At 36.4% G+C, this 41,150-nt stretch carries 41 protein-coding genes and 12 tRNA genes; 7 read left to right on the top strand and 46 right to left on the bottom strand.

Annotation, left to right across the window (positions count from 1 at the left end; all coding sequences use genetic code 11):
- Window positions 1-26: 26 nt before the first annotated feature.
- The 13 genes from VK90_RS25830 to VK90_RS25770 all read right to left on the bottom strand — a co-directional run bounded on the left by VK90_RS25830 (window position 27) and on the right by VK90_RS25770 (window position 1,777).
- Window positions 27-97, bottom strand: a tRNA-Gly gene (locus VK90_RS25830).
- Window position 98: 1 nt separating this feature from the next.
- Window positions 99-175, bottom strand: a tRNA-Pro gene (locus tag VK90_RS25825).
- A 3-nt stretch (window positions 176-178) separates the two neighbouring features.
- Window positions 179-255: transfer RNA gene (locus tag VK90_RS25820), tRNA-Arg, on the bottom strand.
- 97 nt (window positions 256-352) lie between these two features.
- Window positions 353-435: transfer RNA gene (locus VK90_RS25815), tRNA-Leu, on the bottom strand.
- A 17-nt stretch (window positions 436-452) separates the two neighbouring features.
- Window positions 453-525 (bottom strand) — tRNA-Lys (locus tag VK90_RS25810).
- 5 nt (window positions 526-530) lie between these two features.
- A tRNA-Gln gene (locus VK90_RS25805) sits at window positions 531-605 on the bottom strand.
- Window positions 606-692: 87 nt separating this feature from the next.
- Window positions 693-768, bottom strand: a tRNA-Asp gene (locus VK90_RS25800).
- A gap of 3 nt (window positions 769-771) precedes the next feature.
- Window positions 772-848 (bottom strand) — tRNA-Met (locus VK90_RS25795).
- Window positions 849-872: 24 nt separating this feature from the next.
- Window positions 873-948, bottom strand: a tRNA-Val gene (locus VK90_RS25790).
- A gap of 4 nt (window positions 949-952) precedes the next feature.
- Window positions 953-1,027: transfer RNA gene (locus VK90_RS25785), tRNA-Glu, on the bottom strand.
- Between the two features lie 8 nt (window positions 1,028-1,035).
- A tRNA-Ser gene (locus tag VK90_RS25780) sits at window positions 1,036-1,126 on the bottom strand.
- A 3-nt stretch (window positions 1,127-1,129) separates the two neighbouring features.
- A tRNA-Asn gene (locus VK90_RS25775) sits at window positions 1,130-1,204 on the bottom strand.
- Window positions 1,205-1,318: 114 nt separating this feature from the next.
- Entirely contained in the window at window positions 1,319-1,777 is a 459-nt protein-coding gene (locus VK90_RS25770) for a SprT family protein (protein WP_048376303.1), read from the bottom strand.
- Between the two features lie 210 nt (window positions 1,778-1,987).
- On the opposite strand from VK90_RS25770, the gene cmpA reads away from it, so the two are divergent.
- Window positions 1,988-2,104 (top strand): cortex morphogenetic protein CmpA, encoded by a 117-nt coding sequence (cmpA, locus tag VK90_RS29485; protein ID WP_082148066.1) that lies wholly within the window; start codon window positions 1,988-1,990, stop codon window positions 2,102-2,104.
- A 57-nt stretch (window positions 2,105-2,161) separates the two neighbouring features.
- On the opposite strand, the gene VK90_RS25765 is transcribed toward cmpA, so the two are convergent.
- From VK90_RS25765 to acpS, 6 genes are all read right to left on the bottom strand, one after another.
- On the bottom strand, window positions 2,162-4,330 hold the full coding sequence (locus VK90_RS25765; RefSeq protein ID WP_048376308.1) for a Tex family protein: 2,169 nt from the start codon (window positions 4,328-4,330) through the stop codon (window positions 2,162-2,164).
- A gap of 68 nt (window positions 4,331-4,398) precedes the next feature.
- On the bottom strand, window positions 4,399-4,749 hold the full coding sequence (gene ndoA, locus VK90_RS25760; RefSeq protein ID WP_000635965.1) for a type II toxin-antitoxin system endoribonuclease NdoA: 351 nt from the start codon (window positions 4,747-4,749) through the stop codon (window positions 4,399-4,401).
- A gap of 4 nt (window positions 4,750-4,753) precedes the next feature.
- Window positions 4,754-5,041: an antitoxin EndoAI gene (locus VK90_RS25755; RefSeq protein ID WP_000004570.1), complete on the bottom strand. Its 288-nt coding sequence runs from the start codon at window positions 5,039-5,041 to the stop codon at window positions 4,754-4,756.
- 311 nt (window positions 5,042-5,352) lie between these two features.
- The gene (alr, locus tag VK90_RS25750; protein WP_048376301.1) at window positions 5,353-6,522 is read right to left on the bottom strand and encodes an alanine racemase; all 1,170 of its coding nucleotides are present in this window, start codon (window positions 6,520-6,522) and stop codon (window positions 5,353-5,355) included.
- A 118-nt stretch (window positions 6,523-6,640) separates the two neighbouring features.
- Window positions 6,641-7,591 (bottom strand): LolA family protein, encoded by a 951-nt coding sequence (locus VK90_RS25745; protein WP_048376305.1) that lies wholly within the window; start codon window positions 7,589-7,591, stop codon window positions 6,641-6,643.
- A gap of 156 nt (window positions 7,592-7,747) precedes the next feature.
- A complete protein-coding gene (gene acpS, locus VK90_RS25740; RefSeq protein ID WP_002175336.1) occupies window positions 7,748-8,107 on the bottom strand; it encodes a holo-ACP synthase in 360 nt (119 codons plus the stop codon).
- Window positions 8,108-8,199: 92 nt separating this feature from the next.
- Between acpS and VK90_RS29475 the strand changes: the two genes are divergently transcribed.
- A complete protein-coding gene (locus VK90_RS29475; protein WP_071717832.1) occupies window positions 8,200-8,772 on the top strand; it encodes a rhomboid family intramembrane serine protease in 573 nt (190 codons plus the stop codon).
- On the opposite strand, the gene uvsE is transcribed toward VK90_RS29475, so the two are convergent.
- From uvsE to VK90_RS25660, 14 genes are all read right to left on the bottom strand, one after another.
- Entirely contained in the window at window positions 8,765-9,727 is a 963-nt protein-coding gene (gene uvsE / locus VK90_RS25725) for a UV DNA damage repair endonuclease UvsE (RefSeq protein WP_002175341.1), read from the bottom strand. The genes VK90_RS29475 and uvsE overlap by 8 nt on opposite strands.
- 93 nt (window positions 9,728-9,820) lie before the next feature.
- A complete protein-coding gene (locus VK90_RS25720; RefSeq protein ID WP_048376299.1) occupies window positions 9,821-11,404 on the bottom strand; it encodes a DEAD/DEAH box helicase in 1,584 nt (527 codons plus the stop codon).
- Window positions 11,405-11,710: 306 nt separating this feature from the next.
- Window positions 11,711-13,087 carry a UDP-N-acetylmuramoyl-tripeptide--D-alanyl-D-alanine ligase gene (gene murF / locus VK90_RS25715; RefSeq protein ID WP_048376297.1) on the bottom strand — a complete coding sequence of 459 codons (1,377 nt, stop codon included), beginning with the start codon at window positions 13,085-13,087 and terminating at the stop codon, window positions 11,711-11,713.
- 60 nt (window positions 13,088-13,147) lie between these two features.
- Window positions 13,148-14,236 (bottom strand): D-alanine--D-alanine ligase, encoded by a 1,089-nt coding sequence (locus tag VK90_RS25710; protein ID WP_048376295.1) that lies wholly within the window; start codon window positions 14,234-14,236, stop codon window positions 13,148-13,150.
- A 301-nt stretch (window positions 14,237-14,537) separates the two neighbouring features.
- Complete coding sequence (locus VK90_RS25705) at window positions 14,538-15,812, bottom strand: MDR family MFS transporter (RefSeq protein ID WP_048376293.1); 1,275 nt, start codon at window positions 15,810-15,812, stop codon at window positions 14,538-14,540.
- 108 nt (window positions 15,813-15,920) lie between these two features.
- Window positions 15,921-17,336 carry an amino acid permease gene (locus VK90_RS25700; RefSeq protein WP_048376291.1) on the bottom strand — a complete coding sequence of 472 codons (1,416 nt, stop codon included), beginning with the start codon at window positions 17,334-17,336 and terminating at the stop codon, window positions 15,921-15,923.
- Window positions 17,337-17,642: 306 nt separating this feature from the next.
- The gene (locus tag VK90_RS25695) at window positions 17,643-18,815 is read right to left on the bottom strand and encodes a homogentisate 1,2-dioxygenase (RefSeq protein WP_002175347.1); all 1,173 of its coding nucleotides are present in this window, start codon (window positions 18,813-18,815) and stop codon (window positions 17,643-17,645) included.
- Window positions 18,781-19,737 (bottom strand): fumarylacetoacetate hydrolase family protein, encoded by a 957-nt coding sequence (locus tag VK90_RS25690; RefSeq protein ID WP_048376289.1) that lies wholly within the window; start codon window positions 19,735-19,737, stop codon window positions 18,781-18,783. Before VK90_RS25690 ends, VK90_RS25695 begins: the two co-directional genes overlap by 35 nt.
- A gap of 67 nt (window positions 19,738-19,804) precedes the next feature.
- Complete coding sequence (hppD, locus tag VK90_RS25685) at window positions 19,805-20,923, bottom strand: 4-hydroxyphenylpyruvate dioxygenase (RefSeq protein ID WP_025151089.1); 1,119 nt, start codon at window positions 20,921-20,923, stop codon at window positions 19,805-19,807.
- Between the two features lie 428 nt (window positions 20,924-21,351).
- Window positions 21,352-21,471 carry a DUF3948 family protein gene (locus tag VK90_RS25680; protein ID WP_048376287.1) on the bottom strand — a complete coding sequence of 40 codons (120 nt, stop codon included), beginning with the start codon at window positions 21,469-21,471 and terminating at the stop codon, window positions 21,352-21,354.
- Between the two features lie 34 nt (window positions 21,472-21,505).
- A complete protein-coding gene (locus VK90_RS25675; protein WP_001058532.1) occupies window positions 21,506-21,616 on the bottom strand; it encodes a DUF3948 family protein in 111 nt (36 codons plus the stop codon).
- Between the two features lie 43 nt (window positions 21,617-21,659).
- Window positions 21,660-21,779: a DUF3948 family protein gene (locus tag VK90_RS25670; RefSeq protein ID WP_002074222.1), complete on the bottom strand. Its 120-nt coding sequence runs from the start codon at window positions 21,777-21,779 to the stop codon at window positions 21,660-21,662.
- Between the two features lie 34 nt (window positions 21,780-21,813).
- The gene (locus VK90_RS25665; protein ID WP_002074222.1) at window positions 21,814-21,933 is read right to left on the bottom strand and encodes a DUF3948 family protein; all 120 of its coding nucleotides are present in this window, start codon (window positions 21,931-21,933) and stop codon (window positions 21,814-21,816) included.
- A gap of 33 nt (window positions 21,934-21,966) precedes the next feature.
- The gene (locus VK90_RS25660; RefSeq protein ID WP_001058532.1) at window positions 21,967-22,077 is read right to left on the bottom strand and encodes a DUF3948 family protein; all 111 of its coding nucleotides are present in this window, start codon (window positions 22,075-22,077) and stop codon (window positions 21,967-21,969) included.
- A 404-nt stretch (window positions 22,078-22,481) separates the two neighbouring features.
- Between VK90_RS25660 and VK90_RS25655 the strand changes: the two genes are divergently transcribed.
- Window positions 22,482-23,354 carry a Cof-type HAD-IIB family hydrolase gene (locus tag VK90_RS25655; protein ID WP_048376284.1) on the top strand — a complete coding sequence of 291 codons (873 nt, stop codon included), beginning with the start codon at window positions 22,482-22,484 and terminating at the stop codon, window positions 23,352-23,354.
- Window positions 23,355-23,393: 39 nt separating this feature from the next.
- On the opposite strand, the gene VK90_RS25650 is transcribed toward VK90_RS25655, so the two are convergent.
- From VK90_RS25650 to VK90_RS25630, 5 genes are all read right to left on the bottom strand, one after another.
- The gene (locus VK90_RS25650; RefSeq protein ID WP_048376282.1) at window positions 23,394-24,359 is read right to left on the bottom strand and encodes an ABC transporter ATP-binding protein; all 966 of its coding nucleotides are present in this window, start codon (window positions 24,357-24,359) and stop codon (window positions 23,394-23,396) included.
- Complete coding sequence (locus VK90_RS25645; protein WP_048376280.1) at window positions 24,359-25,336, bottom strand: ABC transporter ATP-binding protein; 978 nt, start codon at window positions 25,334-25,336, stop codon at window positions 24,359-24,361. Before VK90_RS25645 ends, VK90_RS25650 begins: the two co-directional genes overlap by 1 nt.
- Before the next feature lie 10 nt (window positions 25,337-25,346).
- Window positions 25,347-26,270, bottom strand: coding sequence for an oligopeptide ABC transporter permease (gene opp4C, locus VK90_RS25640; RefSeq protein WP_025151084.1), 924 nt, complete (start codon window positions 26,268-26,270; stop codon window positions 25,347-25,349).
- Window positions 26,271-26,282: 12 nt separating this feature from the next.
- On the bottom strand, window positions 26,283-27,239 hold the full coding sequence (locus VK90_RS25635) for an ABC transporter permease (protein WP_048376279.1): 957 nt from the start codon (window positions 27,237-27,239) through the stop codon (window positions 26,283-26,285).
- Window positions 27,240-27,342: 103 nt separating this feature from the next.
- Complete coding sequence (locus VK90_RS25630) at window positions 27,343-29,070, bottom strand: ABC transporter substrate-binding protein (protein ID WP_048376277.1); 1,728 nt, start codon at window positions 29,068-29,070, stop codon at window positions 27,343-27,345.
- Window positions 29,071-29,420: 350 nt separating this feature from the next.
- Here VK90_RS25630 and VK90_RS27750 point away from each other — a divergent pair, with 350 nt between their 5' ends.
- Entirely contained in the window at window positions 29,421-29,618 is a 198-nt protein-coding gene (locus tag VK90_RS27750; RefSeq protein ID WP_033719971.1) for a hypothetical protein, read from the top strand.
- A gap of 16 nt (window positions 29,619-29,634) precedes the next feature.
- Here VK90_RS27750 and VK90_RS25625 read toward each other — a convergent pair whose 3' ends face one another.
- The 7 genes from VK90_RS25625 to VK90_RS30405 all read right to left on the bottom strand — a co-directional run bounded on the left by VK90_RS25625 (window position 29,635) and on the right by VK90_RS30405 (window position 37,217).
- Window positions 29,635-30,780 carry an ABC transporter permease gene (locus VK90_RS25625; protein ID WP_048376275.1) on the bottom strand — a complete coding sequence of 382 codons (1,146 nt, stop codon included), beginning with the start codon at window positions 30,778-30,780 and terminating at the stop codon, window positions 29,635-29,637.
- An 11-nt stretch (window positions 30,781-30,791) separates the two neighbouring features.
- Window positions 30,792-31,988: an ABC transporter permease gene (locus VK90_RS25620; RefSeq protein ID WP_048376272.1), complete on the bottom strand. Its 1,197-nt coding sequence runs from the start codon at window positions 31,986-31,988 to the stop codon at window positions 30,792-30,794.
- A 15-nt stretch (window positions 31,989-32,003) separates the two neighbouring features.
- Window positions 32,004-32,936: an ABC transporter ATP-binding protein gene (locus VK90_RS25615; RefSeq protein WP_048376270.1), complete on the bottom strand. Its 933-nt coding sequence runs from the start codon at window positions 32,934-32,936 to the stop codon at window positions 32,004-32,006.
- A 139-nt stretch (window positions 32,937-33,075) separates the two neighbouring features.
- Window positions 33,076-33,732, bottom strand: a complete 657-nt coding sequence (locus VK90_RS25610; protein WP_002175363.1) for a response regulator — start codon at window positions 33,730-33,732, stop codon at window positions 33,076-33,078.
- Window positions 33,729-34,922, bottom strand: coding sequence for a sensor histidine kinase (locus VK90_RS25605; RefSeq protein WP_048376267.1), 1,194 nt, complete (start codon window positions 34,920-34,922; stop codon window positions 33,729-33,731). Before VK90_RS25605 ends, VK90_RS25610 begins: the two co-directional genes overlap by 4 nt.
- Before the next feature lie 154 nt (window positions 34,923-35,076).
- Window positions 35,077-37,008, bottom strand: coding sequence for a ribosomal protection-like ABC-F family protein (abc-f, locus tag VK90_RS25600; RefSeq protein WP_156185491.1), 1,932 nt, complete (start codon window positions 37,006-37,008; stop codon window positions 35,077-35,079).
- Window positions 37,009-37,082: 74 nt separating this feature from the next.
- Entirely contained in the window at window positions 37,083-37,217 is a 135-nt protein-coding gene (locus VK90_RS30405; protein WP_002139888.1) for an RAxF-45 family protein, read from the bottom strand.
- A 419-nt stretch (window positions 37,218-37,636) separates the two neighbouring features.
- Here VK90_RS30405 and VK90_RS29995 point away from each other — a divergent pair, with 419 nt between their 5' ends.
- Entirely contained in the window at window positions 37,637-37,765 is a 129-nt protein-coding gene (locus VK90_RS29995) for a hypothetical protein (RefSeq protein ID WP_002175366.1), read from the top strand.
- A 135-nt stretch (window positions 37,766-37,900) separates the two neighbouring features.
- On the top strand, window positions 37,901-38,671 hold the full coding sequence (locus VK90_RS25590) for a DUF4931 domain-containing protein (protein WP_029953137.1): 771 nt from the start codon (window positions 37,901-37,903) through the stop codon (window positions 38,669-38,671).
- Window positions 38,672-38,704: 33 nt separating this feature from the next.
- Here VK90_RS25590 and VK90_RS25585 read toward each other — a convergent pair whose 3' ends face one another.
- The gene (locus VK90_RS25585) at window positions 38,705-39,238 is read right to left on the bottom strand and encodes a transglycosylase SLT domain-containing protein (protein WP_025151075.1); all 534 of its coding nucleotides are present in this window, start codon (window positions 39,236-39,238) and stop codon (window positions 38,705-38,707) included.
- A gap of 247 nt (window positions 39,239-39,485) precedes the next feature.
- On the opposite strand from VK90_RS25585, the gene VK90_RS25580 reads away from it, so the two are divergent.
- Complete coding sequence (locus VK90_RS25580; RefSeq protein WP_048376263.1) at window positions 39,486-41,135, top strand: DUF2334 domain-containing protein; 1,650 nt, start codon at window positions 39,486-39,488, stop codon at window positions 41,133-41,135.
- Window positions 41,136-41,150 lie beyond the last annotated feature (15 nt).

Genomic DNA, 41,150 nt, shown 5'->3' with positions numbered 1-41,150 from the left:
TTTCGTTCAGTTTTCAAAGAACTAAAAGCGGGTGAAGAGAATCGAACTCTCGACCAGAGCTTGGAAGGCTCTTGTTTTACCACTAAACTACACCCGCGTGGTCGGGAAGACAGGATTTGAACCTGCGACCCCCTGGTCCCAAACCAGGTGCTCTACCAAGCTGAGCCACTTCCCGTTATGGCGCGCCCGAGAGGAGTCGAACCCCTAACCTCTTGATCCGTAGTCAAACGCTCTATCCAATTGAGCTACGGGCGCTTATTCATGATGTTTTTTCGTCGTTGTATCTTGGCGACTCAATTATCTTATCATACTACATTTTCAAATGCAAGTATTTTTTAAAAGATTTTTTTGATGCGGCCGAGAGGACTTGAACCTCCACGGGGTTTCCCCCACTAGGCCCTCAACCTAGCGCGTCTGCCGTTCCGCCACGACCGCGCGGAAAAAACAAAGAGTGAGCCATGAAGGATTCGAACCTTCGACCCTCTGATTAAAAGTCAGATGCTCTACCAACTGAGCTAATGGCTCGTAAATGGCTGGGCTAGCTGGATTCGAACCAGCGCATGACGGAGTCAAAGTCCGTTGCCTTACCGCTTGGCTATAGCCCATCGAAATAGTTATCTTCTTTTCAAAGACAAATGTTATTGTACCATAATGACCAATAAAAAACAACTGCTATATAGCAGAAGTTAAAATGGCGGTCCCGACCGGGGTCGAACCGGCGATCTCCTGCGTGACAGGCAGGCATGTTAACCACTACACCACGGGACCATTTGGTTGCGGGGACAGGATTTGAACCTGCGACCTTCGGGTTATGAGCCCGACGAGCTACCGTACTGCTCCACCCCGCGACAATATTATTCATATAATTTATATGGTGGAGGATGACGGGATCGAACCGCCGACCCCCTGCTTGTAAGGCAGGTGCTCTCCCAGCTGAGCTAATCCTCCGAAGTGGTGACCCGTACGGGATTCGAACCCGTGTTACCGCCGTGAAAGGGCGGTGTCTTAACCACTTGACCAACGGGCCAATATGTATGGCAGAGAAGAAGGGATTCGAACCCTCGCACCGCGTTAGCGATCTACTCCCTTAGCAGGGGAGCCCCTTGAGCCACTTGGGTACTTCTCTGTATGGCTCCGCAGGTAGGACTCGAACCTACGACCGATCGGTTAACAGCCGATAGCTCTACCACTGAGCTACTGCGGAATAATAAAGACAATTTGTATCTTATAAAATTTCTCATCGTAAGTCAAGAAGTTTTTTCACAACACCTTGCGCAAACGTGACATGTTTATAATATACTGGATTGCGTTTTTACTGTCAAGATGTTTTCGTTATCGGTTTTAGTTTCCCTTTACACTTTCCACAGACATATCTTTTTGTATTTATTTGACGTCTTCTTACATATCGAAGTGAACACTCCATACATTCATACGTATAAACTTTTGTTTCCTTCCCTCCATTAATCATTCGTTTACAAAAACGCGGTGCACCTACCTTCTTTAGCAACTCACGAAAATCTCTATCTCGGTGCTTATATCCCCTTCCTTTGATATGCAAATGATAATGGCAAAGCTCATGCTTAATAATCCCTACTAACTCTTCTTTACCATACATTTCATAATATCGATAATTCAGTTCTATATTATGACTCTTCAATAGATAGCGTCCACCGGTTGTACGCAATCTATTATTAAACATCGCTTTATGTAAGAAGGACGTCCCAAAGTATTGTAACGACACTTCTTCAACTAACCGTTGAATTTCTCGCTCATCCATTCTCATTCCTCCTAAACTAAAAAATAATTTTACACTTTTCTCCCTTCTTATACATATAGTAAATAGTACATATACCCATCCTCATTCAAGAAGCGTGATTTCTAAAAATGCAGCATTGATAGAAATCCACTCACCAACCTCTCATCAAAGTTACCTTAACTAAAAGGAACTACTTTTTTTGAGAGCAGGATTAAACAAGGAGGGATTCCTATGCCCACGTGGCTAAAAAAGCAAATGAAACGTGCATATTTTGAGAAAAACCGGTATCAAATCAAATTGCTAAATGAATGCTGGTTTTATTATAGCAAAATACATCAAAGCTCATAATCAATTAAACTTTCCAGTTTATAAAAAAAGAGCAGTTTCATCTGCTCTCTTTTCTTACTATTCAATCGATAACATTGATAATGCAACACGACCTTTTTTTGTATCAATATCATCTACCCATACCTTTACAATTTGTCCCACGGATACGATATCTAATGGATGCTTTACAAATTGTTTGCTTAGTTTAGAAATATGTACTAAACCATCTTGCTTCACACCAATATCAACAAAGGCACCGAAATCAACAACATTGCGAATCGTCCCCTCTAATTCCATACCACGCTTTAAATCTTCTAATTTTAAAATCCCCTTTTTCAAAAGTGGCTTTGGCAATTCATCCCTCAAATCTCGTTCTGGGCTAATTAAAGCATCCATAATATCAACTAATGTCGGCTCACCAATCTCCGTCTCTTGAGATAATTTAGAAATATCTACTCCTTCTAAACTGTTTTGCAAGTTTGGTTTCCCCACATCACTCTTCGATAACCCTAAGCTCTTTAATAGCAATTCAACATTTTTATATTGTTCTGGATGAATCCCTGTGCGATCTAACGGATTCGCTCCTTCTAATATACGTAAGAATCCGATACATTGTTCATATGTTTTTGCACCTAAACGTGGGATTTTCTTTAACTCAGTTCGCTTCGTGAATTTTCCATCTTCCTCACGCTTAGCTACAATATTTTTCGCAACTGTTTTCGATAACCCCGAAACATATTGCAGCAACGCAACTGAAGCTGTATTTACATTAACACCAACTCGGTTAACTGCTGTCTCTACCACAAATGTTAATGATTCATTTAATCTCTTTTGAGATACATCATGTTGATATTGTCCAACCCCAACAGATTTAGGGTCAATTTTCACAAGCTCTGCAAGTGGATCCTGTAGACGTCTCCCAATTGAAACAGCACTTCTTTCTTCAACCTGTAAATTCGGAAACTCCTCGCGAGCTACATCCGATGCGGAGTACACACTAGCACCCGCTTCATTTACAATAATATAAAATACATCTCGTTCTACATTTTGTAATACATCTACTATAAATTCTTCCGTTTCCCTCGAAGCTGTACCATTTCCAATCGCTATCCTTTCAACTTCATATTTATCTATAATTGAAAGGATTTTCGTTTTTGCATCCTCATATTTACGAACAGGGGGATGCGGATAAATAACATCTATGTGAAGAACTTTTCCTGTATCATCTACTACTGCTAATTTACAACCAGTTCTATATGCTGGGTCTACCGCTAACACAACTTTCCCTTTCATCGGAGGTTGTAATAATAAATTACGTAAATTCTCAGAGAAAATATGAATCGCTTGTTCTTCGGCTGTTTCCATTAACTCTTTACGAATTTCTCTTTCTATTGAAGGTTGAATTAATCGCTTATATCCATCTTCCATCGCTAATTGTACATAATGCGCACTTTTAGAAGCTTCATCAAGAATCATTTTTTTATGTAAAAACTGAAGAATTTCTTCAATTGGTGTGATAATAGAAACTCTTAATACATCTTCCTTTTCACCACGGTTCATTGCTAGTACACGATGTGGCACTACTTTTCGCAACGGTTCTTCATAGCCATAATACATTTCGTATATATTCTTTTCATCTTTTTCTTTATCTTTTACAGATGAAGACATAATCCCTTTTCGGAAAGTAGTATTACGAATCCAGCTACGATATGCCGCATTATCCGAAACAAGTTCCGCAATAATATCTTGTGCACCTTGCAACGCATCTTCTGCAGATGCTACTTCTTTTTCCACACTAACAAATTCCATGGCCTTCTCTGTTGGATCTTCTTTTTTATATAATAATAGCCACTCAGCTAACGGTTCCAATCCTTTTTCTTTAGCGATTGTCGCTTTCGTTCTTCTTTTTTCTTTGTAAGGACGATATAAATCTTCTACTTCCTGTAGTTTGGTTGCAGCAACAATATGACGACACAACTCTTCGGTTAGTTTGCCCTTTTCACCAATAAGACGAAGAACCTCTTCTTTCCTATCTTCAAGTTGCATCATATATTGCCATCTTTCTAAGATTGCACGAATTTGCACCTCATCTAAAGAGCCTGTCCATTCTTTTCGGTAACGAGCAATAAATGGAACTGTGTTACCTTCTTCTGTTAATTGAATCACATGACGAACTTGCTTTTCGGTAAAGCCTAATTCTTTCACTAACATTTTCATTAACGCTTGTCGATTATCTACCATTTCCATATCCAACCGTAACCTCCTCTATAATAAAAAAAAGTTGCCCTTTAAAGAGAGCAACTTAAACTGCCGATTTAAAAATCTATTAGTCCTAAACTAATTTGTAACGCTTCATCTACACGACTCATCATCACTTCATCCAAATGAGTGATTTTGTCCGTTAAGCGTTGCTTATCGATTGTTCGAATCTGCTCAAGTAAAATAACAGAATCTCTCTCAAAACCGTACTTTTTCGCATCAATTTCCACATGAGTGGGTAATTTCGCTTTTTGAATCTGTGCAGTAATAGCCGCTACAATCACAGTCGGACTAAAACGATTTCCGATGTCATTTTGAATGACAAGAACCGGACGAACGCCTCCTTGCTCAGAACCAACAACTGGGGAAAGGTCTGCAAAATACACGTCGCCGCGTTTTACAATCAAAATATTACCCCCCGCTAACTAAGCGTTCTACTGTATGAGCTGCTTCATACTCTGCTAAGAAAGCTTCAGATGCAATACCAAGATTAATTTTTCCCATTTCAATGTACCCACGTCGCATTGATTCATGTTGGTAGCGTTTCTTCGTCTTATGTTGACGCAATAACAGTTGTGTTGCCTGGCAAATTAGTTCATGGCGATTCTTATTCTCTTGTTTTCCAATTCCGTCCAATTCCGTTACCATTTGCTTTGGCAACCGAACCACGATTTCAGTAGTTACACTTGATTCGGACACAAAAATACACCTCCACCGTCAACTACACACCCAAATATATATATGACACCTATTGTAATAATACCACTGTATGGAGCCCGTTGCAAAGACTTCCTTATTCCATGCTTATGTTTTCCAATTCATAAACAAAACATTCATCTTCTTTTACTTTTCGTCTCTTTCAAACAAGAAATAACGGAATTTTTCCCGCAACATGTAATTGTAACTTATGTTAAAAACGATTATAAAAAGATGCTTCTCATCGAGAAAAGAGCTTATTCTCCACCAGGGAAAAGTCCCCTCAAATGACAAGAAGCGAATAATAATACCTTCTATATATTGTTTAAATAATTTATTACTTCTACAACTTTACCGTGTCGTATAAATATTCTCGGCACACGGAAGCTTATCGTTGCGATAATTTCATAATTAATAGTTCCGGAATATTCAGCAACCTCAGTAGCGCTAATACACTCATCACCTTGTCTCCCAATGAGTGTAACTTTCGTACCAAGTGGCACTTCACAAGGAAGAAGTATCATGAATTGATCCATCGTTACTCGCCCTACAATCGGTACCCTCTCTCCATTTACAAGCACTTTAAATCCTTGCAATCTTCTAAGCCAACCATCTGCATATCCAATCGCAACTGTTGCAATCCATTCTTCAGTTCTCGTTCGGTAAGTGACATTATAACTAATCCCATCCCCTTTAATCACTTGCTTAATATGAGCAACCTTCGTATGAAGCGACAACGCTGGTTCCAATTTAAACGGTAAAAACGGCCGTATTTCTACAGACGGCGTTAATCCATACATCGCAATACCAATTCGTACTGCATTAAATGTAATCCCTTGAAACCTTAACGTTGCAGCACTATTGGCTGTATGGACAAATTTAGGGTTCACTCCAAACTCTTTCAACCAACTTAACTGCTGCAAAAACGTGTTGTATTGCTTATCAAAGTAAGAAGTCTCAACCTCATCTGCTGTCGCAAAATGTGTATACACCCCTTCAAGTTCTAAAAATGGCGCACCTTCTAAACTCTTTAAGAATCCTTTTAATTCTTTACGTTCGCGTATTCCAATCCTCCCCATACCACTATCAAAATTAATATGGAATTTCATTATAGACGAACCATCCCAGAGTTTTATCGCTTCGTCCACCCATTCCTTTTGAAAAACGGTTAATGCTACATCATTTTCAGCAGCAACATTTACATCACGGGGCGGGGACGGACCCAATACTAAAATCGGCACAGTAATACCAGACCTTCGAAGTACTAAAGCTTCATCTAAAAAAGCAACTGCTAATCTTGTTGCTCCTGCTTCTAATGCAGTTTTAGCCACCGGTACATAATCGTGCCCATATGCATTCGCTTTAACTACAGCAAAAATCTCTACATCACTTGGAATGGACTCTTTAATATGCGTAATATTATTATAGATCGCGTCTAAATCCACTTCCACCCAAGTGTCACGGTAAAATGGTGCTTCTTCCATAAATACACTTCCTTATAAACGATATGCGAAGCTTATTCTTTTATATGCTTCTTTTATGAAATCTACCCCTCAAACTAAGAAAAGACGTGGTGCACATATACCACCACGTCTAAGAAGTTTACTTTACTTGCTTCGCTGTAACTGAACGAGCGACCATTAACAACTCATTCGGCTCTAAACCTTTAGACACGAGCATATACTCTACTCCGTTATGCGACCACGTTAAAGAGTCTTTCGTCAATGCACCAATCGTGAAACCGAGATCAACTAACTCACCACTTACACTTACCGCTGACGAAGCCTCTGCAACTTTCGCCTTTTCTTGTATTAAAGTAAAGGATTTCTTACTTCCAGTGTATGTGAGTATCGCACGCTTGCCACTGTCTGTCTTCAACTCCTTTTCGTCTTTCAAAGTCATACCTTGCGGCGTATCACTTGGATACAAAATAGCAAACGGTTTGTCTTCTTTCGCTGCCGTCTGAACATCCACTTGTGCTCTAGACATATTTTGTTTCGTATCAAATGCACCTTTATCAAACTTTGCATCGAACTTTACTTTAGTGAAATCTACTTTTACAAGGACATTTTGATCATTATCCATCAGTTTCACAGAAACTGGTGTTAAATCACTTTTATTCAGCTTAATTTCTTGTTTCGGCAACATATTTTGATGTTGATAATTTGTTTTTGTTTTAAATACATAATACTTATCTGTTTTCTCGAAAGAGAGATTTTTCTTGTCTTGCAAAATATCCCTTACAAGTGATTCATATAAATAAGCCTGGCTACTATTTTGCGGCCAATCGCTTTGAAAACGGAAACTCTTATTAAGCGCCGGTGTTAATACAAATACACCTTCATCATTTCTTAAAATAATTTGACTCTGATCCTTTTTCGCATTCTGCAAATTCACACGATAATACGAAGGTTCTTTATGCCAAATCTCTACGTTGTACTCCTGAGGCTCATTTCCTGTTTTAATAGATAATTTCGCTTCAGCTTGATAACTCTTCATGCTTTTAACTTTCGATTCTAAATCTCTCACAACATCTTCCTGTTTCTTTTCCATACAACCCGCCAACACAAAAACGGTCAATAAACCGATAAGAACTAAAAACAGACGCCTTTTCATCACTTCAGCCCCTTTGCCCCTATAAATGAATGGAAGATATGCCTTCCTTATCGCTACCTCAAATATATGAGACAAAGATATAAAATATGCAGACTAGCGTGACGAGCTTTCCAAAACAACTTGAGCAACGGCAAATTCTTTACTATGACTAATTGATAAATGAACAATATGCTCTGTATTTGTAATGATAATCGGCTTACCTCTATCATCATTCCTTACTTCAATATCTAAAAAACTCACTTCTTTCCCGATACCGGTCCCTACTGCTTTAGAATACGCCTCTTTTGCTGCAAATCTTCCAGCTACGAATTCTGTAAGACGACTTCCTTTCAGCCCCTCGGCAACACCACGTTCTCTTTCAGTTAAAATACGGTCCATAAATTTAAGCTTTCCATCTAGCATTTTTTCAATTCGATTTAACTCAATAATATCGATTCCAATCCCTACAATCATTTCAAAATCCCCTTCTTCTATTTAGCTTTCTTCATTCATATTGTAAGAATAACAGAGAATCTTTCTGATGCAAAAGGAGTGATACTAACAACATGCTAATACCATCCACTCGCATTTCCTTACAACCGATCATCATCTCTTTACTTCTTATACAATTAGTCATGATTATGTTAGGCGACTTTTCTCTCTTTCCCATGGCAGCCTCTAATGAATATATCGCTAAAGGAGAATGGTGGCGTGTCATAACTTCCCTACTTGTACACGTAGATTTACAACATTTTCTTTCTAATAGTATTTGTTTATTTGTGCTTGGTTCTTCTATTGAAAAACAACTAGGGCACTTTCCTTTCATTATTATTTTTTTCCTTTCTGGCATTCTCGGAAATATTTCTTCTTATATTATTATGCCCCTTGAATATATTCACGCCGGATCATCTGGCGGTATTTTCGGATTACTAGGTGCCCAATTATTTTTATTGTATAGTCGATATCGTTCTTCAAAACCAAGAGACATTGCTATTTTTTCAATAATGATACTTATATTACTACTATTTACTTTCTTTAATCCCTCTGCCAATCCTATAAGCCATTTAACAGGATTGATAATTGGCGGCATTTGCACACCTCTTTTAACAAAAAAATTCGATGGTGCAGAGCTTATTTAATATAGAAGCTCGCACCATCGACAATTTCCACATCTGTTTGTTTACTTAAATCTCTCATTAGTTGAAATAAAGACTCATCCTTCTTCTTCGCCTCAATCATACAATCAATTTGCGGAACACTCCCCTTTATCTTTTTCAAAAAAGATAAGAAGATATCTACATCAATAAAATCTGCATGCGCTCTCGGGTCTTTTCCATCTCTAGGACTAGAGATGTGCATTTTAACTGGTAACAAAGACGATTCCCACGTATGGACAACACGTGCCCAATCTTCATGCCAATCTTCTCGATCATTATTCATCATATGATGATGCAAATCAAACACGACGGGAATGTCTAATTTCTCACCTAAATACAATGTTTCTTCTAAAGAAAAGGTCGTGTCATCATTTTCTAATATAATCATCTCTTGAATACCCCTTGGAACACTTGACCAATTTTCGATAAAACGCTCTAATGCGAGCTCTTTATCTTTATATCCCCCGCCCACATGTAGTACACACCGTTGCTTATGTTCAATCCCCATACCCTTTAACAACTTTTTATGCATCTGCAATGTCTTTACAGATTGTTTAAAAATACTCTCTTCAGGTGAATTTAGTACAACAAAGTGATCTGGATGGAAATCAATTCGCATATTCATACGAATTGCATACTCACCTAACACTTTTAAATTTTCTTTTAACGGGCGAATATAGTTCCACTCTAACAACTCCTCATGATTCGCTAAAGGAATAAGCTTGGAACTAAGCCGAAAGAAAGATATATCATGCCCTTTATTATGCTTTAATAACCGTAAGCAATTTTCCAAATTCGAATTAGCAATTCTCTCGAGTTTACGAATCGCAGCCTCTCGATCATCAATTCGCTGAAACTGTGCATATGTCATCGTTTGAGATGGAGATGCATTCTTCAAATGTACGCTCATCGCAACATACCCAAGTCTTACAAGCATATAGCACCTCTTTTCTATACAAGTTATTATGTAGTATGCACAATTACAGAAATAAAAAAAGAGAATGCCCACAAAGGGCATTCTCTTTTTTTATTAAGCTTGTGGACGGCTATGATGTTTTCTTTCGCCGCGTCCGTTTGAAGATCCTGGGCGACCTTGACCTTCACCTCTACGACCACGGTTACCATCACGGCTACCACCATCACGATTACGATCACGGTTACCGTCACGATTACGGCCATCACGGTTACGGTTACGACCATCGCCGCCACCGCGTCCATCACGACTACGATTACGGTTACCATCACGGTATCCGCCTCCGTTACCGCCGCGTTTTTTAGAACCGCCACCTCTTGAAACAACTGGTGGTTCTGATGTTAAAGCGATTGGAGTTGTATCTGGCTCTTTTGTCATCATTTTTAAAGCAGCAGCTACTACTGTTACAGAGTCATTCTCTTCTAACATTTCTTCTGCAATACGCTTGTAGTATGATAAGTTTTCATTTTTGATTGTGTTTTGAAGCTTTTCTGCGATTAAACGTTGTTGACCTTCTAATGCCTCGTCAAGTGTCGGTGCTTCCATACGATCAACTTTACGTTTTGTTGTACGCTCGATATTTTTTAATTGTCCTGATTCACGTGGCGTTACAAATAACATTGCAATACCTTTTTTACCTGCACGGCCAGTACGACCGATACGGTGAACGTATGATTCTGGATCTTGTGGGATATCGAAGTTGTATACGTGTGTTACGCCTGAAATATCAAGACCACGTGCAGCAACGTCTGTTGCAACAAGAACTTCAATAGCACCTTCTTTAAATTTACGTAATACAGACATACGCTTCGCTTGTGTTAAGTCACCATGAATACCTTCTGCTGCATAACCACGTAAGTTTAATGCTTCTGATAGTTCATCAACACGACGCTTTGTACGACCGAATACAATCGCAAGCTCTGGAGATTGAATATCTAATAAGCGTGTTAACACGTCAAACTTTTTCTTTTCTTGCACTTCTAAATAGAACTGCTGAATGTTTGGCATTGTTACTTCTTTTGCTTTTACTTTAATGTGTTGAGGCTCAGTCATGAAACGCTCAGCAATACGACGGATTGGATCTGGCATAGTCGCTGAGAATAATAATGTTTGATGTGTTTCTGGCACATCTGTTAAAATCGCTTCAATATCTTCAATGAAGCCCATGTTTAACATTTCATCCGCTTCGTCAAGAACAACCGTCTCTACGTTTTGTAAGCGAAGTGTTTTACGGTTAATATGATCTAAAATACGACCCGGCGTACCAACAATAATGTGTGGGTGTTTTTTTAGAGCACGAATTTGGCGGTTAATATCTTGACCACCATAAATTGGTAGAATACGAACGCGTTTATGTTTACCAATTTTGTATAGTTCTTCTCCAACTTGAATTGCTAATTCACGCGTTGGCGCGATAACAATACCTTGAACTGCTTCTTTATTTGTATCCACTTTATCTAATAGTGGTAATCCGAATGCTGCTGTTTTCCCTGTACCTGTTTGCGCTTGCCCAATAATGTCCTTACCTTGCAGTGCATGTGGAATTGTTTCAGCTTGAATCGGCGTAGCCTCTTCAAAGCCCATACTTTCAACAGATTGCAGTAAAGACTCACTTAATCCTAATTCTCGAAATGTTGTCAATGTTACTTCTCCTTTTCTATCCTATACTTATCATTTAAAAAAAGGCGTTTCCCGAATTTGCGGAAAAGCCCTTTTCCTGAATGCTCACGTATATAACCGGGCGTATATTCTTCACGAAAATACTTCTAAACGTTATTACACTTTATCAATTATAAGTTTTGTATGTGTAAAAAGCAAACCCCAACTGTTACCTTATTTCATATTCAGAGCTTTTTTCTTTACTTTTATTTTTTTATCATTTACTGTAAGCGCTTATTATAAGTTTCCACTATTTTCGTGGCTATCATCCCTATTTATATACACCAATTATTTCAACATCGTAATAACTTCTTCTAATTTCATACCGCGAGACGCTTTCACTAACACAACATCTTTCACATCAACTACTGCTTGCAACTCTTTTACTAACTCTTCTTTATTATCATACGCTTTAACACGGTCTTTAGGGAAATTAATTTTTGCTCCTTCAGCAATTTGAGCCCCTAATCTACCATATGTGAATACATATGCAATTTTTGCTGGATCAATTAATTTACCTACTTCATAATGAAATTGCACTTCTTGATTTCCAAGTTCTAACATATCGCCAAGCACAACAATCTTTTTTGCAAATCCATCTAAACCGTTCATTAAGTGGAACGCAGCTTCCATCGCTGTTGGACTTGCATTGTAAGCATCATTGATAATTGTTAAACCACTATCTGTTTTTACAATTTCCATACGCATGCCTGTCATTTGAAGCGTTACTAAACCTTCTTTCATTTCTTCCCACGTTACACCGAAATGTTTCGCAATCGCCATTGAAGCAAGCGTATTATAAACATTGTGCTTTCCTAGTACCGGCAGATAGAATGACAAAGTTTCATCTCTGTTCATCTTAAAGTGTGTCCCAGTTGCCTGTAATGTTACAGTAGTTGGATAATAATCATTTGCTCTCGCATCACCAAATGTAACTGTTTCAGCTGCTAAATTCATTTCCGGAACGCGATTTGTTAATAGCGGCTCATCCCCATTATAGACGAATACTCCACCTTCTTGTAAACCAGTAACAATTTCTAGCTTCGCTTCAGCAATCGCCTCACGAGAGCCTAAATCCATTAAGTGCGCCTCACCAATGTTCGTGATAATAGCCGCATCAGGACGAGCTAACTTAGATAGAAATTCAATTTCTCCCTGGCTAGACATACCCATTTCCAATACAGCTACTTCTGTATTTTCTTCTAGGTTTAAAATAGTAAGAGGTAAACCGATATGATTGTTGAAATTACCTTCTGTTTTTTGAACTTTAAATTTAGTCGCAAGAATACTTGTTACAATATCTTTCGTAGATGTTTTACCATTACTACCCGTTACACCAACAACTTTTACATCCAATTGATCACGATAGCTTTTCGCTAACATTTGTAAAGTTGCTAGCGTATCTTCTACAAAAATAACAGGAAGATTCTCGGGTGGATTTGCTACATCTTTCATCCATAGTGTGGCAATAGCCCCATTTTCAACAGCTTTATCTACAAAAGCATGTCCATCAAAACGTTCACCTTGAATCGGAACATATAAATTTCCTTTTTCAATTTTTCTCGTATCAATAGACACTCCTTGTATAGTAATTCCCTCATACTGCTCTGCTAGTCCCGTACCATTTATCATCTGTTCTACTTGTTTTAACGTTCGCTTTATCATGAAAACACTCCTTACATAGAGGAAGCACTATTCCTTCGAATAGTGCTTCCTCCTTTTTTGTTAGATTGTATATTTAATTTTTTGTTTTTCTTCGTGACGCTCAATCGCTAAGTTAATTAGCTCTTCGATTAATTCTGGATACGGTAATCCAGTATGTTGCCATAGTAGAGGGAACATACTAAACGGCGTGAATCCTGGCATTGTGTTTACTTCGTTAATATACACTTCTCCATCTTTCGTTAAGAAGAAATCAGCTCGTGTTAAGCCAGAACCATCTAATGATTGGAATGCAATAATTGCATCTCGCTTAATTACATTAGACTCTTCTTCTGTCATTTCAGCTGGAATAATTAACGCTGTATCACCATCGATGTATTTCGATTTGTAATCATAAAAATCTTTTTTCGGTACAATTTCGCCTACAACTGAACATTTCGGCTCATCATTACCTAATACACCAACTTCTACTTCACGACCTACAATATTTTCTTCAACAATAATTTTACGGTCAAATTGGAACGCCTCTTCGAATGCATTCTCAAGCTCTTCACGATCTTTACACTTATTAATACCAACACTTGAACCAAGGTTTGCTGGTTTTACGAAGCAAGGATAGCCTAACACTTCTTCTACTTTTTCATACGCTGTTTCACGATCTTTTTCCCATGCACTACGAATGAAAGATGCATATTTCGCTTGTTTCAATCCAGCTTCTGCAAAGATATTTTTCATAACAACTTTATCCATACCAGCAGCTGATGCTAATACACCGTTACCTACATATGGAATGTTCATTAATTCTAATAATCCTTGTACTGTTCCATCTTCACCATTTGGTCCATGTAATAATGGGAAAATAACATCAATTGCATCTTCTTGCTTAGAATTTGCAGTTGGGATAATTTCTGCACTTAATGATACAGGAGAAATTGCATTTTCTTCTCCACTCATTTGTAATGCTTCAACCGTCGTTACTTCACCTTCAATACGCTCACCGCGCATCCACTGACCTTGCTCTGTAATATAAATTGGATGAATCTCGAATTTATCTTGATTTAATGCTTTAATAGCAGCAAGAGCCGTTTGTAACGAAACTTGATGCTCAGCTGATTTTCCACCATATAATAAACCTAATTTAATTTTTGTCAATGAAATCACCCTAACCAATTGTTTTCATTTTTCTATTTTAGCACTTTTTATAAAAATAGGTAGTTCCTATTTGAAATAAAATGTAACTTCCACAAATAATTAAAAGACACCACTTATTGGTTTTCTACACTTTTCCTACCTAATTTTCTACATGACTAAACAAAATTAAACTTTAAAGTAAGATTGCAATTTGATCTAGTTATGTACCTAAAATATGTAGAAATCCACTTTTTGTGTATGTCATCTATATTATCCCACCATTTGTGGAGAATGAAAAAACACTGATTACAGTTTCATTTTATTAAGAAGACTGTTTTGTAAATGTTTCTTTTTGCCTCTGCTCAACAAGACGGTCTAAAGAAACATATACAATACCTGCAACTACACATCCTACACCTAAAATTGTAAATAAAAAATGACCAAGTAATCGATCTAATAAAAAACCTCCAAGAAGTGGACCGAATGCACTTCCTGTAATCCACTGCAAACTCGCCGCTCCCATATAAGTTCCTCTCAAATGCTCGGGTGCTAAATTCGCTACAAATGTCATCTGTACAGGCGACATAATCATCTCACCTAACGTATATATTGCATAAACGAACATTAACGTCATTAAAATAATTGTAGTATTTGTATCAAATTCCCCAAACCACTTCGGTAACCACCCTATAAAAAACAAACCAATCCCGAACAAACACGCACCATATAACATCGTCTTTCCGACAGGTTTATCTGTCGCCCATTTCGATATTTGGAACTGAAACAACACAACTAATAGACCATTTAATGCCATTAAATATGGGTATGGATTGTTAGCTCCAAAAATATTCTTCATTTCGTTATCAAAGTGAAGCGGTAACATGCCTTCTGTTTGAGAAAATCCCATAGAAATAATAATACCCGCTAACAAATAAATCATTAACGCCTTATCTCTCATTAAAATTTTCCAAACTGCTCCGGATTCCTTCTCTTTATTTCTTTCCGTTACTTCCGTAATTTTCGGCATTGTTTCTTTAATAAGTACTAACATAAGTAGTGCATAAAACAGCATAGCAGACGAAGCAATAATAAACACGAGGTTCTTCGATAAAACAACTACCGATGCTCCCATTATCGGCCCAATTGCAGCTCCAATATTGTGTCCCATTCGTAATAAACCATATGCTTCTGTTCTTTTTTCTGGCGCAGTTACATCCGCAACCATTGCTGATGCCGCTGGATGAAATAGAGAATTACTTAACCCTAAAAAAATAGATAAAATGGCGTACGGGATAAATCCTTCTATAAATAAAAAACCGAGCATTAATAATGCATTACTTGCCATCGAAAATATCATAATCGGCTTTCTTCCATATATATCCGCAATTCTTCCTCCTATAAGCGAGCCAAAGCTTGCGGCAATTGGAGAAAGCGCCATAATAACACCAACTTGCAGTAAAGAATCTACCTTATCTTTTAAATATAATGCAAAAAACGGCATCAACATCATCATCGCAATTCCATTCAATGTCTCACCGATAAATCGAATCCATACGTTACGATCCATCTCCCTTAGCTCACGCCATGTGTTTTTCATATTTCCACCCCTTTAATTTGCCAACAATTATCTTATAACATATTCAGAAAAATGTAAATTTTCAAAACAAAAAATCCATTCTAATAGAATTAGAATGGATTTTTCCACTTATAAATTTGCTACATCTTCTTCTTTATTATCATTATTTAAAGCGCTATGCTTTCGGCTATATAAAAAGTAAACTGCTATACCAATAACCATCCATACTCCAAAACTAATCCATGCTGTTCCGGATAACTGAAGCATTAAGTATAAACAAAAAATTACCGTTAATGCTGGTAAAAATGGTACGAGCGGCGCCTTAAATGCCCTTGGTAAATCAGGGTGAGTTCTTCTCATGACAATAACTGCAACTGCTACAAGTGCAAAGGCTGACAATGTCCCCATATTTACAAGGTGTGCTAAAACATTTAAATCTATTAATCCTGAAATAAGTGCTGCAATAATTCCAGTTGTCCATGTATTTAAAAATGGTGTTTTAAATTTCGGATGGACTTTAGCAAGGCGCTTTGGCAACAGCCCATCTCGGCTCATCGCATAGGAAACACGAACTTGCCCATACATCATAACTAGCATTACAGTTGTAATTCCTGTGATTGCTCCTACTGAAATTACTCCCGCTAAACTATCTTGTCCAATAAATTGAAGTGCAAAGGCAACTGGATCTGATATATTTAGCTGTCCGTATGGAACAATCCCTGTCAGAATAAGCGAAACAACGATATAAAGAACTGTACAAATTAATAACGATGCGATAATGCCGATTGGTAAATCACGTTGTGGCCGTTTCACTTCTTCTGCAGCTGTTGAAACTGCATCAAATCCTATGAATGCGAAGAATACTGTAGCAGCTCCAGCCATTACACCATCTAAACCAAACGGCATAAAAGGTGTCCAATTTTCAGGTTTTACATAATTAAAACCAGCAAAGATAAAGATAAGAACAACTGCTATTTTAATAAATACCATAATGTTATTTACTCGTGCACTCTCACGAACACCTCTAGATAAAAGAGCTGTCATGATTAGAATAATTAGAACTGCGGGTAGATCAATTATTCCACCCTTTCCTGTACCAGGTGCGGAGGAGAGAATAGTTGGAATGTGAATCCCAAATCCTTTTAATAAAGATTGAAAATAGGCGGACCACCCATTTGCTACAGCAGAGGTAGCTAGTAAATACTCAAGCATTAAATCCCATCCAATTAAAAATGCGAATACTTCCCCCATCGTCGCGTACGTATACGTATACACACTGCCCGAGACAGGAACTGAAGAAGCAAATTCAGCATAACAAAATGCAGCAAATGCACAAGCTAGCGCGGCTATCGCAAATGATAATATAATAGCTGGTCCAGAATGTTTTGCTGCTACCACGCCTGTTAGAACAAAAATACCAGTTCCAACAATTGCCCCAATGCCAAGCATCGTTAAATCCAATGCGCCCAATGTTCTTGCTAATGTCTTTTGCTTACTTTCTTGCATTAGCTTTGCAATAGGCTTCTTTTGAAAAATTTGCTTCATAGCATGCTCCTCCAAGTTTTAAATTTTCTGAAAATTTTTAATTCGCATTTTCATTTTACTCATAACGCTTTTTACAGTCAATACTTTTGTCGAAATAAGCCGAAATATTTCAGAATATACAATTAATTATTTTTGTCATTCTTTCTAAATAGAAGACTATCGTCTATTACAAAGAAAAATTCGACAAATATAAAAAAAAAACACGAGATCACATCTATATATCTTTTCATAATTTTTTTTGGTATTATTATACATGTCGATTCCAAAAAAGAGGCATGCTCCTTTATTGAGCATGCCTCTTTTTACTTATTTCACAGTATATGAACCTTCTTCAATCCAGCTATACATGTACTTTTCATCTTCCGTCTCATGTGCTTGTTTTACAATACGAAGCGGACGGAATGTATCTATCATAACAGCCAGTTCAAGTGTCTCTTTCTTCCCTATACTCGCTTCTGTTTTCCCTGGATGTGGCCCATGCGGAATCCCGCTTGGATGAAGCGTAATAGAACCTTCCTCTACACCTTTTCGGCTCATAAAGTTACCTTCTACATAATAAAGTACTTCATCACTATTCACATTACTATGATAATATGGTGCCGGAATTGATTCTGGATGATAATCATATAAACGTGGTACGAAAGAGCAAATAACAAAATTATGTCCTTCGAACGTTTGATGTACTGGCGGCGGTTGATGAATACGACCTGTAATTGGTTCAAAATCCTCTACATTAAAGACCCACGGATATAAATATCCATCCCATCCAACAACATCTAACGGGTGGTGCCCTAAAACATGCTTATGCATATATCCTCTGGACTTTGTCATTACGACAAACTCACCTTTTTCATCATATGTCTCCAATTTCTCCGGACCACGAATATCTCTTTCACAAAACGGACTATGTTCTAACAATTGCCCATATTCATTGCGGTAGCGATGTGGTGTTGTAATTTGGCTATTTGCCTCTACAACAAGAAACTTAGTCTCTCCTTCATCTGGAATGACACGATAAATTGTTCCAATTGGAATCGTTACATAATCACCTTTTCTATAGTGAATCGTTCCAAACATCGTCTCAATTTTCCCTGTTCCATAATGAACGAATAACATTTCATCGCCATCACCATTACGGTAGAAATAATCCATTTTTTCCGTTGGACTTACTACTCCAATTAACAAGTCTTCATTCCCAAGTATGAAATTCCTCCCACTTATTGCATCGCCAGTTTTTTTATTTTCTTTCGTGCGAAAATGACGATGAGCAAGAGCAACATCCTCTTCATACTGTAACTGACAAGAATGGGATAATGCTGCATGTCCTACTTCTGTTGGCATATAATGATGATACAAAATAGACTGCGTACCAGAAAAACCTTTTGTCCCCATTACCTGCTCACGATAAAGTGATCCATCTTTTTTACGAAATTGTACATGTCGTTTATGAGGTAGCTCCCCCATGTGACGATAATACATGCCCATCACCTGCTTCCATTTCTTTTTTTACCGTATTACGTAATGTACCTAAACCAGTAATCGTAAGTTCTACAACATCACCATCTTGCAACCACTCTTCCGTACCAAGCTCTAAAATACAGCCTGTTCCTACTGTTCCAGACCCGATAACATCTCCTGGATATAACGTAACATCTTCCGAAGCACGTTCAATCATTTCAGCAAATGTATAGTAAATATCTTGGAAATTCCCCTTTGATAACAATCGCCCATTTACATGAGCAGTCATCTCTAAATCATAACGATCACCGTTACGATAAACGTCTAATTCCTCTTTCGTAACGAGATACGCTCCTAATGAAGTTGCAAAGTCTTTCCCTTTCGCTGGACCGAGCCCCACTTTCATCTCTGTCGCTTGTAAGTCTCTTGCACTCCAGTCGTTCATAATACAATAACCAAAAATATATTCCTCCGCTTTCTCACGAGAAATATTGCGTCCTTCTTTTCCAATTACACAAGCAATCTCTAACTCGTAATCAAGCTTTTGAGACTTCTTTGGACCAGTAACAAAATCATCTGGTCCAATAACAGCACGGTGGTTAGTAAAATAAAAAACCGGGATATCATACCATTCAGGTATAACATCTAACCCTCTTCTCCCGCGGGCTGTTTTTACATGCTGTTCAAAGGCATAAAAATCTCGAATGCTACTCGGATTAGGAATCACCGCTGCCAGTTGTACTTCCTCTAAAGGATATATACCCTTTTCTGGATTTTTAATATTACGCACTACTTCTACATACTCATCCGCTTTCTCTAAAAAGGCGAGCATAGAGGAAGGTAATTTCCCATCACTAGCAAGATTCATATCGATTACTTTGTCACCTTCAAGCCAGCCAGCTCGCATTTCTTTCGAAGGGAGACGAAATGTAACAAATTTCATCATGATTCCTCCCTATGAAAAATGAAATTTCCACCAACAAAGGAATTCTTGCTGGTGGATATAAATTTTATAAATTCCCGCGACGCTCTTGTTCTCTTTCAATTGATTCGAATAAAGCTTTAAAGTTCCCTTCACCAAATCCACGAGAACCTTTACGTTGGATGATTTCAATAAATAAAGTTGGACGATCTACAATTGGTTTCGTAAAGATTTGTAATAAATAACCTTCTTCATCACGGTCTACTAAAATCTTCAATTCTTTTAATTTATCAATTTCTTCATCAATTTTCCCAACACGTGCTGTTAACTCATCGTAATACGTATCTGGCGTATCTAAAAACTCCACGCCATTTGCACGAAGCACTTCAATTGTTTTTACAATGTCACTTGTTAATAAAGCAAGATGCTGTACACCCGCTCCGTTATAGAACTCTAGATATTCTTGAATTTGTGATTTTCTTTTTCCGTCTGCTGGTTCATTAATCGGAAACTTAATACGGCTTCCATTCGTCATAACTTTTGACATTAATGCCGAATACTCTGTGCTAATATCGTCATCATCAAAGTGAATCATTTGTTTAAATCCCATGACGTTCTCGTAATAGCTAACCCATTCTTCCATTTTTTCAACATTACCAACGACATGATCTACAGCAATTAAACCTGACTCTTCAAATGGAAGATTAAACTCTACCTTTTGAAATCCCGGCATAAATGTTCCTTTATAATTTTTACGCTCTACAAGCGTATGAATTGTATCACCATACGTACCAATAACTGCTTTTTTCAATGTACCTTCCTCATCTGTTAACTCTTCAGGAGGAGCAATTGCAACAGCACCACGTTTTACCGCTTCAGAGTACGCTTTATCAACATCATCAACAAGAAGGGCCACATCCTTTACTCCATCACCGTGGGTCTTTACAAACTCTGCAATGCGATTATCGCTACTTAAAGCTCCAGACACAACAAAACGCATATTTTTTTGCACAAGAACATAAGATACCTTTTCACGGTTTCCTGTTTCTAATCCCGAATAAGCTACAATTTTGAATCCAAATGCTCTCGCAAGATAATAGCTCGATTGCTTTGCATTTCCTACGTAAAATTCAATATGATCTACATCACGTACCGGAAAAAAATCCTCCATTTGTGCAGCTAGCGTATCCATAGATTTTTGTTTCATAAATTCCTCATCCCCCTGTAAATAGATTAAATGGTCCATACTTAAACCTAACCGAAAACGCTTCCAACATTAATTGATAGAAATTAGTTAGCAAGCTAACGAATTCTGACTTTTAAAATTTTCTATCTTTTCTGTCAAATTCCTCTTTTTTTCTTACATATAAAATTCGACTTTTTTCTCTTTAAAATAAAATGAAACTTTAGTCAGTCGGGGTTTTGTTCATCCCCCACTGATTATTAGCCCACACCAATCGGGCTTTTACGGGCAGTTAATGCGGGATAAGGGGATAATATCAATACTTGAGAGGATATATGGGAGGAAAATAAAAAGACCCCAACATATTAACTATTTACTAATATGCTAGAGTCTTTATTTTTTTAGAATAATGGTACGTAAGGTGTATAAAAACTTATTGTTATCAATATTCATCATACTAATACATTTGTAAGGAATACAATAAACGCTGTCAATACGGCTGCTCCACTTGCTGATCCTAAAACATCCCTTTTTGTTACCTGTAATACTTGTTCCTTGTTCATATTCCTCATTCTCCCTTCTCTTGTTTTTGTTACAAAACTTTTATTATACTAATACGCTTGATAGAAATACGATTAATGCTGTTAATACTACCGCTCCGCTTGCCGATCCTAAGAAGTCACCTTTTGTTACGTTTAATACTTGCTCGTTGTTCATAATTTTCATTCTCCCTTCTCTTATTTTTATTACAAAACTTCTATTATACTAATACGCTTGATAGAAATACGATTAATGCTGTTAATACTACTGCTCCGCTTGCCGATCCTAAGAAGTCACCTTTTGTTACGTTTAATACTTGCTCGTTGTTCATAATTTTCATTCTCCCTTCTCTTATTTTTATTACAAAACTTCTATTATACTAATACGCTTGATAGAAATACGATTAATGCTGTTAATACTACTGCTCCGCTTGCTGATCCTAAGAAGTCACCTTTTGTTACATTTAATACTTGCTCGTTGTTCATAATTTTCATTCTCCCTTCTCTTATTTCGTTATAAAACTTCTATTATACTAATACGCTTGATAGAAATACGATTAATGCTGTTAATACTACCGCTCCGCTTGCTGATCCTAAGAAGTCACCTTTTGTTACATTTAATACTTGCTCGTTGTTCATATTATTCATTCTCCTTTTTTATAAGTTATCTATATGTAATTTCTAAGAAATGATTAGTTCATAGTTTTTATGTTAACGTTACATTAAAATTAATTACGTAACGTTTGTAACATTAATGTAACATAACTATTATTACGTTGCAATATAATTACGTGATTTTTATTACATTTTTTTTACGTTTTTTATCAGAACATCCTAAAAACCTTTATTTATAGCGTTTTTCAACACTTACATGTTTGTAATATTAATGTAATATTACAGTTACAAATAGAAATATAGCATTATATCTACTTAGTTTTGTTACAAAATCATTCTTAACTATATAAATAGGAAAATTTACTCAAGCCGTGTATATATGTTTCCTTTTCATAACTATGTATAATGAAAACAAAGAGGTGGTCATTTTGAAATTAATCGCACTAGATATGGATGGTACACTATTATCATCTAATCTTGAAATCTCCAAAGAGAACTTACAAGCTATCCAAACTGCAAAAGAAGCCGGTCATATTGTAATGATTTGTTCTGGTCGTGCAAAAGAGGATGCTTTAAAACTATTGGAAGAATATCAACTCTCTCTTCCAGTTGGGGCAAGCAATGGGGCAATTATTTATGTGGATGGAAAGGTAATTAACTCGCGTTGTTTACAAAACGATAAAGTGTACAAGCTTGCAAAGTTACTAGAATCTGAAGGATTTCCATATAAGTTGTACACAAATAAAGGGGTTTATTCTCCTTATACATGGCAAGGCCAAGTAATGCAAGCGTTCGAAGAAAACAAGCATACACTAGATGTTACACTTGAGGATCTCGAAAGAATTACAGAAAAACAAAAGAAATCAAACCTAATTACCGACTTCCAAAAAATAGAAGATGTCATAAATAATCCAGAATTAGAAATATCTAAATTCTTCATTTTAACATTTAATGCTGCCCATCGTTCGCAGCTATTGCAAACTTTACAAGAAGATACGGATATTTCAGTTACAGCATCAGCCCCTACTAATGTAGAAATTATGGATAAGCATGGTCATAAAGGAAATGGACTACAAGAAATGGCAGCTTATTTCAATATACCAATTGAAGATACTGTTGCAATCGGTGATAACTTTAATGATGTGCCAATGTTACAAGTAGCTGGCTTATCAGTTGCAATGGGTAATGCTGAAGAGGACGTAAAAAAATTATGTGACGTTGTTACATTAACGAATAATGAAAACGGTGTTGCTCACGCAATTGAGCAATTTGTATTGAAACAAACTTCATCAAGTAAATAAAAAAAGGGCTCTTTCACATTTTGAAAGAGTCCTTTTCTTTTACACATGATGACAAGCAACAAAATGATTTTCACCAACATTACGAAATTCCGGTACAGCTTTTCTACAAACCTCTGTTGCAAATGGGCAGCGTGTATGAAAACGGCAACCTGAAGGTGGATTCGCTGGACTTGGAATATCTCCCTCTAAAATAATTCGCTCTCGTTTCACCGTTGGATCTGGTATTGGTACAGCTGATAACAATGCTTTTGTATACGGATGAAGTGGATTTGCAAATAATTCATCACGAGGCGCCGTTTCCACAATCGTTCCTAAATACATAATCCCAATTTTCGTACATAAATGCTCCACAACACTTAAATCATGCGAAATGAATAAATAGGATAATCCCTTTTTCTCCTGTAATTCACTAAACAAATTAATGATTTGTGCTTGAATAGATACATCTAATGCCGCAACAGGTTCATCAGCTACAATAAATTCTGGATTTAATACCATTGCCCTTGCAATAACGATACGTTGACGTTGTCCTCCAGAAAATTCGTGTGGATATCGGTCAATATGATACGGAGCTAAACCACATAACTCCAGTACCTCTATCACCTTTTCACGGACATTTTCTTTCGTTGCTAGTCCGTGGGCCAACATCGGTTCCCCAAGTGCTTCTCCAATTCTCATTCTTGGATTTAATGAACTAAATGGGTCTTGGAAGACAAGTTGCATATTAGGACGATGCTTTCTTAGTTCCTCTTTTGATAAACTATGAACATCTTGACCTTTAAATTTCACTTCACCTTCTGTTTTTTGAACGAGACGGAGAATTGTTTTCCCTATCGTCGTTTTCCCACTTCCAGATTCCCCTACGAGGCCAAACACTTCTCCTTTATCGATTGTAAAGCTTACTCCATCTACCGCTTTCACATGTCCAATCGTTCTACTAAATACGCCGCCTTTAATCGGAAAATATGTCTTTAAATTTTTCACTTCTAATAATGGTTCACTCATTATTCCGCACGCTCCTCATATAACCAGCAAGCCACTTTATGATTCTCATCATGTACATTCAGATTTGGTGCTTCATTTTTGCATATTTCCATGCAATGCTCACAACGACCGCTAAAGTAACAAAACTCATCTAAGCCAACTAAATTCGGAACTTGCCCTGGAATAGAATAAAGTTTATCTGTTCGTTTCCCCATTACTGGTTTTGATTTTAGCAACCCTTTCGTATATGGATGTTTAGGATTTTGAAATAGCTCTACTACTGGCGCTTCTTCAATGACTTTACCACCATACATAACAACAACGTAATCGGCCATTTCCGCTACAACACCTAGATCATGTGTAATTAATAAGATAGACGTTTTAAATTCCTCTTTTACTTGTCTTAATAAGTCTAATATTTGTGCTTGAATCGTAACATCAAGAGCTGTTGTCGGTTCATCTGCAATTAATAACTTTGGATTACAACTAAGCGCAACAGCAATCATAATACGTTGTAACATTCCACCGCTCAGTTCGTGAGGATAAGAATGTACAATTTCATCAGCACGAGCTATACCGACTTTACGAATTAATTCAATTGCTTTTTTGTATGCTTCGTTTTTGCTAAGTAGTTCATGCTCCCTTAACGTCTCAACAATTTGCTCTCCAACAGTGAAGACTGGATTAAGCGATGTCATCGGTTCTTGGAAAATCATCGCGATATCATTTCCTCTTAAACTACGAAGTTCTTTCTCATTCATTCCTAAAAGGCTCTTTCCTTCATAAAGAATATCGCCACCAACGATGCCGCCAGATTCAGCAATAAGTCCCATAATAGATAAGGCCGTTACACTTTTTCCGCAACCTGATTCGCCTACTACACAAACTGTTTCACCTTCTCGAACTGAAAAGCTAACATGATTGACAGCCTTTACTGTACCTTCTTCCGTCTGAAAGTGTGTTTGTAAATCCTTTAGCTCTACTACTGCTTTACTCATGCTTCCTCACCTACCGCTTCATCTTTGGATCTAATGCATCACGAAGTGCATCGCCAAGTAAATTAATTGATACGACTGTTATAAAGATTGCAAAACCAGGTGGAATCCATAACCACGGACGTTTTTGGAAATCGATTAATGAGTTTGCTGCACTAATCATATTCCCCCACGATGGTGTAGGTGGAACGACACCAAGACCTAGGTAGCTTAGTGCAGACTCCCCTAAAATAGAACCCGCAACACCTAATGTTGATACAACAATTAATATTGGCAAAACATTTGGGATTAAATGATATACGATTTTCCGGTAATCTTTTATCCCAAGCACGTCAGCAGCTTGCATAAACGATTGTTCTCGAAGCGATAAAATTTGACCCCGTACGAGACGAGCAAGTCCTGGCCAACCTACTAAACTTAAAATAATCATAATGACATAAAGACGATAATCAGATGGTACTTTCCATTCTGATAAAATAGCCCCCATTATAATAAGTAACGGTAATCCTGGCATCGACATTAAAATATCGGCAAGACGCATTATAATATTGTCGACGATACCACGGTAAAAACCTGCAATAGCTCCTAATAAAGCACCTAGTATAACTGATAAAACCATTGAAGCTAAGCCAATTGTTAACGAAATCCGTCCCGCCTGCATAAGCCTCGTTAAAATATCTCTTCCTAATTGATCCGTACCAAGCCAATGAGAAAAGCTAGGTGGTTTGTTAATTAGCGTAACTTGTATTTTTCCTGATGCATACGGTGAAAAGAATGGACCGATAAAACAAAATAAAAACATAAAAATTAATGCATAAAACCCTATAAGTGCCATTTTATTTTTCTTTATCCTTTTAAAAGCTTGTCTCCACGGCGATGATTCATTCCGTCTTTTCTTTTTTGCTTTTTTCTCTGTAATTGCTGTAACAGTTTCCATCTCTCTCCCCCCTTACTTCAACCGAATACGTGGATCAACAACGGCATATACAACATCCGCTAAAAAGTTTGAAACAATTGTCAAACAAGAAAGAAACATCGTAAATGCCATTAATACTGTATAATCACGGAAATTAAGTGCTTCCAATTGAATATTACCGATACCTGGCCAGTTGAAAATTTGTTCAATAATAATTGCCCCTGAAAACAATCCTGGTAACTCAAATGCAAGCAATGTAATAGCCGGTAAAATTGCATTTTTTAATGCATGTTTATAAATAACGGTCTTCTCTTTTAAACCTTTTGCTCTAGCCGTTCGAATGTAATCTTGTCTCACAACCTCTAACATACTCGTTCTAAAATAACGAGTTAATGAACCTACTCCAAGAAGAGTTAAAATAAACACTGGTAAAACCATATGCTTTGCAACTTCTATTATGTAAGTAATCCCAGTTGAGTTACTCCCAACATCAATCATTCCGCCTATCGGTAATAACTTAAAGTCAACCGCGAACACTTTAATTAAAAACAAACCGATAAAGAATGAAGGGAATGACATCGCTGCAAAGACACCAATTGTTACAAGCTTATCAAATAAGGAATGTTGCTTTGTCGCGGAAAATACACCGATAATAAGTGCAATTAGCCAAATAAAGAACAATGCAATAGCCGCTACAATAAAAGAATTCCAAATAAATTTATTTAATAATGACGTTACAGGTTCTTGATATTGAAGCGAAAAACCAAAATCCCCTTGCAATGCATTACCTAACCAATGAAAATAACGCTCAACGATTGGCTTATTTAATCCATATAATTCCCTAAGTTCAGCTGCCCTTTCTGGTGTAATCTTTGGATTTGAATCAATATAATCCCCTGGAAGAAGCGCGAACAAAAAAAAGATAATAACTGACGTACCCAACAGTGTAGGAATCATTTGTAACAACCTACGAACGATATATGTTTTCACCCTTTTTCTCTCCAATCTTATGCCTAAAATAGAAGAACATTTTTTCAAAGCGGTACATTACTAACCGAATGAAAAAATGTCTTCTACTTATACATTCTTATCGTTATTTTTCAATAGATAATACTGGTAAGTTTGCACTAATACTATTGTATTTTTCAGGGTCAATTCCTTTTATATTCCCGTTGTATCCAGTAATTGTTCTACGATAGTTTAATAGAATTACTGGTGGATCATCACTTAACTCTTTATATAATTCTTTATAAATCGGTTTACGTTTTTCAATATCAACTGTCTCAATACCTTTTTTAATTAGCTCATCTACTTTCGCATTTTTATAACCAAGACTCTTCTCATTGACACCAGATAAATATTCACCAGCTGTTTCACTTGGATCACTTGTAATCGGTGTCGAAACAGAAGCCAAATCATAATCACCTTTGTTTACCTTCGAAAGCATAGTATTAAAGTCCATAAATTCAGGATTAAACTCTACACCTATCTCTTTATAATTCTCTTTCGCAATTGGAATTAATAAATCACTATCTTTAGCCGAACTTGGACCGAAATAAGAAAGCTTTAATTTTTGACCATCTTTTTCACGCACTCCATCCGAACCAACTTTCCATCCTGCTTCATCTAATAATTTTTTCGCTTTTTCTTTGTCGTATTCATATTTATTAACCCCTTCTTCCGTATAGGCCCAAGAAGTTGGATGAATTGGTACATTAGCTACCGTACCGTATCCTTTTAATGCTGTATCAACATACTTTTTACGATCTAATCCGTAAATAAGTGCTTGGCGAACCTTTTTATCCTTTAAATACGGCTTATTATTATTCATATAAATATAACTAAATGATGCCGCCGTTTCGATTTGAATGTTCGCGAATTGTAAACCTTTCGCCTGCTCAAGAATTTCATCACCAGTACCTAGGCCAGTGTAGTCAACTTCGCCTGTTTGGAACAATTGTAGTTTCGTATCACCAGCAGTAATTTTATAAATGAAGTTTGGAATTTTCGGTTTACCTGCATAATAATTTTCATTTGCTACAAATCGAACTTCTTGGCCTGGAATATACTTTTCGAATTTATATGGGCCCGCAGCTATCGGTTTTCCATATAACTCTTTTAAATAGTCTAAACTTGTATTTTGTTTATAGTCTTTTCCATAATAAGCTTTTGCTAACACTGGACCACCTAAAGCAGTTAGTGTTTGAGAGTTAACTTTTTCAGTCGTAATTTTAATTGTCTGTGGATCTATAACTTGAAGGCCTTCAATAGAAGTTGCTTTTCCTTCTTTATATTCTTTACCACCTTTAACCGCATATTGAGAAATGTCTATTTCACCTTCATATGCCTTATCATGTAAAAGCGTCAATGTGAACGCTACATCATCTGCTGTTAATGGCGAACCATCACTAAATTTTAAATCCTTACGTAAATGGAATGTATATGTTAACTGATCAGAGGAAACATCCCACTTCTCAGCTAATTCTGGAATTGGTTTTCCTTGTTTATCTGTTGATACAAGAGATGCAAAAATAACAGACGTTACGTTTCCATCCCAACCATTTTGCTGGAAGTATGGTAAAAAGACACCACCTGGTTTATTAATTCCAACAACTAACGTGTCTTTTCGATTTTTTGCTTTATCAGGTACTTTCGTCTTATCTGTAGCAGCAATCTTTTCGATTTTTATATTCTTTAAATCTTGCTGTTTAACTGGTTCTGTAGAAGCCGTATCTTCCTGTCCCCCACAAGCAGATAACACAAACGAACTACTCAGTAATACTGAAAATACACCAGCCCATTTTTTTGTCTTTGTCTTCATTGTCCCCACCCTAACTTTTTTTAATAATTACACTTTATGAACTGCTTGCCTTATGTATGCCTCCCACAGCAACATTTTATAGCCAATCGGAAAAGTCGGTTTTAAACACAAAAAAATAGATGTTTTTGAGGGGTAACAATCTTATTCCGACCTTTCCGGTAGACTTTATGGTTATTAGCTTATATCGTTCACTATATTTTGTCAATTCTTTCTATATAAATATTTTTAAGAATTTTTTAAAAATTATTGATTAATCTTTAATTTAGGTAAACTTAGCAAAAAATTTATTCTATTATCTAATAGCCCAGCATAGAATAATAACAATTAACTACCAAAAAGGGGGCGAAAATATAGACAACCTATTCCAATATGTCCTGCACTATGTGTTATTAACAATCATGATAGTCGGGGCATTATTACTATTCCCATTCTTCCCAAAGTTCGTCCTCTTTTTAGCTTTTTTCGTTATGTTAGGGATCGCAATTATTATCTCTATGAAAGAAGACGATACACAAAAAGAAAGCAGAGTTCAGCGCTTAAAGCTGTAACTCTGCTTTCTTTTTTTCAGTCGTAACGTATTCTTGTTAAACCAATTATGAAAAATACTCCTGCAAATAAACTGAGTATACCAATATATCCTCCTATATCTGCTAATGTGCCTCCCCTTACAATTAACTCCGTAAAGCCACGCATCGCCCACGTTTGCGGAACAAAATTTGCCGCCACTTGCATCCATGCCGGCTCAATTTCGATTGGCCAATAAAGACCACTAATCATACATGTTGAAATTACAACGATATTACCTAGTGCGGACTGCTGTTCTGTTGTTTTTACGATACTTGCCAATAATAAAGCTAGACCAATGACGGCTAATAACAATACTGAAACGAGTGTAATAACCCCTAATAAATTTCCCCACTGCACATCAAATAATGAATGCGTTAATATCATTAAAACACCAAATTGAATCCACCCTATTAAAAAGAAGGAAAGGATATATCCTGCTAGTATTTGAACTTTTGAAACTGGCGCTCCTAATAAACGAGACCAAACACCAAGTTGTCTAGCTTTCAAAATAGTTCCCGTCGCACTTAACATGACAATCATGACGAATAGAATTGAAAAACCTGCAGCTCGCCCTGTAACGTTATTTAACTTTTGATCATCATGTAAAATCGATTCTTTTTGAATCGAAACAGGATCTACTTTTGTATAAATTGTTTCATACATCGTTTCCCACGAAGTGTTACTTTTCTTCTCAAAATCTCTTGCTGCACTAACTTCTATCTCCATCTTTTTTAATGCACTTGCTAATACTTGCTCTACAGAAGTTCCACCAGTAAAATCAGCACTAGCTTGAAATTGAATATTTTCTACCTTTCTATCTAGCATACTCTTTTGAAAATCCTTCGGGATGATGATTATACCAGATGATTTCTTGTTTTCAATCCTCTGTTTCCCTTCCTCATACGTTACCTTCTCTATAGAAATTAAATCACTTTTCTTTATTTCCTCGTAATACTTGCTAGATAATACAGAACCATCTTTATCTACTAAACTAATATTTACTTTCGCACTCCCACTTCCACCTAAAAGCCCGCCGAAAATGAGTGTAAAAATAATAGGCATTCCAAACATGAGTATATAACTTTGTGGCTTAATTAAAATTTGTTTTAATTCTAGCCAACAAAGCGCCCAAACCTTCTTCATCATTTCCCCTCCTATCTCGTACGTAAACGTAACGTTCCAATCATAACGGAGATAATTCCTGCACTACATAAACTTAAAATAACAGGAAGCAGCACATCCCAAGATGTTCCCGACATAATATTTAAGAAGCTCGTAAGTGCCCATTTATTCGGAGCAATGTTCGCAACTGTTTGAAGTGTATCGGGAAATACGTAAATCGGTAACATTGATCCCCCTAATATAGCCAGTATTTGAATACCCATTCCCCCCATTAAATCTGCCGTTTTTTCCTCACGAATAAAGGCCGCAATTAACATAGATAAACCAGAAACACAAATTGCATAAGAAATTCCCAACACTACTAGTTGAGACACGTCTTCGCCCCATTCCACATGAAACATAAAGTGTGTAGCAACTATAAATATTCCAAATTGTATACAGGCAAATAGTAATGTACCTAAAAACTTCCCGAATAAAATTGAAAATGAGCTCGTCGGTGTACTAAACAAACGCGCCAACGTTTCAGTTCGTTGTTCTGTTACAACTGACTTTGCACCTACTGTTATGTTATATAGTAAAAACATGACTAACATCGCTGCTGCATAATATTGCATCGCCGCAACTGTTTTTTTACCTATCGTTCCTCTTTCAATGTTATCCGCACTTGTAGTTGCTATCGTCTGTAGACTTCCACTTACCTCTTTTGCAACTTGTGCTACATCACCCTGCTGAGATTTTGCTAATTCTGTTACAACACTTTTAGTAGATACTGCGACTGTTTGAACACGTTCTGAAAAAGAGTGGATTATTGACTCGGCAATTTTTGCTTGTATATCTTTTGATGGGTCTATAAGCACCTTTGGTTCTTTTAATTTTCCATCTTGTACTTGTTCGCTCCATTTATTTGGGATGACAATTCCTACATCGATTTTCTTTTCCTTTAACATATCTTCAAGCTCTACCTGGGAGTTAACTACCTTTACTTTCACATCATCTTTTATTTCCTTAGACTGCAATACATCTTTTTGAAAGACATCTGCAAACTCATCCGCTCCCCCTTGATAATAGCCAATTACTGTTTTCGGTAGTCCACCACTATCAAATACATTACTTAACGCTGAACCTAAAATCGCTGTTAATAAAAGCGGCATAAGTATCATCATCATAAATCCGCGGCGATCAATTAAACGGATTTTTAAATCTTTCCATGCAATAATGAAACTTTTCATCTCGCACTAACCTCCTTAATCACGCAGTGAACGTCCTGTTAATTGTAAAAAGAGTGCCTCTAAATTCGGTTCTTGCACTTCAAGTTTTAAAATTTGAGCGTTGTTCTCAACAACTACTGACACAACTGTGCCAATTGCCTCGCCACCATTTAGTCCAATGTCAATCGTGCTATTATCTTCGTCAAAAATAATACGCTCAACAACAGGTAGTGCTTTCAACTTTTGTAGCAGTTCCGTACTATAACGATTTAATTGTAATTTCACTATAAACCCGTCTGTCAGACGATTGCATAACTCTCTTTTCGTTCCTAGTGCAATTACCTTTCCGTGATCAACGATGGCAATTCGCTCACATAAATACTCAACTTCTTCCATGTAATGACTCGTATAAATGACCGTCATACCTTTTTCATTTAATTTTTTAACCGTCTCTAAAATATGATTTCTCGATTGCGGATCAATCCCGACTGTCGGTTCATCCATAATTAATAACTCTGGTTCGTGCATAAGTGCTGCACCAATATTAATACGCCTTTTCATTCCACCTGAAAATGTTTCAATTTTATCTTTTCCCCGATCCTGTAAACCGACGTAAGCTAACACTTCCTCTGCCCGCTCCTTTGCAGCTTTTCCATTTAAACCGTACATCTTTCCCCAAAAAATCAAATTTTCCTTTGCTGAAAGTGTCGGATACAGCGCAATGTCTTGCGGGACAATACCGATTTTCTTTTTTGCTTCTAATGGATACTCTTTTACAGATTTCCCACCAACTTTTATATCACCACTATCGTATGGAATTAACCCGCAAATCATTGATATCGTCGTTGACTTCCCCGCTCCATTTGGACCAAGTAATCCAAATGTTTCACCCTTTTTCACTTCAAAAGAAACACTCTTTACAACTTCCTTCTTGCCAAATGATTTCGTAATATGATCAATGACTAACATATTGATTCAGCCCCTTTGCATTCATCTACACTTTCATTGTAGAAAAATTTCTTCTTCTCTCCATCAGTCTTGAGATAGAAATACAAAATAAAAAAAGCAGCAAATTTTGCTGCTTTTTCACACTTATATATGCCAAAAGTCATGTGTATGTCGTAACACCATATCTTACTGCGTATATTGCTGCTTGTGTTCGATCTCTCAGTTCGAGCTTACTAATTAAATTAGAAACGTGATTTTTTACAGTTCCCTCTGTAATGAATAACTTTTCAGCAATCTCTTTATTATTTAAGCCAAGCCCAATTTCCCTTAAAACATCTACTTCACGCTCAGTTAATTGTTCTAGTTGTTCTGGTGGGGGGCACTCTACTGCTACTTTTGTCTTTTTTAATTCCTTTACAATTTGCGCTGTTATATCTTGAGGAAGCACAGCGCCTCCACCGTGTACCGTTAAAATAGCTTGAACGATTGCATCCGTCTCCATGTCCTTCAATAAATATCCGCTCGCTCCTTGCTCTAATGCTTCAAAAATAAGCTCACTATCACTAAAAGTCGTTAACATAAGAACCTTTATATGAGGAAACTTTTCTCTAACTAAACGAGTTCCTTCAACACCATTCATACGAGGCATCCGAATATCCATCAAAATAATTTCAGGCTGTAATTGTTTCACCTTTTGTACGACTTCATCCCCATCACTAGCCGTCCCCACCACTTCCAGTTCCGGACGTAAATTTAATATCATTGCCAATCCATCACGAATCAGTGATTGATCATCAACAATCATAATTCGAATCATAACGCTCCCCCTATTATCCATGTTTTTTCTCGGAGCGGGAATTCGATTTTTAGGCGAAAACCTTTTTCTATTTCACTCTCAAATTGAATGATTCCACCATGCTCCTCTACACGTTCTTTCATATTAAGTAACCCAAACCCAGGGCTTACTTCATTGACTCCCATACCATTATCCGAAATACATAACTTAACTTGTTCCACTGAACAAACTAAACTTACTTCACATAAACTAGCTTTCCCGTGACGTTTTGCATTCGTTAAAGACTCTTGCATAATACGAAGTAACGTAGGCTGTAGTGACAACGGAATCACAACCGGATCCCCTTGTAATTGAAAAGATACTTGTACTTTCGTCGCTTTAGAATATCCATGTAACATTTCACGCATATTCTCTATTATGTTCCCTAGTTTACTTTCCTCTTTTAAGGCATGCACAGAAGTTCTCACTTCTTGAAGTGATTTTCTAGCTAACCCATGACATGTATGTAAAACCTCTTCCGTAGCGTCCGATTTTTGTTTCCATAAAGTCTCCGCTAGTTGTAACTGAACAAGTAAAGCTGTCATATTATGACCAACTGTATCATGAATTTCTCGGGCAATATCATTCCGCTCCCGAACGGCAGTCAATTCTTCCACCTCTTTAGCATATAGCCGTAATTGTTCATGTGCTTCTTTTAAAGCTGTATGAGATAATGCTAATTTCCCATATTGCTCATCTACCATTTGCCGAGCAGCTGTAAGTTTTTTTATTAAGTTTCCAGCTAAAGCACTGAAAACGATGAACATAAAGTTAATTGCATTACTCTCCAATTCCAGACTCCCTGTATGTTGGTACGTATGCATTATATTTATAAACCAACAAAGAAAGAAAAAAGCGATAAAAAAATAAGTCGTACTTTTACGCCAACCATGAATAAATAATCCTATCGCATCAATTCCAAATATAATTAAATACAAACATGTCTCGGGAAATAAAAATCCTAATAATGCTGTGACAATACCGTTTGCGATCAAGGTATAAAAAACGAGTTTCCTACCCCCTTTTTCTTTTACAAGTAAAATATGATTCACAATATAAATGAAAAGTGCAATGCCGACAAAAATTTGTAAATTTGCTGTTTCACGTGAAACATGATTTGCGTAAACTAAACAAATCATGACGATTGTAGCAATCCGCGCGTATCCTAGCATAAAATTCCCCTCACGTTTCCGTAGCATAAAGCTCATTTTCTTATCATCACAATAAGAAAATTATACCAATTTTTATCTCTTCATTATACAAAAAAGGAGCAAGCCCTCCCTCAAAATATGAGAAAACAACTTGCTCTTTTTCATTCTAATTTCCTTACTCCACAATATTCTCTAACTCATTATATAAATCTGCTCGTAACAACTCTTTTTTCGTTTTTTCTTCATACAATTGTTCAAGCATTTCAACATCGACTACATTTTCCATTCTACATTCAAGTGCATATATATCTTCTTCTATATGCATTAACTCGTTTTCAACTTTCTCTAAATTTCTAGACTCCTGCTTTTTTATAGGTATCACTTCTAACGCTTTACTCCCTTGCTGCTTCTGTTTCACTACTTGTTTCTCAATTCTTTCTTCCCACTTTTGACGAGCCCATGCATAATTCCCTGCAAACTCAAATAATTTGTGCTCATCAATCCAATATGTCTTTTCAAATAATTTATTTAAGAAATAACGATCATGTGAAACAGTTAAAATCGTCCCATTATATTGTTCAAGTGCTTCCTCTAAAACTTCCCTTGATTCAATATCAAGATGGTTTGTCGGCTCATCTAAAATTAAAAAATTGATGTCTTGATACATAAGTTGCGCGAGCCTTAACCTCATTTTTTCTCCACCACTAAGTTGCGTGACTTTCTTAAAAACAGCTGGACCATAAAATAAAAATCGAGCTAATATGTGTCTTGCTTCTCCCTCTGTTACAGCTACACATTCTCTGAAAGCTTCCAGTACATTGTTCTTCATATTCCCATACGCATGCTGCGATAAATAACCGATTTTCACACTACTACCAATCCGAATTTCTCCAGCATCTTGCTGGATTTCTTCTAGTAGTAATTTTAATAACGTAGTCTTTCCTGTACCATTACGTCCAACGATAGCTGCGCGCTCCTGAAAACGAATATGCAAATTTACTTTCTCGAATAAAGCTCTGTCAGCAAATCCTTTACTAACTTCTTTCATTACAACGACATCTTTTCCGCTTCTCTCTTGCCCTTCAAACTGAAGTCCCATCTGTTTTCGTTCTAAAATCGGTCTCTTTAATTTCTCTATACGCTCTAATGCACGTTCCATATTTCTCGCTCTCTTATGCAATCCTTCATTCGGAGGATTCGCTTGATTTGCCCATTCACGTAGACGCTTAATTGCTTCTTTCATTTTCTTTATTTTCTTTTGTTGTTCTTGATAAGCTTGAAATTCCTGAAGCAACCTTTCTTCTTTTTCCTCAATAAACTGTGAATAGTTCGTATGATATACGTGAATTTCTCCATCCTCTAAATCTAAAATTTTCGTTACAACTTCATCAAGAAAATACCGATCATGCGAAATGACCATGACCGTCCCAACATATTCTTTTAAAAACTGCTCTAACCATTCAACTGCAAATAAATCTAGATGATTTGTTGGTTCATCTAATAAAAGTAAATCTGGTTTCTGCAATAGCATATACGCAAGGCTTACCTTTGTCTGTTCACCACCGCTTAATTCCGTAAATAATCGAGAGCATAGTTCCGTCACTTGTAGGCCATTTGCTACCTTCATAATATTTGCTTCTATTTCGTAACCACCGAGAAATGCAAACCTTTCTTGAATTACTCCGTATCTCTCCATTAATTTTTCTAAAGCAAATGCTTCCATCTCTTCCGCCATATTCTTTTCTAAAGCATGCATTTCCCTTTCTAATTCCTTTTCTGCTTTAAAAGCAGAACTTAATACATCATATACGGTTATTCCATCATCAAACTTTGGAATTTGTGCCACATGACCAATACGTGTTCCTTTCTTCATATGGATAGCTCCTACATCCACATTCTCCATCCCTGTTAGAAGCTGAAAGATCGTCGTCTTCCCACTTCCGTTACGACCAACTAAACCAACACGTTCACCATTTTTTATTTCAAGCGATATATTTTCAAATATGATGTTTCCACCAAAGGATTTCGTTATATTGTTCACGCTACAAATTGTCATTTTCCGTACTCCTTTCAATATAAAAAACCATGGGAAAGAAACGTTCCCCATGGTTTTTGGCATAGAAAAAGGAAGCTAAATAGCTCCCTTTTCACACGTTTTATCAAAAATGGGTGAAGAGATTTCTATCGTTCAATAGCTACTATGCAATTGTTAAAAAAGGGCATACGTATCCCGTTAACAACTACATCATGAAAAATCGCACGACAAATATAGATATAATCTAAAAATTTTGCGCGCGTAGCTAAAGAACATTTCATCTCATTCACTCCTTTCGTACGGAATTTAATACTTACTTCTTTATTATACTTTCCCATTTCATGTTTGAATAGTCATTTTTCTGAAAATAATGAAGATAGACTAAACATTTCAATAAGTGACATCAAATCTTACAAAACTGTTATGTTCACGTAATGGAAAGCGATAGTACGAAAAGATGCCTCCCTATACAATAAAGATGTAAACAAGAGAGACAAATAAAGGAGGAAACAATCATGATGAAAGAAATCGTAAAAGCAATCTTTGAGGTATTAGTGAACGGACAAGCAGTTGTAAAAGAACTAAACGAACTATAAAAAGGAGTGAAGAGATATGATGAACATGGTAAAAATGATCTTGCATGCTTTAGTTGATGCGAAAGCAGTTAGCCAAGAATTAAATGAACAATAAAAAGGGGTATATGAATATGAAGAAAGCCATTATTGTAATCGCAAGTACAGCAATTGCTTTATACACAATGAAAAATAGAAAAAAGAAACAAAATGAAAATACTCTATATTATCCATACACATTATTAAAGAAAAAATAAAAGACAAGGTACCCTATTGTAATGAGGATATCTTGTCTTTTATTTTTTGCTCTGTTTCCTTTAAAGGATTTCCCCCTCCCTTTCCCGAATGTATTAGACGGCAGTTTTACACACATTTTAAAGGGGTATAGAGAAATGGATACACAACAACTTTATTTTTTGAATGATATCGGCAAACAAAAACCAGAAAGCATTCGTAACAGAAGCGCTGCTTGTCCTTTTTGCGACAGAGAAAATTTAACTGATATTTTAGCAACCGAGGGCTCTATTATTTGGTTAAAAAATAAATTCCCTACATTAAAAGATACATTTCAAACTGTGCTAATCGAAACCGATAATTGTGATGATCATATCGCAACATATACAGAAGAACATATGAGATCACTAATTCGTTTCTCCATTAAACATTGGTTAGACTTACAGGAAAGTAATGAATTCACATCCGTTATTTTATATAAAAATCACGGCCCATTTTCAGGCGGAAGTTTGCATCATGCACATATGCAAATCATCGGAATGAAATATGTAGACTATCTAGAAAACGTAGAGAAGGAAAATTTCCAAGGGGTAATTGTACAAAAAAACGAGCGCATTGAACTTAATATTTCAGAGCGTCCCATTATCGGTTTTACTGAATTTAACATCATCATTGAAGATATTTCATTTATAGATGAAATGGCAAATTACATTCAGCAAACTGTATGTTACATATTAACGGATTTCCATAAAGGGTGTAGTAGTTATAATTTATTCTTCTATCACCTGAACGGAAAAATCATTTGTAAAGTTGTTCCCAGGTTTGTAGTTTCACCATTGTATGTAGGATATAAAATACCGCAAGTTTCTACAAAACTTGAAAATGTGAAAATACAACTATCGCAGTATTTCACAAGACAAAAGGATTAAACTATTCAAAAAAACAGAGTAGGTATAGAAAACCTACTCTTTTATTACGCCTTTATTTCGATAGTATACATCCTCTAATCCGACGTTATACTTCATATTGTTATCCGTCCACTCTGGTCCTAAATTTCCTGGCCATCCAGATGTATTCGCTATATATTTTAGTAATGCAAAATCAGTCAAACCTTTTTGCACCCCACGTTTGTACCCTTTCATTAAATGCGGCATTGCAATTTGTGCATTTGTACGTGGATCTTTCAACTCTTCATCCGTTAAATGATCTGGCGCAAGCCCACCACCGCGATGTAATTGAAACAATCCAAATGAAGTCCCGTTATCTCCAACGCTTCTTGGATTTAACCTACTTTCATGTTCGGCAATTGTAAGAGGTATCCATTCCGGAAGATTTACTTTCTTTGCTTCCTCTATAATGATCTGTTTCATCTGTTTTGCTTCCTCTGAATCAACATAGCTTGTCTCATTCATTAGCTTACCCATTCCTTCAGACTTACCTTGGAAATATAAATATACTCCAAGAACAACTAAAAATCCTACAAAGAATTTCTTCACTACCTCTACCTCTTTCTCCGCTGAAATTTGTCCCCTTTCAGCCTTCCCTTTACAATTACCCACACTCTATCACTCTCTTACTCTTTAATCATAGCAAATAATTGTACCTATTATCATCATGCTTTAGACCGATTTTGTGAAAAAACATATGATAAATACGTGCAAAAATGTAACTTACATAGACTATAATTATTTTTTTGTATATAATTGTAAATTGAATTACATATATAGAATAGGAGCATACAACATGAAAAAATGCCTAATATTCTTGTTCAGCATTTTACTACTCATCCCTATACACACCTCTGCACAAACGTCATCAAAACCAAAAGTACTTATTTTGTATAGTACAGAAGACGATAAAATTACAAATAATATACAAATCCTTAATACTCAGTTAGGACATTTTACAAATGATATAACAGTAAAAAGTTTGAAGGAAGTAAAGGAAGATACCGAATCATCACCTTATACACATATTGTTTATATCGGAGAGAAAAAAGAAGATTTTTCTATTGCAGCAAAACAATTTCTAGAAAACTTCTCAGGTCCAGTATTAGTTTTAGGACAAAATGTTGAACAATTATCTAATCGTTTTTCTTTCATTACATTGAGAAATGATGATGTACGAGTTAATAAAATTGAATATCCAGCATATAAGCTGAAAAACATATTAGAAGAAGAACGGTTAATTCAAACGCTTGATACAAATGGAACAGTTCTTGCTAATGCTTTCAGTTCAAATGGAACCCACCCATTAATCATTCAGCAAGGAACATCTTATTATGTTGCAACTCCAAACCTTTTTGATTGGATGTCTCATTACGTCGGTGAAATGTTATTTTCTTATTTCGGACAAAAACCTAAAACAAATAAAACTTCAGCTTATTTACGTCTTGAAGACGTTCATCCAGCTGCAGATGTAAAGCAATTAAAAGAAATCGCTGAATTACTAAAAGAGAAAGAGCTTCCTTATATGATTACTGTTATCCCTGTTTACAAAGATCCAGACACAGGAAAAACAGTACATTTAAATGATAACTCTGAATTAATTGATGTTTTACAATTTATGCAAGATAATGGCGGCTCTATCGTTATGCATGGTTACACCCATCAATTTTATGATAGTGAAACTGGAGAAGGTTTTGAATTTTGGGATGTAAAAACTGATCAACCAATTCGCCAACCGAACCATGAAAAGCCAAAAACAAAAGACGATTTTCAATCTACAGAGGACTATAATAAATACGTAGAAAACGGAAAGGCTTTTGAAGAAAAGTATATTAAAGAACATATTGAAAAAGGGATTACAGAGCTTGTAAAAGCTAAACTGTATCCAGTTGCTTTTGAAGCTCCACACTATACAATGTCTCAAAAAGGATACGAAGTACTTTCTCAATATTTCTCTACTTATGTAGGACAACTACAACTAAACGATGCAACTTGGAAATCTATGCATTCACCAGCTTATACGAGTACACCATCGTTTTTACATGGGATGAAATTAATGCCTGAAACGGTTGGTTTTATTGAAGAAGGTAAGCCACAAGATATTGCCAAAATGAAAGAACGCGCTTTATCTATCACAAAACTATCTAATGGAATTATCGGTGCATTCTATCATCCTTACTTAGGCGTTCAACCATTAAAAGAAGTATTAAAGGAACTTGAAAGCATTCCAAACGTAGAGTGGATTAATTTACAAAAAGAAACGAATGAAGTAAAAATGAAAGATATTCATATTACTACTAATAAAGACGGCATTCACGTCGACAAGCCAACCACTACGGATGATGTAATTGATTATGTAAAACAATATGGCTTCTTCCTTATACTTGGGTTCATTATCATTGTCTTTATTTTATTATTAAAACGCGCGAAAAAATTAGAGTCATAATAAAAAAACACCAAG

The sequence above is a fragment of the Bacillus sp. LK2 genome, assembly GCF_001043575.1.
Lineage (GTDB): Bacteria > Bacillota > Bacilli > Bacillales > Bacillaceae_G > Bacillus_A > Bacillus_A paramycoides.
Note: the sequence above shows the minus strand (reverse complement) of the source record. Positions and strands in the feature narration are given on the sequence as shown.

What these genes read in the sequence shown, in the direction of transcription:
- VK90_RS25770 (WP_048376303.1), bottom strand. Translation starts at nt 1,777, where the DNA reads ATGGATGAGCGAGAAATTCAACGGTTAGTTGAAGAAGTGTCGTTACAA.
- cmpA (WP_082148066.1), top strand. Translation starts at nt 1,988, where the DNA reads ATGCCCACGTGGCTAAAAAAGCAAATGAAACGTGCATATTTTGAGAAA.
- VK90_RS25765 (WP_048376308.1), bottom strand. Translation starts at nt 4,330, where the DNA reads ATGGAAATGGTAGATAATCGACAAGCGTTAATGAAAATGTTAGTGAAA.
- alr (WP_048376301.1), bottom strand. Translation starts at nt 6,522, where the DNA reads ATGGAAGAAGCACCATTTTACCGTGACACTTGGGTGGAAGTGGATTTA.
- VK90_RS25745 (WP_048376305.1), bottom strand. Translation starts at nt 7,591, where the DNA reads ATGGAAAAGAAACAGGAAGATGTTGTGAGAGATTTAGAATCGAAAGTT.
- acpS (WP_002175336.1), bottom strand. Translation starts at nt 8,107, where the DNA reads ATGATTGTAGGGATTGGAATCGATATTATTGAGTTAAATCGAATTGAA.
- VK90_RS29475 (WP_071717832.1), top strand. Translation starts at nt 8,200, where the DNA reads ATGCTAATACCATCCACTCGCATTTCCTTACAACCGATCATCATCTCT.
- uvsE (WP_002175341.1), bottom strand. Translation starts at nt 9,727, where the DNA reads ATGCTTGTAAGACTTGGGTATGTTGCGATGAGCGTACATTTGAAGAAT.
- murF (WP_048376297.1), bottom strand. Translation starts at nt 13,087, where the DNA reads ATGATAAAGCGAACGTTAAAACAAGTAGAACAGATGATAAATGGTACG.
- VK90_RS25705 (WP_048376293.1), bottom strand. Translation starts at nt 15,812, where the DNA reads ATGAAAAACACATGGCGTGAGCTAAGGGAGATGGATCGTAACGTATGG.
- VK90_RS25700 (WP_048376291.1), bottom strand. Translation starts at nt 17,336, where the DNA reads ATGAAGCAAATTTTTCAAAAGAAGCCTATTGCAAAGCTAATGCAAGAA.
- VK90_RS25695 (WP_002175347.1), bottom strand. Translation starts at nt 18,815, where the DNA reads ATGTATTATCGTCACATGGGGGAGCTACCTCATAAACGACATGTACAA.
- VK90_RS25690 (WP_048376289.1), bottom strand. Translation starts at nt 19,737, where the DNA reads ATGAAATTTGTTACATTTCGTCTCCCTTCGAAAGAAATGCGAGCTGGC.
- hppD (WP_025151089.1), bottom strand. Translation starts at nt 20,923, where the DNA reads ATGAAACAAAAATCTATGGATACGCTAGCTGCACAAATGGAGGATTTT.
- VK90_RS25680 (WP_048376287.1), bottom strand. Translation starts at nt 21,471, where the DNA reads ATGAGGAATATGAACAAGGAACAAGTATTACAGGTAACAAAAAGGGAT.
- VK90_RS25675 (WP_001058532.1), bottom strand. Translation starts at nt 21,616, where the DNA reads ATGAACAACGAGCAAGTATTAAACGTAACAAAAGGTGACTTCTTAGGA.
- VK90_RS25670 (WP_002074222.1), bottom strand. Translation starts at nt 21,779, where the DNA reads ATGAAAATTATGAACAACGAGCAAGTATTAAACGTAACAAAAGGTGAC.
- VK90_RS25665 (WP_002074222.1), bottom strand. Translation starts at nt 21,933, where the DNA reads ATGAAAATTATGAACAACGAGCAAGTATTAAATGTAACAAAAGGTGAC.
- VK90_RS25660 (WP_001058532.1), bottom strand. Translation starts at nt 22,077, where the DNA reads ATGAACAACGAGCAAGTATTAAATGTAACAAAAGGTGACTTCTTAGGA.
- VK90_RS25650 (WP_048376282.1), bottom strand. Translation starts at nt 24,359, where the DNA reads ATGAGTGAACCATTATTAGAAGTGAAAAATTTAAAGACATATTTTCCG.
- VK90_RS25645 (WP_048376280.1), bottom strand. Translation starts at nt 25,336, where the DNA reads ATGAGTAAAGCAGTAGTAGAGCTAAAGGATTTACAAACACACTTTCAG.
- opp4C (WP_025151084.1), bottom strand. Translation starts at nt 26,270, where the DNA reads ATGGAAACTGTTACAGCAATTACAGAGAAAAAAGCAAAAAAGAAAAGA.
- VK90_RS25630 (WP_048376277.1), bottom strand. Translation starts at nt 29,070, where the DNA reads ATGAAGACAAAGACAAAAAAATGGGCTGGTGTATTTTCAGTATTACTG.
- VK90_RS25625 (WP_048376275.1), bottom strand. Translation starts at nt 30,780, where the DNA reads ATGAAGAAGGTTTGGGCGCTTTGTTGGCTAGAATTAAAACAAATTTTA.
- VK90_RS25620 (WP_048376272.1), bottom strand. Translation starts at nt 31,988, where the DNA reads ATGAAAAGTTTCATTATTGCATGGAAAGATTTAAAAATCCGTTTAATT.
- VK90_RS25615 (WP_048376270.1), bottom strand. Translation starts at nt 32,936, where the DNA reads ATGTTAGTCATTGATCATATTACGAAATCATTTGGCAAGAAGGAAGTT.
- VK90_RS25610 (WP_002175363.1), bottom strand. Translation starts at nt 33,732, where the DNA reads ATGATTCGAATTATGATTGTTGATGATCAATCACTGATTCGTGATGGA.
- VK90_RS25605 (WP_048376267.1), bottom strand. Translation starts at nt 34,922, where the DNA reads ATGCTAGGATACGCGCGGATTGCTACAATCGTCATGATTTGTTTAGTT.
- abc-f (WP_156185491.1), bottom strand. Translation starts at nt 37,008, where the DNA reads ATGGGGAACGTTTCTTTCCCATGGTTTTTTATATTGAAAGGAGTACGG.
- VK90_RS30405 (WP_002139888.1), bottom strand. Translation starts at nt 37,217, where the DNA reads ATGAAATGTTCTTTAGCTACGCGCGCAAAATTTTTAGATTATATCTAT.
- VK90_RS29995 (WP_002175366.1), top strand. Translation starts at nt 37,637, where the DNA reads ATGAATATGAAGAAAGCCATTATTGTAATCGCAAGTACAGCAATTGCT.
- VK90_RS25590 (WP_029953137.1), top strand. Translation starts at nt 37,901, where the DNA reads ATGGATACACAACAACTTTATTTTTTGAATGATATCGGCAAACAAAAA.
- VK90_RS25580 (WP_048376263.1), top strand. Translation starts at nt 39,486, where the DNA reads ATGAAAAAATGCCTAATATTCTTGTTCAGCATTTTACTACTCATCCCT.